Raw genomic sequence first — 56,739 nt, 5'->3', positions numbered from 1 at the left:
GGCTTTCGCTCATGGTGCTGACCGAATCCCGGGCGCCGACCTGCAGCTCCTCGATCATCTTTTGCACCTGTTGCGCCGATTCCTGCGTGCGGTGGGCCAGGTTGCGCACCTCGTCGGCCACCACCGCAAACCCGCGTCCGGCTTCCCCGGCTCGCGCAGCTTCAATGGCTGCGTTGAGTGCCAGGAGGTTGGTTTGCTGGGAAATACTGGTGATCACTTCGAGGATCTGGCCGATATTCACGGTCTTGCTGTTAAGTGCCTCGATATTGCTGCTGGAGGCACTGATCATCTCGGACAGTTGCGTCATGGCCTTGATATTGCGCTCCACCACTTGCTGGCCATCTTCGGCCAGATGGCGTGCGTCGCTGGCCTGGTTCGAGGCCTGGGCGGCGTTGCGGGCAATTTCCTGGGCAGCGGCACCCAACTGGTTGATCGCTGCCGCGACACTGTTGGTGCGGTTGGCCTGTTCGTCGGAGTTGACCATCGACGAGTTGGAGGCGCTTACCACGCGCAGGGCCACTTCATTGACCTGGCCGGTGGCGGAGGACACTTCGCGAATCGAAGTATGAATCCGCTCCACAAAGCGGTTGAAGGCTTTGCCCAGAATGCCGAATTCGTCGTGGTTCTGGATCGTCAGGCGGCGCGTCAGGTCACCTTCGCCATCGGCGATGTCTTCCATGGCCCGGGTCATGACATGCAGCGGTTGCATCAGCACGCGGATCAGCATGCCCAGCAGCGCGATGATGATTGCCACGGCAATCACCGTGGCAATAATGGCCGAGGTGCGGAATTCGCTGAGCATTGCGAAGGATTTGTCTTTATCTACCGACAGACCGATATACCAGTTCACTGACGGCAAACCCTTGATCGGGGCGAAAGTGACGATACGGGTTTTGCCCTCGACCTCGATTTCGCTGAAGTCGGCACTGATCTTGACGGTCTGGTTCGGGTACGCCTCGCCCAGGGTCTTCATCACCAGGTTTTTTTCCGGGTGCACCAGGATCTTGCCGTCGGCACTGACCAGGAACGCGTAGCCCATGCCGCCGAAGTCAAGCGCGCCGATATTGTCCACCAGGGTTTGCAGGCTCAGGTCACCGCCGACCACGCCGACGCTTTGCCCGGCCTTGCTGCTGGGGGTGGCGATGGAAATGATCAACTGGCCGGTGGCGGCGTCGATATAGGGCTCGGTCAGGGTCGAGCCATTGCTGCTCTGGGCACCCTTGTACCAGGGGCGCACGCGTGGATCGAAGCCGTCGGGCATCTTGGCATCGGGGCGAATGGTGAAGCCGCCTTTGCTATCGCCCAGATAGGTTGCCATGAACGAAGATGTCAGGGCTTTCTGCTCTAGCAGGCTGGCGATGACGCTCGGCTCGGGGTTGATGGCGATGTTCTGGGCGGCGTTTTCCACCAGCACAATACGTCCGGCCAACCAGCTCTGGATATTGCTGGCGGTGACATCCCCCATTTCGTGTAGGTAGCTGTCGAGGTCATTGCGAATCGCGTTGCGTTGCAGGTAGTCGTTGTACAGCGTAAACAACGCAAATGCGGCAATGACGATAAGGGCGGCTGCAAGCAGGATTTTGTGGCTGAAGCGCAGATTTTTATTCATGGCTCGTCGTGTCCGCTAGTGTCTTAATGTCCAAGGCGCGTCTTTTATGGCAACGCATAAATGACAGCGTTAAATAAAGTGTGATATTTCCATTTGCTCCTGCAGGAATTATCTGACCTAACTTTTTTAGGCTTTTTGGGTCTCTCGCTTTATCTGTATCGACCGTGCAGGGCTAAAGATTAATCATGGGTGACAAAATGCCAGACTCCTCGCAACTTCTTATTGGTGCAGACCTCGAAGGCCAAGTCATCGCCCAGGCCATGCGCCTGGGTAACCGCCATGGCCTGATAGCCGGCGCTACCGGCACCGGCAAGACCGTGACGTTGCAGCGGCTGGCAGAGGCGTTCAGTGATGCTGGCGTGGCGGTGTTCGCTGCAGATATCAAGGGTGACCTGTGTGGCCTTGGCGCTGCAGGCAATCCCCAGGGCAAGGTGGCCGAGCGGATCGCCGGCATGCCGTTCCTGAATTACGCGCCTAAGGCATATCCGGTAACGCTGTGGGATATCCACGGTCAGTCCGGTCATCCGCTCCGTACAACCTTGAGTGAAATGGGCCCACTGTTGCTGGGCAGTCTGCTGGAGCTGACCGACAGCCAGCAGTCGACCTTATATGCAGCGTTTAAAGTGGCCGATCGCGAGGGCTTGCTGCTCTTGGATCTCAAGGACCTCAAGGCCCTGCTCAATCACCTCAAGTTCCACCCCGAATTGCTCGGCGATGATGCGGCCCTGATGACCACGGGCTCCAGCCAGGCTTTGCTGCGGCGCCTGGCCGTGCTGGAACAGCAGGGCGCCGAAGCTCTGTTCGGCGAGCCGGCGCTGCAACTGGAAGATATTCTGCAACCGGCCAGCGATGGGCGAGGGCGTATTCATTTGCTGGATGCCAGCCGCCTGGTGCACGAGTCACCCAAGGTCTATGCGACCTTCCTGCTGTGGTTGCTGGCGGAGCTGTTCGAGCAGTTGCCGGAACGCGGAGATGCCGACAAGCCGCTGCTGGCACTGTTCTTCGACGAAGCGCATTTGCTGTTTGCCGATACGCCCAAGGCCTTGCAGGATCGCCTGGAGCAAGTGGTGCGGTTGATTCGCTCCAAAGGTGTGGGGGTGTATTTTGTCACCCAGTCGCCGGGCGACTTGCCGGATAGCGTACTGGCGCAACTGGGTTTGCGGATCCAGCATGGCCTGCGGGCGTTCACCACCAAGGAGCAAAAATCCCTGCGGGCGGTGGCCGATGGTTTCCGGCCAAATCCTGCATTTGATGCGCTGGCGGTATTGACCGAGCTGGGCACGGGTGAGGCGCTGGTGGGTACGCTGCAGGAAAAAGGCACCCCCGAGGTGGTCCAGCGGGTGCTGGTCTCGCCGCCGCAGTCGCGGATCGGGCCGTTGACTGCCGCCGAGCGGGCAGGGTTGATTGCCGGCTCGCCCCTACAGGGGCGCTATGACAAGCCGATTGATCGTGAATCCGCCTATGAAGTGCTGATGGCACGCAAGGAGCTGGGGCCCGAGGCGAGTGCTGCGCCTGCCGCTGAAGAACCGAGCTTCACCGACAAGGCCGGGGCGTTTCTTGGCACGACTGCGGGCAAGGCCCTGAAATCGGCGATGCAGCAGGCGGCCAACCAGATGGGCCGCCAGTTGGTGCGCGGGCTGTTGGGGTCTTTGCTTGGCGGTAGCAAGCGCAAGTAGCCATCCAGGTCTATGCAACCCAATGGGGGAGCGGGCTTGCCCGCGATTGCGCTGTATCAGTCGATACATGTGCCGACTGGCACACCGAACTCGCGGCTGCCCGCTCTCAGGTCTTGGGCTTGGCGTGACTGGCCAGGCGCTCCAGCGCTGCGCGCAACTTCGGATCTGTAATCCCGTCTGCCGTCGCCTGGATGGTTTCGGCGGCATTCACCGACAAATCCATGGTATGCCCCACCGCACCTTGCTGCACGGTCGGTGGCTGGACCTTGAACTGGATGCGCTGCAGGCTCTCAAATACCTCAAATGCCTGTAGCTGGCGCTGCAAGCGTTTTTGTTGGTAGCGCAGGCGGGTTGCCCAATGCCCATCGGTGACGATCAGCAGCAGCGTACCTTCACGCCACGACGCCACATGACAGTGCTCGCGGGCTGCAGGTTGCAGTTGGCTTTCCAGGAGGCGTTGCAGATGGCCCAGGCGTTGCGCATGGCCAAAGATGGCTTTTAAAGGCTTGGCTTCGCGCAGCAACACGGCGGGAGCACGGGCCGTAAGAGGGCGAAATGCCATGATCTAGACACCTTAGGTAACAGAGCCGCCATGGTAGCAGAAAGCGTGTGCGGCACCGTGGTCATTGCTTTGTCAGCAGTTTATCCATTAAATCAATAAGTAACTTCTCACTCGAATGGGTTGAAGTTCAGCAAAAAGCCCCTATTTTAAACAAGCCCTCTGGGAACGCTGTGCCTGCATCGTGGAACAACGCCACTTTCCTCACCCTCGTTTCCGGGTAGAATGCTCGTTCGCATGCGGCCGTGAGGGCTGCTCGGGCGACTCACGGGGCGCCCCTTCATCCCTAATGTGTGGAAGAACCTGCCGATATGTTTGCGCCTTTGTTAAAGAAACTTTTTGGAAGCAAGAATGAGCGCGAAGTCAAACGCATGCTCAAGACGGTGCAGCTGGTCAATGCCTTCGAAGAGCAGATGGTTGCTTTGTCGGACGAGCAATTGCGCGCCAAGACCGAAGAGTTCAAGGCCCGCATAGCCAAAGGTGAGACCCTCGACAAACTGCTGCCCGAAGCCTTTGCGGTCGCCCGCGAAGCCGGTAAGCGGGTGATGGGCATGCGCCACTTCGACGTCCAGTTGATCGGCGGCATGACCCTGCATGAAGGCATGATTGCCGAAATGCGCACCGGTGAAGGCAAGACCCTGGTGGCAACCCTGGGTGTTTACCTCAACGCACTGTCCGGCAAGGGCGTGCACGTTGTGACGGTGAACGACTACCTGGCCCGCCGGGACGCCAACTGGATGCGTCCGCTGTATGAATTCCTCGGCCTGACCGTCGGCGTCGTGACGCCGTTCCAGCCGCCGGAAGAGAAGCGTGCCGCCTACGCCGCCGACATCACCTACGGCACCAACAACGAATTCGGTTTCGACTACCTGCGCGACAACATGGCGTTCAGCATGGAAGAAAAATTCCAGCGCGAACTCAACTTTGCCGTGATCGACGAAGTCGACTCCATCCTCATCGACGAAGCCCGTACTCCGCTGATCATCTCCGGCCAGGCCGAAGACAGCTCGCGCCTGTACACCGAAATCAACAAACTGATCCCGCGCCTTGAGCAACATATCGAGGAAGTGGAAGGCGTGGTGACCAAAGAAGGTCATTACTCCATCGACGAGAAGACCCGTCAGGTCGAACTCAACGAAGCCGGTCACCAGTTCGTCGAAGAAATGCTGACCCAGATCGGCCTGCTGGCTGAAGGCGAAAGCCTGTACTCGGCGCACAACCTGGGCCTGTTGACCCACGTGTATGCCGGCCTGCGCGCCCACAAGCTGTTCCATCGCAACGTCGAATACATCGTCCAGGACGGCCAGGTGGTACTGGTCGACGAACACACCGGCCGTACCATGCCCGGTCGTCGTTTGTCCGAAGGCCTGCACCAGGCCATCGAAGCCAAGGAAGAGCTCAATATCCAGGCCGAGAGCCAGACATTGGCCTCGACCACCTTCCAGAACTACTTCCGCCTGTACAACAAGCTGTCCGGCATGACCGGTACTGCGGATACCGAAGCGTTCGAATTCCACCAGATCTACGGTCTGTCGGTGATGGTCATCCCACCGAACAAGCCGCTGGCGCGTAAAGACTACAACGACCTGGTGTTCCTGACCGCCGACGAGAAATACGCGGCCATCGTCGCCGACATCAAGGAATGCATGACCCACGGCCGTCCGGTCCTGGTGGGTACTGCCACCATCGAAACCTCCGAGCACATGTCGAACCTGCTCAACAAGGAAGGTATCGAGCACAAGGTCCTCAACGCCAAGTTCCACGAAAAAGAAGCCGAGATCATTGCCCAGGCCGGTCGCCCAGGCGCGCTGACCATCGCGACCAACATGGCCGGTCGTGGTACCGACATCCTGTTGGGCGGCAACTGGGAAGTGGAAGTGGCGTCCCTGGACAACCCGACCCCTGAGCAGATCGCCCAGATCAAGGCTGACTGGCAGAAACGCCACCAGGCAGTGCTGGAATCCGGTGGTTTGCAGGTGATCGCGTCCGAGCGTCACGAATCGCGTCGTATCGACAACCAACTGCGTGGCCGTGCCGGTCGCCAGGGTGACGCCGGTTCCAGCCGTTTCTACCTGTCCCTGGAAGACAGCCTGATGCGCATCTTCGCCTCGGATCGGGTGAAGAACTTCATGAAGGCCCTGGGCATGCAGTCCGGCGAAGCCATCGAGCACCGCATGGTGACCAACGCCATCGAAAAGGCCCAGCGCAAGGTCGAAGGTCGTAACTTCGACATTCGTAAGCAACTGCTGGAGTTCGATGACGTCAACAACGAACAGCGTAAAGTGATTTATCACATGCGTAACACGTTGCTGGCCGCCGACAACATTGGCGAAACCATCGCCGACTTCCGTCAGGACGTGCTCAACGCCACCGTCAGCGCCCATATCCCGCCACAGTCCCTGCCTGAGCAGTGGGATGTTGCCGGCCTGGAAGCGGCGTTGAAGAGCGACTTCGGTGTCGATCTGCCGGTCCAGCAATGGCTCGACGAAGACGACCACCTGTACGAAGAAACCCTGCGCGAAAAACTGATGGCCGAACTGCTGGCCGCGTACAACGAGAAAGAAGAGCAAGCCAGTGCCGAAGCACTGCGCACCTTCGAGAAGCAAATCGTTCTGCGCGTGCTGGACGACCTGTGGAAAGACCACCTGTCGACCATGGATCACCTGCGTCACGGTATCCACCTGCGCGGCTACGCCCAGAAGAACCCGAAGCAGGAGTACAAGCGCGAGTCGTTCACGCTGTTCTCCGAGTTGCTGGATTCGATCAAGCGCGATTCGATTCGTGTGCTGTCCCACGTTCAGGTGCGCCGCGAAGACCCGATCGAAGAAGAAGCCCGTCTGCGCCAGGAAGCCGAAGCCCTTGCCGCGCGCATGCAGTTCCAGCATGACGAAGCACCGGGTCTTGAAGCACCTGAAGTGCTGGGCGAAGAAGTCGACGTGGCCCTGGCCCAGGCGCCGGTGCGCAACGAGCATAAGCTGGGTCGCAACGAGCCGTGCTGGTGCGGTTCGGGCAAGAAGTTCAAACACTGCCACGGCGAAATCAACTAAGATTTTTGCCTGACGCTGCAATACCCTGCGCCGCGACCGGCATCAGCCGTCGCGGCGTTTTGCCATTTAATCACCGTCGACGACGACGGTGCAGACATCGTTAAGGAGCGCATTCATGGCTGTTGGTCTTGGTCCTTTGCCCACGTTGCACCCGGTTGCCGGTTTTGAACTCGGTATCGCTTCGGCCGGCATCAAACGCCCTGGGCGCAAAGACGTGGTGGTGATGCGCTGTGCCGAAGGCTCGACCATCGCCGGCGTGTTCACCCTGAACGCGTTTTGCGCCGCGCCGGTGATTCTCGCCAAGCAACGCGTCGAAGGCCCGGTACGTTACCTGCTGACCAACACCGGCAATGCAAACGCCGGCACCGGCGAACCAGGCCTGGCCGCTGCCGCGCGCACCTGCGCCAAGCTGGCGGAGTTGACCGGCGTGGACGCCAGCCAAGTGCTGCCGTACTCCACCGGGGTGATCGGTGAGCCACTGCCCGTGGAAAAAATCGAAGGCGCCCTGCAAGCCGCGCTGGACGACTTGTCGGTGGATAACTGGGCGGCCGCGGCCACCGGGATCATGACCACCGACACCTTGCCCAAGGGCGCCAGCCGCCAGTTTGTGCATGACGGCGTGGCCGTCACCGTGACAGGTATCAGCAAAGGCGCGGGCATGATCCGCCCGAACATGGCGACCATGCTCGGCTACATCGCCACCGACGCCAAAGTCTCCCGTGACGTGCTGCAAAACCTGATGCTTGATGGCGCCAACAAGTCGTTCAACCGCATCACCATCGACGGCGATACCTCGACCAACGACTGCTGCATGTTGATTGCCACCGGCAAGGCCGATCTGCCGGAAATCACCTCGTCCAACGGCCCGCTGTTCGCGGCGTTGAAGCAGGCGGTGTTTGAAGTGTGCATGGAAGTGGCCCAGGCCATCGTGCGTGACGGCGAAGGCGCGACCAAGTTCGTTACCGTTGAAGTCAACGGCGGCGGTAATCACCAGGAGTGCCTGGATGTGGGTTACACCGTGGCCCACTCGCCATTGATCAAGACCGCGCTGTTTGCGTCCGACCCGAACTGGGGCCGGATCCTCGCGGCGGTTGGCCGTGCCGGCGTACCGAACCTGGATGTGAGCAAGATCGACGTGTTCCTCGGCGATGTGTGCATCGCCAGCCGTGGTGCCCGTGCCGAGACCTACACCGAAGCCCAGGGCTCGGCGGTGATGCAGCAGGAAGAAATCACCATCCGTATCGAGTTGGGGCGCGGTGAGTGCAGCGAAACCATCTGGACCACCGACCTGTCCCACGAGTACGTGAAGATCAACGCCGAATACCGTACTTGATACCTGCCCGGGGCATTGGCAATGCCCCGGCAGGCGCCGGCTTAGAGGACGTAAAACCGTGAAACGAGTTCATGTAGCAGCCGCAGTCATTCGCGGTACCGATGGCCGGATTCTGTTGGCCCGTCGTGCAGATACCCAGCACCAGGGCGGCCTCTGGGAGTTTCCCGGTGGCAAGGTGGAGGCCGATGAGTCGGTGCTCACCGCACTGGGGCGAGAGCTGCAGGAAGAATTGGGTATCCAGGTCACCACGGCCCGGCCGTTGATCCAGGTACAGCATGATTACCCGGACAAGCAGGTGTTGCTGGATGTCTGGGAGGTCTCGGCGTTTACCGGCGAGCCCCACGGCGCGGAAGGGCAGCCCCTTGAATGGGTGGCGCCACGGGACTTGCAGAACTACGAGTTTCCCGCGGCCAATGCGCCCATCGTGGCTGCTGCCCGTTTGCCCGCCGACTACCTGATCACCCCAGGCGAACTGGAAACCCCGGTGCTGTTGCGCGGTATCCAGAAAGCCGTTGCCGGTGGCATCAAACTGATCCAGTTGCGTGCGCCCAATGGCTACGACCCCAAATACCGCGACCTGGCGGTGGACGCCGTAGGCCTGTGTGCCGGCAAGGCGCAATTGATGCTCAAGGGGCCGTTTGAATGGCTCGGTGATTTCCCGGCTGCTGGCTGGCACATGACCTCGGCGCAACTGCGCAAATACGCGAGCAAGGGCCGACCGTTGCCCAAGGACCGCTGGTTGGCGGCGTCTTGCCACAATGCCGAGGAACTGGCATTGGCCGAACTGATGGACGTGGATTTTGTCACTCTGTCGCCGGTGCAGCCGACCCAGACTCACCCTGATGCGCAGCCTCTGGGTTGGGAAGAGGCGGCGCAGTTGATCAAGGGCTTCAGCAAGCCGGTGTTTCTGTTGGGCGGGGTTGGGCCTGACGAGCGGGAGAAGGCCTGGGAGAGCGGGGCGCAGGGTGTGGCGGGGATTCGGGCGTTCTGGCCTGAGGTGTGAGTTGTCATTGCTGGCCCCATCGCAGGCAAGCCAGCTCCCACATTTGAATGTATTCACAAATCAAAATGTGGGAGCGGGCTTGCCCGCGATGAGGCCCCGCCAAACAATACAAAACCCGCAGAATCTCAGTGCGGCCTAGCCGCCTGCCACAAAATCCCCACATTTGAATGTATTCACAAATCAAAATGTGGGAGCGGGCTTGCCCGCGATGAGGCCCAGTCAAACAATACAAAACCCGCAGAATTTCAGTGCGGCTTAGCGGCCTGCCACAAAATCCCCACATTTGAATGTATTCACAAATCAAAATGTGGGAGCGGGCTTGCCCGCGATGAGGCCCTGCCAAACAATACAAAACCCCGCAGAGTCTCAGTGCGCCTTAGCCGCCGCCTGCCACAAAATCTCCGCAATCCCTTGCCTCCGGGCAATCACCCTTGCTGCCACAAACAGCAAATCCGATAGCCGATTGATATATGCCAACCCCGCCCCTTCCAACGGCTCCAGCGCATTCAGTTGCTGGCAGCGCCGCTCGGCGCTACGGGCCAGGCTGCGGCACACGTGGGCCTGGGCAATCAGCGCCGAACCGCCGGGCAGGATGAAGTTCTCCAAAGGCCCGACTTCTTCATTCCAGCGATCAATCGCGGCTTCCAGGCGGTCCACCTCGCCCGCATTGAGCGCCTTGTAGACCGGCATTGCCAACTCGCCACCCAGGTCAAACAATCGATGCTGGCAGGGTGTCAGTACCTCGATCACATCCTTCAGCGCGGGATGCTGGCCGCTTTGCTCCTCAAGGCCAGCCAACAGCAGGCCCAGTTGGCTGTTGAGGCTGTCCACTTCACCGATCGCCTCCACCCGGGGGTGATCCTTGGGCACGCGGCGGCCGTCACCCAGGCCGGTTTCGCCCTTGTCGCCGGTACGGGTGTAAATTTTCGACAGGCGAAAGCCCATGGTCAGTGCTCCAGTTGAGTCAGTTCGTGGTGGGCAAGCTGGCTACCGGCCAGTGGCAGGCGCAAGGTGAAACAGGTGCCCTGGCCCAGGGTGGAGTGAACCTCCATCTGGCCCTTGTGGTTGTTGGTGATGATGAAGTACGAGACCGACAGGCCCAGCCCCGTGCCCTGGCCGATTTCCTTGGTGGTGAAGAACGGTTCGAACGTGCGTTTGCGCACGTTCTCACTCATGCCGATGCCATTGTCTTCCACCTGGATCTCGGCCCAGGGTGGGTTGAGCCGGGTGCGCAGGATGATGCGCCCCGGCTCGCTGTCGTCTTCGCGCAGGTGGATGGCCTGGGCGGCGTTTTTCAGCAGGTTGAGCAGGACCTGCTCCAATTCGTTGGCGGTGCCCGGCACGGGGCCCAGCAAAGGGTCGAACTGGCGGATGATCGCCTGGCCCTTGAAGTCGAAGCCGATGGTCAGGTCGAAGTCGTTACCGGCAATTTCCACGGCCTGGTCAATCAGGGCCGGCAGGTCGCAAGGCGCCATCTGCCGGTTGCTGCGGCGGCTGAAACTGAGCATATGGGTGACGATTTTCGCTGCACGGGCCCCGGCTTGCTGGATGCCGTCGAGCAGCTGCGGCACTTCGCGGCTTTGCAGGTAGCGGTTGACCGTTTCCAGTTCCACGCCCACCTGCTCGGCATGCTCCTGGTTTTTCGGCAGGTCCGCCGACAGGCGTCGCCGAATGTTCTGCACGTTGTGCAGGATTGCCCCCAACGGGTTGTTGATTTCGTGGGCCATGCCTGCGGCGAGCCCTCCGACTGACAGCATTTTCTCCGATTGCACCATCATTTCTTCCAGGGACAGGCGCTGGGTGATGTCGTCGATACGGATCACCACCCCGCGCCCGGCGCCACCCATCAGCGGGTAAAAGGTCAGGGCATAGTGCTTGGGTTCGTCGTCCTTGATCCAGGTAACGCGCTCGATGCGCTCCACCGTGTGCTGCTCCACCGTGGCCTTGAGCTGGGGCAGATAGGGCTTGAGCGGTTCGAAGGCGAGGAAGATCGGCTGGTTCAGGGCTTCATCCAGGCGCGTGCCGGACAGGGCGCTGGCTTCCTGGTTCCATTGGGTGACGTAGAGCTGCTCGTCCAGGGCAATCAGGGCGGAGGGCATGGAGTCGATGATGCTGTTGAGATAGTTCTGAAAGCCGGTGAGTTTTTTCTCGATCTTGCTGCGAACCTGCACTTCCAGTTCCAGCTTGCGGTTGGTATGCCGGGTTTCCTCGGCCAGACCCTGGGCCTGGTCGTAGGCGGCCTGGGAGTCGTCCCGTGCGCGCTTGAGTTGCTGCTCCCGGGCTTCGATACGCGACAGCATGGTATTGAACGCTTCGGCCAGGCTGCCGATTTCGTCATGGTTGCCGCGACCGGCCCGCAGGGCGTAGTTCTCCTCGCGGGTGACCTGGCGCGACAACTCTTCCAACTCGTGGATGGGCCGGGTAATCAGGCGTTTGATCTGCCGGGCAATCACCATCCACAGCAGGATGCTGAAAATCAGGATGCCAAGGCTGGCGGTCAGGGTGCCGGTGTAGAAAGCGACTGGCAGTTCGCTGCTGGCCACCAGCAGCAGATGCCCTGAGGGCAGGCCGGGGCGGGGCAGGGTGATGACTTGATTGCTGCGAAACTCGGTAACCCGCCACGCCTCGATGTCGCGATAGTGCGCCGGCAGTTGCAGGCGATCACCGTGTTGCAGTTGCGCCAGGCGGCTGCCTTCGCCGTCATACAGGGCCGCCGCCCGCAGTGGCGAATAGCTGGTCAGCTCGTTGAGCAAGGCATCGGCGTTGGCGGGAGAGTCCAGGGCTTGCGCGGCGAGGGCGGGGTTGGAAACCAGCCGGCCAATTGCCTGCAAGGCTTGCGGGGCCATGCTTTCCTGGGAGATCCAATAGGCGGCGCTGATAAAGGTCAGGTTGGCCACCAGCAGCACGGTGGTCAGCAGTACCAGCAGGGCCGCCAGCAGTTTCTGCCCGACGGGGAGGTTTTCGAGACGCTGGCGCAGTGGCATCAGGTGGTTCGCAGGCAAGGATCCAGTTGGCAGGGTAGCGCGTGCCTCAGTCGCTGGGCAATCCGTGTGCGTCCAGGTAGGCGGCCAGGCGTACCTGCAGTTGTTGCAGATGCGGCAGGCTCAAACGATGGCGCAAGGCCGCCTGGCAGGCATGGCCGAGCAGATAGCTGATCTCGGTGCGCCGCCCGTTGGCCACATCCTGGTACATCGACGAGAAGTTGGCCGCTGTCGCCTGGATCACCCGCTCCACTTCGGCCTGCAGATTCTCGGCCGCCGCGGGCTGGCCGCAGCACGTCAGCAGCTCGCCGAGCTCGGCACACAAGGTCGCCACCTCGCAGTGATGCGCCTGCAATCCGCCATTGCGGCATTGATAGAGCACCGTCAGTGGATTGATCGCACAGTTGAGTGCCAGTTTTCGCCAGAGCCGCGTGAGGATGTCGGTGCTCCACTGGTGGGGAATGCCGGCAGCGTGCAGGTCGTCCAGCCACAGCGGCGCCGTGGGATGGCTGGCGTCACCGAGCCAGGTGAAGCCGTGGCCGGCAAATACCACGCTGCCATCACTTTGCCGAAACGCACCCTCGGTGCTGGAGGCGAAGATACAGCGTGCCTGGGGCAATAGGGCGGCAACCGCATCCTGGCTGCCCAAGCCGTTCTGCAGCAGGATTACCTCGGCATTGGGTGTCAGGCGTCGTGCCAGCTGTGCGACAGCGCCAGGAGCATCGTAGGCTTTACACGCGACCAGCAGGCGATCAATTGGCTCGGGGCTGTCGGATGTTTGTGCAACCACCGGATAAGTCTGGGCATGCCCTTGTTCGACCAGGGTCAGCCCGGGAGATGCCTGATAGCGGGTCAGGCGCGCCTGATCGCGCAGGATCAGCGTGACGGGCAGGCCCGCGCGGGCCAGGCGTGTGGCCCATAATGTGCCGAGACTGCCTGCGCCGAGGACATGCCAGGTGGTGGACATCAATTTTGCTCCGTAAGCCGCTGGGTGAGCCAAGCAGCTCAGGGTAAAGAGTCGTTATAATGCCCCGGCATTTTACCCGCAAGCCAGGCGCGCTCCATCTTTACTGAGCCGCGCCCCTTTTTTATTGGAGAAACTACATGCCGTCGTTCGACGTGGTATCTGAACTGGACAAGCACGAAGTCACCAACGCCGTCGAGAACGCCGTCAAGGAGCTGGACCGTCGTTATGACTTGAAAGGCAAAGGCAGCTTTGAGTTCAAGGAAAAAGAACTGACGGTCAACCTGACCGCTGAAGCCGATTTCCAGCTGGAAGCGATGATCGAGATCCTCAAGCTGGCCCTGGTCAAGCGCAAGATTGATGTGCAGTGCCTCGAAGTCAAGGATGCCTACGCTTCGGGCAAGTTGATGAAGCAGGAAGCCGTGCTCAAGGAAGGTATCGACAAGGAGCTGGCGAAGAAAATCGTCGCTCACGTCAAGGACGCCAAGCTCAAGGTCCAGGCCGCGATCCAGGGCGAGCAGGTGCGTATCACCGGCAAGAAGCGTGACGATTTGCAGGATGCGATTGCCGCCCTGCGCGCCAAGACCTTTGATATGCCGCTGCAGTTCAACAACTTCCGCGACTGACCCGGTTCTCGGGAACCCGTGAGGGATTTCGACGTCCCACGCCACAGAACCTGCAGAAACGATTGAGCCCTACGGGGCTCAATTGCTGTGGCGACCTTTATATGCAGTGCTAAACAGGAGAATCTAGATGGACTTGAATGCTGAAGTGGATCAATTGATCAAGGCTTCCCAAGCCTGGGTCCCGATGATCATGGAGTACGGCAGCCGGGTATTGCTGGCGGTGCTGACCCTGGCCATTGGCTGGTGGTTGATCAACAAGTTGACCCACAAGGTAGGGCGCCTGCTGGCCCTGCGCAATGCCGACCTGGCGCTGCAGGGCTTTGTGACCAGCCTGGCGAACATCGTGCTCAAAGTGATGCTGATCGTCAGCGTCGCCTCGATGATCGGTGTCGAAACCACCTCGTTCGTCGCCGCGATCGGTGCCGCGACCCTGGCTATTGGCCTGGCGTTGCAAGGCAGCCTGGCTAACTTTGCCGGTGGCGTGCTGATCCTGCTGTTCCGCCCGTTCCGCATCGGTGACTGGATCGAAGCCCAGGGCACAGCGGGTACCGTCGATAGCATCCAGATCTTCCACACGGTGATCCGCACCGGCGACAACAAGACGGTCATCGTGCCTAACGGCATCTTGTCCAACGGCATCATCACCAACACCAACCGCCAACCGACCCGCAAGGTGGTGTTTGACGTAGGTGTCGACTACGAAGCCGACCTGCAAAAGGCCCGTGAAGTGCTGCTGGAACTGGCCAAGGACCCACGGGTTCTGGCGGACCCGGAGCCGGTTGCCGTGATTTCGACCCTGGGCGACAGTTCGATCACTGTTTCCCTGCGCGTATGGACCAAGACTGCAGATTATTGGGATGTGATGTTCATGTTTAATGAACTGGCGCGGGATCGTTTGAAAGCTGTAGGGATAGATATCCCATTCCCGCAGCGCGTTATTCGCATGATGCAGGAAGCACCTGCCAAGTAATAACGGGAGCAGGGATCGAACTTGGCTGAATGGTCAGGTTTAATCGCAGTAACAAACTAGATAGCTAGCTTGCTAGTTATTTAAGCAGTAGAAATATTAGTGCAATAAAAAGCCGCTCACTGATTAACAGTGAGCGGCTTTTTAATGAGGGGCCGAAGCCCCTGGGCATCTTCGATTACAAGATGTTCAGCGGGTATTGCGCGATCAGACGCAGTTCGTCGATCGACGAAGAACCGTAGTAAACGCCATCAGACGAGCGATAAGTCGCTTGGCGAATACGCAGGCTCAGGTCTTTGGCCGGGCCGCTCTGGATCACGTATTTGGCTTCGAGGTCGCGTTCCCACTCTTTGCCGTTCGAGGTCAGGGCGGTGTTGGCGCCGCTACCGGTGACGTACGAAGCCAGGAAGCTCAGGCCAGGTACACCGAAGGTGGCCATGTCGAGGTCGTAACGGGCCTTGAAGGATTTCTCGCCTTCGGCGTTGAAGTCGGAACGGGCGACGGAGTTGGCCAGGAACACTGTGCCGCCACCGTCAATGCCGTAGCCGTAGTCGCCGTCACCGGTAACCTTCTGGGCAGCCAGGGTGAAGGTGTGTGCACCGATGGTGTAGGCACCCTGCAAGCTGAACGCACGGTTGTCGAGTTTGGTCACGTCGTCTTTGAAAGCGCGTTGCAGGCCGGCACCGTCGCTCTTGGTGTCGTAGATGTTGAAGTCTACAGCCACCGACTGGTCGTCGCTCAGGGCATGGGTCCAGTTGACGTTGGCGTAGTATTTGCGCCAGTAGTCTTCGACTTTCGAGTAGTAGAGGCTGGTGGTGAACTCAGGCGTCCAACCGTAGGTACCACCCACGAAATTGGCTTGCTTGATGCCCCGGGAGGTTTCAGGGAAGTCGATGATACTGTCCCTGTAGGTTTGCGCCTGGGCAACGCTGGAAGTGAAGTGACCGGCTTCAAGCTTGAGGTCTTTGATCTCGTTGCTGACGATCGAGATACCTTGCGGCAGCTCCGGCAGCAAGCGACTGTCGTCGGACGCGAAGACCGGCGCAGTGGTGTACTGGTCGCCGACTTTCAGCACGGTATTGGAGAGACGGAACTTGATAGCGCCGCCGCCCTTGGAGTACTCATCCTCTGAGCGGCCATCCGAGCCTTCCGGGAACAAACCAGTGCCATTCCGGCCTCTGCCGCTGTCCAGTTTCACGCCCAGCAGGCCGATTACGTCAACACCCACACCGATGGTGCCCTGGGTGAAACCCGACTGGTACAAACCGTTGAAGCCCAGGCCGCTTTCCCGGGTGTAGCTTTTACCCGACGTGTTGTTGCGGTTATCCCGGCTGAAGTACAGGGCACGGGTGTTGATGCTGAAGGTGCTGTCTTCGACAAAACCTTTGGCATCATCTTGGGCGGACGCCATTGCGAACTGTGAGGTGCCTGCTGAGACAGCGAGGGCGATCATGCTCCACTTCATCACGCGCATCGTGATTTGCTCCTTTGGTTTTAGGAAGAGTACTGCCGTCCCACCTGTATTTTTGTCTGGGCGGCTCTTTCTTTTTTGTGACAACGCAAACTTATAGCACGCTGGCAATAATTGGCGATACTTGCACATCTGTCCTTTCAGCTTCTTTACGAGGCTGTCGTAAATTGCTAGATCCATGTCGCAAATCTACAGTCTGTTTGTCACCAGACTGACAACTTCAATACTGTCTTTAATACCCTGAGCAGGGGTGCAAAGTACCCTGTTCAAAGTTTTAAAACTTCCTGTAGGTGTATTGACTCACTGTTGTTTTTATCGTGAAACACTGCCTTCCTGGCAAGTGCCGTTGTCGACGATATGGGAGTGAATGCAACAAGCGTGCTCAAACTGCCGGGCGGATGTCATTTTTTCGTGAAAAATGTGTTGGATCTGTGAAAAGCGCCTGGAAACGGGGCTTTTGCGTGGTTTTTTTTGGAATTCGTGGCGCCAGTTGTGCGGGATTTCGAACGCGCAATAATACGTTTCTGTCAGAAATGTTACCGGTCCACCCTGTGGGGTGGGTAAACGGCGGATAAGCCCTGCCCGATGTAGGGCATAAAAGACTCATTTTGGTGCATCTGCCGATTGCCGCAGGTGTCGCGCGGATTGCCCCGTGAAGCAGTCGCCATTCGCAGGTATGCTGGGCGCCTGAAACTGACTAGCCGAACGGAGTGACTGCGGTGTTCGCCTTGGATCCACGTCTGCAAAACGACACCTTGCCCATCGGGGAATTCCCCCTGTGCCGGCTGCTGCTGTCCAATGACTCTAACTACCTCTGGCTTATCCTGGTGCCGCGCATTGCCGGCATCAGCGAAGTGTTCCAGCTCGACGCTGGCGACCAGTCCCGGTTGTGGCGCGAAACCACCACGTTGGCACAGTTGCTCAATGACGGGTTCGGCGCCGATAAAATGAACATCGGTGCGCTGGGTAACGTGGTCAACCAGTTACATGTGCACGTGATTGTGCGCAAACGCTACGATGCGGCTTGGCCTGCACCGGTCTGGGGCAAGCATCCGGCAGTGCCTTATAGCGACGATCAGGTGGCGCTGATTCGTACCCGCCTGCGGGAGCTGCTGCCGCCCGAATTCATTTTTGCCCAGGACTGAACCATGGACCTGCAAGACCGCGTGATGGACCTTGAGAGCCGCCTGGCTTTCCAGGACGACACCATCGAGACATTGAATGACATCCTGGTCGCCCAGCAGCGGGCGGTAGAGCGTCTGCAATTGCAGATGGCGGCCTTGCTCAAGCGTCAGGAAGAAATGGGCGGGCAGTTCGAGTCTTCCGAGGAAGAAGCGCCACCGCCTCATTATTGAGGGCTCGGGAAAAGTCCCGGCGATAAAAAACCGCGATGCAGTGTCAGCTGCATCGCGGTTTTTTTTGGGGCGTGCTCTGGGTTCAGCGACGCGGCAGGGCGGCGATCACGTCTTCAGCTTGCAGGCCTTTGTCGCGGTTCATCACGGAGAACTCCACGCGCTGGCCTTCCACCAGGACGCGATGGCCTTCGCCGCGGATGGCCCGGAAGTGGACGAAGATATCGTCGCCCGAGTCCCGGGAAATAAAGCCGAAGCCTTTAGAGGTGTTGAACCACTTGACGGTCCCGGTATCCCGGTTGGTCATGTCGTAGTTTTGCGAGCTGGCCGGGGCAGACGAACGGTAGAAGCTGATGGCCAGGTGAAGAACGATCGCGACCACCGCAATGGCCAGGCTGAGCAGGATGGCTGGATGGCCGCCGACTTCAGGCATAGGGGCCAGGAGGGTGAGGGTTTGTACCACGACAGCCAGCACCAGCAGGGCGCTGACCAGGTTTTGCAGTTGATGGCGTGTGCCTTTGTTCCAGTAGGGAATCACTGGCGCCAGCGTCAGGTTGAGAAGGCCGAACAGAGCCAGGTACAGCGCGTCGTGTTGTTGCAGGTACGGCAGGCTTTCTGGTTGCAGGCTCGGGATAAAGGACAGCAGCAAAGCTGCAGCGCCCGTTAGCAGGTGGACGATTTTCAACATTTTGATTAACTCACGTTAAGACGGATCACGAAGGAAGAGCTGACTGGCACGGTTCGCTTCTGAACAATGGGAGGCGTTGGGCACGTGCGCGATTATTCAGCCTATGCCGCTTGCCGCAGGAAATAGCGGCGGCGACACGCAGCCTATTTAACAGCAAAGCCTGTGCCTTCTCAAATCAAGCGTTTCAGGGCGTTGCAAAGATCATCGCATTTGTGCGGCAAACCCTTGTCCTAGACAGGTGTGGGTGTTTTTAACCGTGCCAGGCCTTGCCGCCCGTGGTCGAGCGCGATGCAAAGGGGCGATTTGCCGCAGGCCACCTGCGGCAGTAGGGCTGCGCAAGGCGAGGACTCTTGCTAGAGTGGGTAAGCACCTGATCAATGAATTTTCATCAATTGAAGGGAATAGACATGGCAATCGATATCGGTATCAGCGAAGAAGATCGTAAATCCATTGTTGACGGACTTTCACGGCTGCTTTCAGATACCTATGTACTTTATCTGAAAACCCATAACTTTCATTGGAACGTCACGGGGCCACAGTTTCGTACATTGCACTTGATGTTTGAAGAGCAATATAACGAACTGGCGCTGGCGGTTGACTCCATTGCCGAACGTATTCGTGCCCTGGGCTTTCCTGCGCCGGGTGCCTACTCTATCTATGCCCGTCTGTCTTCGATCAAGGAAGAAGAAGGCGTGCCCAGTGCTGAAAACATGATCAAGCAACTTGTCGATGGGCAGGAAGCTGTTACCCGCACCGCACGTGGGATCTTCCCGTTACTTGATAAAGTCAGCGATGAGCCGACTGCGGACTTGCTGACCCAGCGTATGCAGATCCACGAAAAGACCGCCTGGATGCTGCGTTCGCTGCTCGAAGGCAAATAAGCACCGCAGGCCAGTGGTGCCTGGCAGGCGCCACTGGCTTCAGCTGATTGCTTCCTGATACCTGCGTTGGCTTGTCCTACGCACAACAACTCTCCGTCTTCTGGCTGCACTTGCCTGCTTGATGTTTTATAGGCTCAACGGCCAATAACAGCCGTTTGTTCAAGAGCCGTTTGGCAAGGGAGTGTCAGGTGTATGTCGCGTAGTACGGGTAAAGGTGTGCTGGAAACTTCCGGCGTCTACAAGATAAAGATCGACCCTTTCGTCAAAGGGTTCGATATGGCATTGGCACGGCCACTGTCGCGCTCTGTCCGGTTGAATGGTTTTTCAACATGCCTGCGGCTTGAAGAAGTGTATTGGAATATTCTTGGCGAAATCGCCAGGATCAATACCTGTTCGGTCAGTGCGTTGCTGTCCTACGTGGATCGCGAGGTGCACTTGCGTTATGGCGGGGTGAAGAATTTCAGCGGTCTGGTCCGGGTCGTGTGTGTGGTTCATGCGTTGAAAGGGCAGGCTTCAGCCGTCAATCAGGCGGGCCTTATATAGCCGGGTTAGCCGAGACCGGAGCCGCAGGGGTGTTTCTATATAGTGCGTTGCACGTTGCCACGGCTGCACAGCCTCGATTTAACGGATATAATCTCGCCCTTTGCTGCGCAACCGGCTCTACCCGGGCGCAGCGCAGCAATGACGTGATCGCCGAGACATCCCATGCCCATGTACGATTACCAATGCGCTTCCTGTGGTCACCAGTTGGAAGCCATTCAGAAGATCAGCGACGCGCCGTTGGTCGATTGCCCTGCTTGCCAGGCGCCAGAGCTGAAAAAGATGCTGTCCATGCCGGGTTTTCGCCTGAGCGGTAGCGGCTGGTACGAGACCGACTTCAAGACCGGCGCCAAGAAGAATCTGGCGGGCGGCGACAAAGCAGACTGAGTTGAACTCTACGCGCGAGCTCCTGCATTATCCGTGGCCTGACTTAAAAGGTGCGGTGTCCGAGCAGGAACTCCACCGAATTTCGAATTACGAGAAGTGAAACCACTACCATGATGCGCAGCCACTATTGCGGCCAACTGAACGAGACCCTGGAAGGTCAGGAAATCACCCTTTGCGGATGGGTTCACCGTCGCCGCGACCATGGCGGGGTGATTTTCCTCGATATCCGTGATCGTGATGGTCTGGCCCAGGTGGTATTCGACCCGGATCGCGCCGAGAGCTTCGCCGCCGCCGACCGCGTGCGCAGCGAGTACGTCGTGAAAATCACCGGCAAGGTCCGCCTGCGTCCGGCCGGTGCCACCAACGCCAACATGGCGTCGGGCATGATCGAAGTCCTGGGCTACGAGCTGGAAGTGCTGAACGAGTCGGAAACCCCGCCGTTCCCACTCAACGAGTTCTCTGACGTTGGCGAAGAAACCCGCCTGCGTTATCGCTTCCTCGACCTGCGTCGCCCGGAAATGGCCGAGAAGCTGCGCCTGCGTTCGCGCATGACCACCAGCATCCGTCGCTTCCTGGACGAGAACGGCTTCCTCGACGTCGAGACGCCGATCCTGACCCGCGCTACGCCAGAAGGCGCACGTGACTACCTGGTGCCAAGCCGTACCCACGCCGGTAGCTTCTTCGCCTTGCCGCAATCGCCACAGTTGTTCAAGCAACTGCTGATGGTCGCCGGCTTCGACCGTTACTACCAGATCGCCAAGTGCTTCCGCGACGAAGACCTGCGCGCCGACCGCCAGCCGGAATTCACCCAGATCGACATCGAGACCAGTTTCCTCGATGAAAAAGAGATCATGGGCCTGACCGAAGAAATGATCCGCAACCTGTTCAAGGAAGTGCTGGGTCTGGAATTCGGCGAGTTCCCGCACATGACCTTCGAAGAGGCCATGCGCCGCTACGGTTCCGACAAGCCAGACCTGCGTAACCCGCTGGAACTGGTTGACGTTGCCGACCAGCTCAAGGAAGTCGACTTCAAGGTGTTCAGCGGCCCGGCCAACGACCCGAAATGCCGCATCGCCGCACTGCGTGTGCCAGGCGGCGCGAGCATGCCGCGCAAGCAGATCGACGACTACACCAAGTTCGTGGGTATCTACGGTGCCAAGGGCCTGGCGTACATCAAGGTCAACGAGCGCGCCAAGGGTGTTGAAGGCCTGCAGTCGCCAATCGTCAAGAACATCCCGGAAGACAAGCTCAATGTGATCCTCGATCGCGTTGGCGCAGTCGATGGCGATATCGTGTTCTTCGGTGCCGACAAGGCCAAGATCGTCAGCGAAGCCCTGGGCGCGCTGCGGATCAAGCTGGGTCACGACCTCGACCTGCTGACCTGCAAGTGGGCCCCGATGTGGGTTGTCGACTTCCCGATGTTCGAAGAAAACGACGACGGCAGCTTCAGCGCCCTGCACCACCCGTTCACCGCACCCAAGTGCACGCCACAGGAGCTGGAAGCCAACCCGGCCGGCGCGTTGTCCCGTGCCTACGACATGGTGCTCAACGGTACTGAGTTGGGCGGCGGTTCGATCCGTATCCACCGCAAGGAGATGCAACAGTCGGTGTTCCGCCTGCTGGGCATCAACGAAGCGGAACAGGAGGAGAAGTTCGGCTTCCTGCTCGATGCCCTGAAATACGGTGCTCCACCCCACGGTGGCCTGGCCTTCGGCCTTGACCGCCTGGTGATGCTGATGACCGGTGCCCAGTCGATCCGTGAAGTGATTGCCTTCCCGAAAACCCAGAGTGCTGCGGACGTCATGACCCAGGCTCCAGGTGTGGTGGATGCCAAGGCACTGCGCGAGCTGCACATCCGTCTGCGCGAGGCGCCGAAGGCTGAGTAAGGCTGCGGCGTGAAAGCGCGATAACGTTGTACGCAGTCAAAAAGGCGCATCTTCGGATGCGCCTTTGCGTTTAAAAGAGGGAAATCTCGCCTGGGGCGGGATTGAAAGGTTTCTAGAGAATTTCGGAGTTGTGTTATGGCTGGCCATTCCAAGTGGGCGAACATCAAGCACCGCAAAGAGCGTCAGGATGCCAAAAAAGGCAAGATCTTCACCAAGTGGATTCGTGAACTGACGGTTGCTGCCCGCCAGGGTGGCGGTGATCCGGGCTCCAACCCGCGCCTGCGCCTGGCGCTGGACAAGGCCCTGGGCGCCAACATGAGTCGCGACATCATCGACCGTGCCGTGGCCCGTGGCGCCGGTGCGGCGGATACCGACGACATGGTCGAGCTGACCTACGAAGGCTACGGCCCGGGCGGCGTCGCGGTGATGGTCGAGTGCATGACCGACAACCGCAACCGTACTGCGGCAGCCGTGCGCCATGCGTTCAGCAAGTGTGGCGGTAACCTCGGCACGGATGGCTCGGTGGCCTATCTGTTCGAGCGCAAGGGGCAGATTACCTTTGCGCCGGGTACGGATGAAGATGCGCTGATGGAAGCCGCGATGGAGGCGGATGCCGACGACGTGGTGACCAACGAAGACGGCTCCATCGACGTGTTTACCTCGTTTGCCGGCTTCTACGCGGTGCGTAACGCCCTGGAAGCCGCTGGTTTCAAGGGCACCGACGCGGAAATCGTCATGCTGCCGACCACCAGTGCCGAACTGGACCTGGACGGCGCGCAGAAGGTGCTCAAGATGCTGGATATGCTTGAAGACCTGGATGATGTGCAGAACGTCTACTCCAACGCCGACATTCCAGAAGACGTGGCCGCACAGCTAGTCTGAAGGCTGGTGTAGACCAAAATGTGGGAGCGGGTTTGCTCGCGAAAGCGGTCTGTCAGTCAGTCCATGCGTTGACTGAAACACCGCTTCCGCGAGCAAGCCCGCTCCCACATTGGATCTTCGCTGTATCAAAAAATGTGTTTACCCAACCTGCAGGCGTTATGACTTTAATCCTAGGTATCGACCCCGGTTCACGCATCACCGGCTTTGGCGTGGTGCAGCAGACCCCGCGTGGCTGCGTCTACGTGGCGTCGGGTTGTATCCGCACCGGCGCCGGCGAGTTGGCCGAGCGTTTGCAGATCGTCTATCGCGGCGTGCGTGAAGTGATCCAGACCTACGGGCCGGTGACCATGGGCATTGAAAAGGTGTTCATGGCCAAAAATGCCGACTCGGCCTTGAAACTGGGCCAGGCCCGGGGCGCTGCGATTGTTGCCGGGGCGGAGGAGGGCATGGAAATCGCCGAATACACCGCGACCCAGGTCAAGCAGGCGGTGGTCGGTACCGGCGCGGCGAATAAAGAGCAGGTGCAGATGATGGTCATGCATATGCTCAAACTCACCTCCAAGCCACAGATCGACGCCTCTGACGCCCTGGCCATTGCCATTTGCCATGCCCATACCCGTTCCAGCCTGCTGCCCCATGGCCTTGGCACGGCACGCAGTCGTGGCGGGCGCCTGCGTCTCTGATAGCATCAGCGCAATCGTTATGGTCGGGCCTCGATCTGACCTCAAGCTTTAAGGATCTGAACCGTGATTGGACGCTTGCGCGGCACCCTGGCTGAGAAACAGCCGCCGCACCTGATTCTGGATGTAAACGGGCTGGGGTATGAGCTGGAAGTGCCCATGACCACCCTGTACCGCCTACCGTCGGTCGGTGAGCCGATAACCTTGCACACCCATCTGGTGGTGCGCGAAGACGCGCAACTACTCTATGGTTTCATCGGCAAGCGTGACCGTGACTTCTTCCGTGAGCTGATCCGCCTCAATGGTGTGGGCCCGAAACTGGCCCTGGCCTTGATGTCGAGCCTGGAAGTGGACGAACTGGTACGTGCCGTTTCGGCCCAGGACACCTCGGCGCTGACCAAGGTGCCGGGGGTCGGTAAGAAAACCGCTGAGCGCCTGTTGGTGGAGCTCAAGGACCGCTTCAAAGCCTGGGAAGTGGTGCCAAGCATGTTTGCCCTGGTGCCGAACCAGCCGGATATGCCGGCGGCCCAGGTCGCCAGTGCCGAAAGCGATGCCGTCAATGCGCTGATCTCCCTGGGCTACAAGCCGCAGGAAGCCAGCAAGGCAGTGTCGGCCATCAAGGACAAGAACCTGAGCGCTGAAGACATGATCCGCCGAGCCCTGAAGGGAATGATTTAAGTGATTGAAGCTGATCGTCTGATTGCGGCCACCGGCCCTCGCGACCGTGAAGAGGTCCAGGACCGGGCCATCCGCCCCCTGAGCCTTGCCGACTACATCGGCCAGCCCACTGTGCGTGAGCAGATGGAGCTGTTCATCCAGGCGGCGCGCGGGCGTGCCGAGTCCCTGGACCATACGTTGATCTTCGGTCCGCCGGGGCTGGGCAAGACCACCCTGGCCAATATCATCGCCCAGGAAATGGGGGTGTCGATCAAGAGCACCTCCGGTCCGGTGCTGGAGCGCCCCGGTGACCTGGCTGCGTTGCTGACCAACCTTGAACCCCATGATGTGCTGTTCATCGACGAAATCCACCGGCTGTCGCCCATCGTCGAAGAAGTGCTGTACCCGGCCATGGAAGATTTCCAGCTGGATATCATGATTGGCGAAGGGCCGGCGGCGCGCTCGATCAAGCTCGACCTGCCACCCTTCACTCTGGTCGGCGCCACCACCCGTGCCGGCATGCTGACCAACCCGTTGCGAGACCGTTTCGGCATTGTTCAACGTCTAGAGTTTTATAGCACTGCCGATCTGGCGACGATTGTCAGTCGTTCGGCTGGGATTCTCGGCTTGCCGCTGGACCCTGAGGGTGCCTTCGAGATTGCCCGTCGGGCGCGTGGCACGCCGCGGATCGCCAACCGCTTACTGCGGCGGGTGCGCGATTTTGCCGAAGTGCGGGCCAAGGGGCATATCACCAAGGCCGTGGCCGACCTGGCGCTGAACCTGCTGGATGTCGATGAACATGGCTTTGACCACCAGGACCGGCGCCTGCTGTTGACCATGATCGAGAAGTTCGATGGCGGGCCAGTGGGCGTGGACAGCCTGGCGGCGGCGATCAGTGAGGAGCGCCATACCATCGAAGATGTGCTGGAGCCGTACCTGATTCAACAGGGTTACATCATGCGCACGCCGAGGGGCCGCGTGGTCACGCGCCATGCGTATTTGCACTTTGGGTTAAACATTCCGTCACGATTGGGGGAGATGCCTGTGGTAGACGAATTCCTCGATGCAGTGGACGATTAAAAAGGTATGGCGGGTCGATTTATTCGACGTTTGTGCTGTCCTAGTGGCTGGCGTCGTCATTCTTTCGTTAGAAATGCTGCAGAGAATGAAAAACAGTTGCCTGGCCGGATTGGCAACCTGAGGAGTAAGCACTAGAGTATGCGCGCGCAAAACGGGGATCAGTCGTTCGCACATCGCTGTCGCGTTTATTACGAGGACACCGATGCGGGCGGCATCGTGTATTACGTCAATTATCTAAAGTTCATGGAGCGGGCTCGAACCGAGCGGCTACGGGAGCTGGGCTTTGCCCAATCCCAGCTGGCAGGGGAGGACCTGTTATTTGTCGTGCATTCCAGCGAGGCCCGTTACTACGCGCCGGCGCGACTGGACGATGAATTGCTGGTCAGCGCGGAAGTAATCGAATTGAACCGTGTCAGCCTGCGCTTTAAACAGCAGGTCAGGCGGGCAACGGATGCAACGCTGCTCTGTGAGGGGCAGTTCCTGGTGGCGTGTGTGCGCACCAACAGTTTGAAACCCAGGGCCATTCCCGAAACTCTACGTGCGGCCTTTGCCAACGTGAGCGGCGCGGGTCAACAATCAAAGCAGGAGATTTAGCGTGGAACCTACCGTCGTCGACCATTCCTCCATGTGGAGCCTGGTCAGCAATGCCAGTGTCGTGGTTCAACTGGTCATGCTGACCCTGGTAGCCGCATCGGTTACCTCATGGGTCATGATTTTTCAGCGCAGCAACCTGCTGCGTGCCGGTCGACGTGCCCTGGAGAGCTTCGAAGAGCGCTTCTGGTCGGGTATCGACCTGTCCAAGCTGTATCGCCAGGCGGGCAGCAACCCGGACCCGGATTCGGGCGTCGAGCAGATCTTCCGCGCTGGCTTCAAGGAATTCTCCCGCCTGCGCCAGCAGTCCGGCGTTGACCCGGAAGCCGTCATGGAAGGCGTGGCCCGTGCGATGCGCGTAGCGATCTCCCGTGAGGAAGAAAAACTCGAGCAGAGCCTGCCATTTCTGGCCACCGTCGGTTCGGTCAGCCCGTATATCGGCCTGTTCGGTACCGTATGGGGCATCATGAACTCCTTCCGTGGCCTGGCAACGGCCCAGCAAGCGACCCTGGCCACCGTGGCCCCGGGTATCGCCGAAGCGCTGATCGCCACTGCCATCGGCCTGTTCGCTGCAATCCCCGCAGTAATCGCCTACAACCGTTTCGCCGCCACCAGCGAAACCCTGATTGGCCGTTACTACACCTTCGCCGATGAATTCCAGGCGATCCTGCACCGTAAAGTGCACACCAGCGAAGAATAAGCAGGTAATTCCCAATGGCTTTAATCGCTCGAGCTCGCAAAAAGCGCAAGCCGGTCGCCGAGATGAACGTAGTGCCTTACATCGACGTGATGCTGGTGCTGCTGGTGATCTTCATGGTGACCGCGCCGATGCTCAATCAGGGGGTGAAAGTTGATCTGCCCAAGGTTTCCAGCGAAGCCTTGCCGCAGGACAACAACACCCAGGTCCTGACCATTTCGATCAAGGCTGACAAGACCTATTACTGGAACCTTGGCAGCGAAGTCGATACCCAGAAGCAGCAGGACAAGGCCATGACCTTGCCGCAAATGACCGACGCCGTGACCAAAATCATCCGCGCCGGCAACGAAGGCGGCAAGCACACCCAGGTGTTCATCCGCGGTGACAAGTCGGTCGACTATGGCTCCGTCATGGGCGCCATGGGTGGGCTGCAGAAAGCCGGGGTCGGTAATGTTGGCTTGATTACCGAGGCGCCCTGATGCAGCAACAGCGAGAGCCGTCCGCCTCGGAAAGCTTCTTCTGGCCTAGCGTCTGGGCAATAGCCCTGCACGTTCTGGTGTTTGGCATGCTGTTTGTCAGCTTTGCCATGACCCCGGAGCTGCCGCCAGCCAAGCCGATCGTGCAGGCGACCCTGTATCAGCTGAAATCGAAAAGTCAGGCCACCACCCAGACCAATCAGAAGATTGCGGGTGAGGCCCAGAAGTCGGCTGCGCGCCAGACTGAAGTCGAACAGATGGAACAGAAGAAGGTCGAGCAGGAAGCGGTGAAGGCTGCTGCGGAACAAAAGAAAGACGAGGCGGCTCAAAAGGCCGAGGAATCGAAAAAGGCTGACGAAGCGAAGAAGGCCGACGAGGCGAAAAAGGCTGATGAAGCCAAGAAAGCCGAGAAAGCTGCCGAAGCCAAAAAAGCCGAAGAGAAACAATTGGCTGATATAGCCAAGAAGAAATCTGAAGAAGAAGCCAAGAAAGCGGCTGAAGAAGAGGCCAAGAAAAAGGCCGCTGAAGAAGCCAAGAAGAAGATAGTCGAAGACGCGAAGAAGAAAGCCGCCGAAGACGCCAAGAAAAAAGCTGCAGCAGACGAGGCGAAGAAGAAAATCGCCGACGACGCGAAGAAGAAAGCTGCCGCCGACGCCTCCAAGAAAAAGGCCCAGGAAGCAGCGCGCAAATCCGCCGAAGATAAAAAGGCCCAGGCCCTGGCAGATTTGCTTTCCGACACGCCGCAACGTCAACAGGCCTTGGCCGATGAACGTGGTGATGAAGTCGCAGGCAGTTTCGACGATCTGATTCGCGCGCGCGCAGCGGAAGGCTGGACACGTCCACCTTCGGCACGCAAAGGCATGACAGTCGTGCTGCAGATCGGCATGTTGCCGGACGGTACGGTGACTTCGGTCAGCGTGGCCAAGTCCAGTGGCGATGGTTCGTTCGACAGTTCGGCGGTTGCAGCGGTCAAGAATATTGGCCGGCTGACCGAGATGCAGGGAATGAAACCAAGCGACTTCGCTCCCTATCGTTCATTCAAGATGACATTCACACCTGAGGATCTAGCCTTGTGAGAAACCTTCTTCGAGGAATGCTTGTCGTTATTTGCTGCATGGCAGGGATAGCGGCGGCGGATGAAAAGAACATCCTGGTAACCAGCGGTAGCGATCGGGCCACTCCGATTGCGGTTGTACCGTTTGGCTGGCAGGGCGGCAGCGTGCTGCCGGACGATATGGCGGAAATCATTGGTAATGACCTGCGCAACTCGGGTTACTACGCGCCAATTCCGAAACAGAACATGATCAGCCAGCCGACCCAAGGTAGCGAAGTGATCTACCGTGACTGGAAAGCCCTGGGCGCCCAGTACCTGATGGTCGGTAGCATTGTTCCAGCAGGCGGTCGCTTGCAGGTGCAATACGCCCTGTTCAACGTGGCCACCGAGCAGCAAGTGCTGACCGGTAGCGTATCGGGCAGCGTCGACCAACTGCGGGACATGGCGCACTACATCGCCGACCAATCGTTCGAGAAACTGGTCGGTATCAAAGGTGCGTTCTCCACCCGCATCCTGTACGTGACGGCTGAGCGTTTCTCGGTGAACAACACCCGCTACACCCTGCAACGTTCGGACTACGACGGTGCCCGTGCAGTGACTCTGTTGCAATCGCGCGAGCCAATCCTGTCGCCGCGTTTTGCCCCGGATGGCAAGCGTATCGCCTACGTGTCGTTTGAACAGAAGCGTCCGCGCATCTTCGTTCAGCACATTGATACCGGTCGCCGTGAGCAGATCACCAACTTCGAGGGCCTGAACGGCGCGCCAGCCTGGTCGCCGGATGGCAATCGCCTGGCATTCGTGCTGTCCAAGGACGGTAACCCGGATATCTACGTGATGAACCTCGGTTCGCGCCAGATCACCCGCGTCACTTCCGGTCCTGGCATCAACACCGAACCGTTCTGGGGCAAGGATGGTTCGACCATCTACTTCACTTCAGACCGTGGCGGCAAACCGCAGATCTATAAGAGCAGTGTTGGCGGTGGTGGTGCGGAGCGTGTGACCTTTATCGGTAACTACAACGCCAATCCGAAGCTTTCGGCTGATGAAAAGACCCTGGTAATGATCCATCGCCAGGATGGTTTCACTAATTTCAAGGTGGCGGCCCAGGATTTGCAGCGCGGAAGCGTAAAAATCCTCACAGATAGCACTCTTGATGAGTCGCCTACTGTTGCGCCCAACGGCACCATGGTAATCTACGCCACCCGCCAGCAGGGCCGGGGAGTCTTGATGCTCGTGTCCATTAATGGACGCGTAAGGCTCCCGCTTCCTACCGCACAAGGCGAAGTCAGAGAACCATCCTGGTCCCCTTACCTGAACTGACGCGGCGCTACAAAAAGAAGTACTTAACACACTGGGGTTCATTAGGAGTTTCACGATGGAAATGCTGAAGTTTGGTAAGTTTGCTGCTCTGGCTCTGGCTCTGTCCGTAGCCGTTGGTTGCTCGTCTAAAGGCGGCGACAATGCCGGTGAAGGCGCAGCTGTTGATCCAAACGCTGGTTACGGCGCTAACACTGGTGCAGTTGACGGCTCCCTGAGCGAAGAAGCTGCTCTGCGCGCAATCACCACTTTCTACTTCGAATACGACAGTTCGGACCTGAAGCCAGAAGCCATGCGCGCTCTGGACGTTCACGCGAAAGACCTGAAAGGTAACGGCGCTCGCGTTGTTCTGGAAGGCAACACCGACGAACGTGGTACTCGTGAGTACAACATGGCACTGGGCGAGCGTCGTGCGAAAGCCGTTCAGCGCTACCTGGTACTGCAAGGTGTTTCCCCAGCTCAGCTGGAACTGGTTTCCTACGGTGAAGAGCGTCCAGTTGCTACCGGCAACGACGAGCAATCCTGGGCTCAAAACCGTCGCGTCGAACTGCGTAAGTAATTCGTCATGCGAACGTGCCGTCGTGTAGTAACCGTATTGGCTCTCAGCCTCGCACCGCTTGCGGTGTGGGCTGCGGTTCCCGTGGAAGATAGCAACTCTGGCTATAACAATAGTGGGAGTAGTTATCCACCAGCAGGTTATGGCACGAACGGCGCCTATGCAGGGGGAGCGGTTACTGCCGCTCCCTCGGCACAGGGCGAGCTGTTCAACCAGCTGCAACGCATGCAGGATCAATTGGCACAGCAACAAGGTGCGATTGAGGTTCTGCAAAATGAAGTGAACCGCCTGAAGCAAGAAGGCCTGGAGCGATACCAGGATCTTGATCGGCGTATAGGAACCGGCGTTACACCTGCCGCGACTCCTGAGAATTCTTCTGCCGGTGGCGCTGCAAGCGCCGCCGGTGGTGCAGCCGCCCAGGCCCCAGCGGCCAGCAGTGAACCGGCTGATCCGGCCAAGGAAAAGCTGTATTACGATGCAGCCTTCGACCTGATCAAAGCCAAGGATTTCGACAGGGCCAGCAAAGCGTTCACCGCTTTCCTGGGACGTTATCCAAACAGCCAGTACGCGGGCAACGCCCAGTACTGGTTGGGTGAGGTCAACCTGGCCAAGGGTGATTTGCAAGGTGCAGGCCAGGCGTTTGCCAAGGTCAGCCAGCTTTACCCCAAGCATGCCAAGGTGCCTGATTCGTTGTACAAACTGGCTGACGTAGAGCGCCGCCTGGGTCATACCGACAAGGTCAAAGGCATTCTGCAGCAAGTAGTGGCCCAATATCCTGGGACCTCTGCTGCCCAGTTGGCTCAGCGCGATTTGCAGCGTTTGTAAGCAGTGCTGTCCCGCTTGGAAGAAACCCGCGCCTGTCGCGGGTTTTTTCGTTAGAATCCACGCCCTTTTATGAAATACGCTTTTTGGGGTTCACGCTTTGCCGGGATCCCATGAAGTGCCTGACGGAGGCGGACAGCCTGTTTAGCTGTTACGCCCGTGGCGACTATGCAAGACACATTACGCATCACCGAAGTTTTTTACTCGTTACAGGGTGAAACGCGCACTGCCGGCCTGCCCACAGTATTTGTGCGCCTCACTGGCTGCCCGCTGCGCTGCCAGTACTGTGACAGCGCCTACGCCTTCAGCGGCGGCACCATTCGTACCCTCGACGACATCCTGGAGCAGGTTGCAGGCTTCCGGCCGCGCTACGTCTGCGTGACAGGCGGCGAGCCCCTGGCCCAGCCCAATGCCATTCCTTTGCTCAAGCAACTGTGTGACGCCGGTTACGAAGTGTCGCTGGAAACCAGTGGTGCCCTGGACATTTCCGCGGTCGATCCTCGCGTCAGCCGAGTGGTTGACTTGAAAACCCCGGACTCCAAGGAGGCGCATCGCAACCGTTATGAGAACATCGAGCTGCTGACGGCCAACGACCAGGTCAAGTTCGTCATTTGTTCGCGGGACGACTATGACTGGGCCAACTCCAAGCTGATCCAGTACGGCCTGGACCGACGCGCCGGCGAGGTGTTGTTCTCTCCAAGCCACCATGACTTGAACGCTCGCGACCTCGCTGATTGGGTGGTTGCGGACAACCTGCCGGTGCGCCTGCAATTGCAGCTGCATAAATACCTTTGGAATGACGAGCCGGGACGCTGAAATGACTGAACAAACGACTGATCAAAAACGTGCGGTAATCCTGCTGTCCGGCGGCCTTGACTCCGCCACCGTGGTGGCGATGGCCCGTGCCGAGGGTTACAGCTGCTACACCATGAGCTTCGACTACGGCCAGCGTTCCCATGCCGAGTTGCACGCCGCCGCCCGGGTTGCCCGCGACCTCGGTGTGGTGGAGCACAAGGTAATCGGCCTGAACCTCAATGGCATTGGCGGCTCGGCCTTGACCGACAACACCATCGACGTGCCTGAGGCGCCCACAGAGGGCATTCCGGTCACCTATGTGCCGGCCCGTAACACCGTGTTCCTCTCGCTGGCCCTGGGCTGGGCAGAAGTGCTCAACGCCCGTGACATCTTTATCGGCGTCAACGCCGTGGACTACTCCGGCTACCCGGACTGCCGCCCAGAGTTCGTCGAATCGTTCGAGCGTATGGCCAACCTGGCGACCAAGGCCGGCGTAGAAGGCCACGGCTTCCGTATCCAGGCGCCGCTGCAAAACCTGAGCAAGGCGGATATCGTGAAGGCGGGTGTAAGGCTGGGTGTCGACTACTCGCTGACTGTTTCCTGCTACCAGGCGGACAATGATGGTCGTGCCTGTAGGAAATGTGACAGCTGCCGCCTGCGCGCTGAAGGCTTCCAAGCGGCCGGAATTACTGACCCAACGCGTTATTTCTGATTTATTTAAAATAAGGTGTTGAATAATCCTTAGAAATCAGTATTATACGCGCCACCACACAGCGGGTCGTTAGCTCAGTTGGTAGAGCAGTTGGCTTTTAACCAATTGGTCGTAGGTTCGAATCCCACACGACCCACCATTTTTGGCGGTTTAGAAAATCCGGAAGGCCCACGCAAGTGAGGATTTCCGGGTTTTTTTTTTGCCTGGTGCAAAAGCACGCGCAGGGCTCTCTGGCAGCGTGACGTGCTGCTTGCCGGTTAGACAGGCAGCCGTCTGCGGCGACCATTCATTTCGTGGGTGGGTTGATGTCGATCGGCTGAAGATGGGCTTCGGCTGCCCCTGAACCGCGCCGCAACCCTAGGCTCAAAGCTGCTTGGCTCCATTCATCCAAGGGCTGTAGTCCACCTCCACGTAACCCTGGGGCAGGCCTTGAGGGTAGTTGGCAAACCCCTGCATCTGTCGCAAGTCCAGTCGTTTGCACTGCGTGACAAGGCGCTGCTGCAACGCGCTATCTACCTTGAAGCCTTGTGAGCGGTACGGGCTTTGATTCAGGTTGACCATGCACTCACTCACTTTGCCCTGGGCATCGGCGATGAAGTGGAAGCTCGCGACGCCAATACTCTGGGGGTCATGCCCGACAAACAATTGCTCACGGAAGAAGCGGATCTGCCGGTAGAGGTCGATGCGCTTTTTCTGCAGTTGTTGCTGTTCTTCCGAAAGCCCAATCAGAGGGGTGAACACCATGGGGGCGATAATCTCTTGGGTGTCCTTGGCATCGGCGAAGACCTTGGGCGAGACTTCGGGAAACAAGGTGGTCCAGCACAGTTCGGTGACCAGTTTGGCCAGCTTGGCCTGGCGCAGGTTGTTGTGGCCCTCGTTGGGCAGCAGGGTTCCGCGTTTGGCTGAGCAGTCCACTACGTGGTTCTGTGCATCGACGGTCAGGATCATATTCATCACCCCCGTCAGTTCCTGTTCATTGGCGGCCAGGGCATAGCTGCGCAATATCGTTTGGAACGTAGTGACGAATTTTTCGTCTTTTTGTTGCAGCTGTGCTGCCGCTGAGGCTGCCGCCTGTTCGGGGGTGTGGCTCTGGCAGCCGGACAGTGACAGCAGGCTTGCACCGAACAAGGCCAGGAGCCAGCGGGACGAAGAAGGCGCGTTGAATTCCATTTCTTGGGGGCTCGTGCACAAAGAGATTGGGAAGAGGTAGACGGGAACCATTCTCACCCATCAGGCGGTAAAGTGCGATTCGAAATACAAAAACCACACTGCTGATGGTTTTGGTTGTAATCGCTGACGTTTATCCAGCGCTGGTTTGCTCTGCAGACTCATGTTGTCTATATTTGAATCTATAGATTAATTCCGAGGTGGCAACCATGAGCCTAGCCCTTCAAGCACAGCCCTTCACCCGGGAGCAATGTGTCGCCGGACTCCGGGCGGCCGTGGGCATCCTGGAAAAATGGCAGGCCAGCAGCGACCAGGCCTGTCGCATCCTGCGTATCTCGCGCAGCACTTATACCCGTGCGCGGCAGCGCGATGCCGCGTGGTCGGTGAGCCTGGATGCCGACCAGATGCAGCGCATCAGCTTTGTGCTGAACATCCACGCCACGCTGCGCATGGTGTTCGATAACCCCGAGAACGTGTACGGCTTTGCGGCGATGGCCAACGACAACGCGTTTTTCAACGGGCGCTCGCCCCTCGAGGTTATGGCCCAGGGCGATATGATTTCCCTGTACGAGACCTTCCGCCGTATTGACGTGTTGCGTGGTGCGCAATGGTGAAGGTGAGCCAGTTGGGCGATTTGCCCAGCGGGCTGTTGCACGCCCATCGCCTGGTCAATTCCAAATTCCCGCCGATTGCGTTGTTTGACGATGTGGCGGATGCCGACGAGTTTGAGGCGCTCTATCAGATCCAGGCCCTGACCAACCCACGACTGGGTAATGAGGTCGGTCGGATCGAGCTGATACCCCGTAGGGAAATCCCCTTCGGGATCGTGGGATGTTCCTACGCCATTGCCCCGTTCACCCACGTCAATCCGGGCGGATCGCGTTTCAGCGCGGGTGATTTTGGCGTGCTGTACCTGGCGGCCACGGTCGAGACGGCACTGGCAGAAGTGCGTTATCACCAGAACCAGTATTGGTCCGGAGTTCATGGCCTTAACTATGAGCGCTTTGTTTTTCGTGGGCTGTCTTGCACCTTTGTCGGCGACGCCATGAAGGATGCGACGTCGGTGCCGATGAGCGATCCGATCTACGACCCTGACGACTACAGCCACGCCCAGCGCTTGGGGGGCGCGCTAAAGAAGGCCGGTTGTCCCGGCCTTCGTTACCTGTCGGTGCGCTCAGAAGGCGATCACTGCTGGGCGTTGCTGACACCCAGGCCGGTGTCGTCGATTGTCCAGGCCGCCCATTACGAGATGGTCTGGAATGGACAGATCACCAGTGTCAGCAAAATCAGCGAAGCCTGAGGCTGGCGGGTCAGATCTGCCCGCGCACCAGGATTGACTCATCAATCTGCGCAATCGACGTAACCCCGGTCAGGGTCATGGCCACGCGCATTTCCTTGGCAAAGATATCCAGCAGATTCTCTACACCGCGCTGGCCATCGGCAGCCAGCGCATAGGCAGGCGCTCGTCCCAGCAATACGCCACGGGCGCCGAGGGCGAGCATGCGCACCACGTCCAGCCCCGAACGCACCCCGGAGTCCACCAGCACCGTGAGGTCGCTGCCAACCGCCTGGGCAATCTCAGGCAGAGCCTTGGCGGTGGACAACACGCCATCGAGCTGGCGGCCGCCGTGGTTGGACACGACGATGCCGTCGGCGCCGAAACTCACCGCGTCCTTGGCGTCCTGTGGGTCGAGGATGCCCTTGATGATCATCGGGCCCTTCCAGAACTCGCGGATCCACTCCAGGTCTTTCCAGCTGATGGAAGGGTCGAAGTTGGTAGCGAGCCAGCCGATGTAGTCTTCAAGGTGGGTCGGTTTGCCCAGGTATTTGGAGATATTGCCCAGGTCGTGGGGGCGGCCCATCAGCCCTACATCAAGAGCCCAGGCCGGTTTGGTCACGGCCTGCAACATGCGCCGCTGGGCGGCGTACGGGCCGGACATGCCGGAATGGGCATCACGGTAGCGGGCGCCGGGGGTGGGCATGTCGACGGTAAACACCAGGGTTTTCACCCCGGCGGCTTGCGCACGCTCCAGGGCGTTTTTCATGAAGCCGCGGTCTTTCAGCACATACAGTTGAAACCAGATCGATTGCGCCGTCTGCGACGCTACTTCCTCGATCGGGCACACCGACACGGTCGACAGGCAAAACGGCACCCCTTTATTGGCCGCCGCGTTGGCCACCTGGACTTCCCCGCGTCGGGCAAACATGCCGGTCAGGCCTACCGGGCTCATGACCACCGGCATCGCCAGCGGTTGGTCGAACAGCGTGGTCTCCAGGCTCAGGCTCTCGACGTTGCGCAGGACACGCTGGCGCAGGCTGATGTCTGCCAGGTCCGAACTGTTGGCCTTGAGGGTGTGCTCGGCGTACGCGCCACCGTCAATATAGTCGAACAGGAAACGCGGCAGTTTGCGGCGTGCGGCTTCGCGGTAATCCGATGCGGACGAAATGATCATGAACAGTGAGGCCCCGGAATAAAGAAAACGGTGGGTGGAGGATAGTCAAAGGCATTTCATGGTAAAAACAACTTTTACAACTTCATTCAAGTCGCAAATGGAATAGTCATGAACCTGCGAACGCTGCGAGCCTTTGTCGAAGTGGTGCGCCAAGGCAGTTTCTCACAGGCGGCCGAGATGGTTTCGCTTACCCAATCGAGCGTCAGCAAAGCGGTCAAGACCCTTGAAGAAGAGTTGGGCACGCCGTTGTTCAGTCGTATCGGCCATAAGAGCGAACTGACAGCAGCCGGTGAAATTGCCTACCGCCGCGCCCTGGTGTTGCTCGCCGAGCGCAGTGACTTGGTCGCCGAGATCAACGACCTGCTGGGGCTCAAGCGTGGCGTATTGCGTATTGGCTTGCCGCCGGTGGGCAGTGGTGAATTGTTTGCGGCGATGTTTGCAGTGTACCGCCAGCGTTACCCACAGATAGAGATTGAGCTGATCGAGCACGGCAGCAAGAAGCTGGGCGAGTGCCTGCAAGCGGGGGAGGTGGATGTGGCTGCGCTACTGGTGCCGGTGGAGGGCGAGTTTGAGTATCAGGACGTGCGCGTCGAGCCGCTGATGGTCGTCCTGCCCAGCAGCCATCCATTGGCCGGGCGTGAGAGTGTGGATTTTTCCGACCTGTCCGACTCGCCATTCATACTGTTCGAAGCCGGTTTTGCCTTGAACCGCATCATTCTTTCCGCCTGCGAGCGTCGCGGTGTATCGCCGAAGGTTTCGGTGCGCAGCGCCCAGATCGACTTTATCGTCGACCTGGTGGGCGCGGGCCTGGGAGTCGCCTTCCTGCCGCGCATGCTGGCCTACAAACACTTGCATGCCGGCATTGCCCTGATTGCCCTGGATGAGCCTCAGACCGACTGGCATATTGCTTTGACCTGGCGGCGCAATGCTCATCTGCCGCCGGCTGCACGAGCCTGGTTGGACCTGGCCAGGGAAATGGGCAATGTCCCTGCGCCCTAAACGATGCCAATGTCGCGGGATATCACCCGTATGCTCCCGCCGGGTAGGCGTTTTGCGGCATATTAGGCTTTTGAATCCATTCGATATTCTGTAGCCTTGCGCAGCTTCACCTTAACCCGTGCTTGATGAACACAATCACTTCGTCCGGCGGCGCCCGAAGGGCTCCGGAGCCGGTGGTACACTCGACTTTCGCGCAACTGCGCCTGCAGGTCTTGCGAACATGACGCAAATTTCCGAACGCCTTCTGGTCCAAGCCCACCTCGATGCCAAGCAGCCCAAGGTGCTCAGTGCCGAGCAAGAGGCAAGCTTACGTTCTGCCATTGCTGCCGAGCTCAAGGCTCAAGACGCGGTGCTGGTGGCGCACTTCTATTGTGACCCGGTGATTCAGGCCCTGGCCGAAGAAACCGGTGGCTGTGTTTCCGACTCCCTGGAAATGGCCCGCTTCGGCGCCGCCCACCCGGCCAAGACCGTACTGGTCGCCGGCGTGCGCTTTATGGGCGAGACAGCGAAAATCCTCACCCCCGAAAAGCGCATCCTGATGCCGACCCTGGAAGCCACATGCTCTCTGGACCTGGGTTGCCCGGTGGAAGAGTTCTCGGCGTTCTGTGATCAGCATCCGGAACGCACCGTGGTGGTGTATGCCAACACCTCGGCGGCGGTCAAGGCCCGTGCCGATTGGGTGGTGACCTCCAGTTGCGCCCTGGAAATCGTCGAAAGCCTGATGGATAACGGCGAGACCATTATCTGGGGCCCGGACAAGCACCTGGGCACCTATATCCAGCGCCAGACCGGTGCCGACATGCTGCTGTGGGACGGTGCCTGCATCGTCCACGAGGAGTTCAAGTCCAAGCAGTTGGAAGACATGAAGGCGCTGTACCCGGACGCAGCGATCCTGGTACACCCGGAGTCACCGACCTCGGTCATCGAGTTGGCCGATGCCGTGGGTTCCACCAGCCAGTTGATTGCGGCGGCGCAGCGCTTGCCGAACAAGACGTTTATCGTCGCCACTGACCGCGGCATTTTCTACAAGATGCAGCAGCTGTGCCCGGACAAGGTGTTTGTCGAAGCGCCAACCGCCGGCAACGGCGCGGCGTGCCGCAGTTGTGCGCACTGCCCGTGGATGGCGATGAATACCCTGGAGCGCACGTTGCAATGCCTGCGGGAAGGCAGCAACGAGATCTTTGTCGAGCCGTCCTTGATCCCCCATGCCGTGCGCCCACTCAAGCGCATGCTGGACTTTACCCAGGCGGCCCGCCTGAAGCTGGCGGGCAACGCCTGATCCACGGCTGATGCAGCAAAAAATGTGGGAGCGGGCTTGCCCGCGATAGCGGTGGATCAGTCTGCACATGTAGTGACTGACACACCGCCATCGCGGGCAAGCCCGCTCCCACATTTAGATTTCATTGGCCTGGGGCTATTTCTTTTTCTTCGGGATCCGCACCAATTGCGTGTCCGAATAGATGTCATGCCAGGCCCGCTGTTTCTTGTCCACCAGCGACCAGATAAACCCCAGCCCCGCGCACAACCACGACGCAATCGACACCACAAAACGCAACAGCGCCTGCCACAGGCTGATGCGCGAGCCGTCCGCATTCTGCACACGTACGCCCCACACCTGCATGCCCAGGGTCTGTCCGGAATGGGTCCAGAACTTGGCGAAGAAGCCAAACAGCACAAAAAACAGAATCGTCGACAGCAACGGATCACCGTCCAGGGCGCCGGACTCCGAGAGCGTGCGCATCTTCGCTTCACCGACAAAGGCGATCCACACCAGCTTATAGAGGAAGGCGGTGACGATCAGCAGGGCGGTACACAACAGGAAGTCATAGAACATCGCTGCCAGACGACGGCCCAGGCCAACGGCGGGGAATTCGCCTTGGGGGCTTAGCAGGTGTTTCGACATGGCTCGGCTCTCTGGAGGAAAAAAGCCATTTTACGGACAAACGCACATAAAAAAGCCTCTGATGTCACCATCAGAGGCTTTTTGTCGCAGTAAGGATCAGGCTTCTGCTTGTACTTCGTCAGCCTGCATGCCTTTCTGGCCCTGCACGGCGATGAAGGTCACTTTCTGGCCTTCTTTCAGGCTCTTGAAACCGTTGCCCTGGATAGCGCGGAAATGCACGAACAGATCCGCACCGCTTTCTGGAGTGATAAAACCAAAACCTTTCTCGTCGTTAAACCACTTGACGGTACCGCTCTGACGTTCAGCCATTTTCTTATTTCCTTGACGCTAAAAATTAATGACAGCCCCTTTCACCTGAAAGAGTACTGGGCTGGGTTGCAGGAAAGTAAGAGACGTCGAACGGGTTGTAGCAAACTTTGGCTACTGCCCAGGTCCAGGTTAAAAGCGACCCATGCAAACACAGTGGGCAAACTCTACGACAACTAACACAGAAAAAACAAGCCCTCTGCAAGCCACGTATTTACTCGCCTTCATGACACTTCGGTCAACATTGCGGCACTGTGTTATTCGATAGCGTGGGTCACTTGTTATAGGTTAATCGATATAACATTGACTATCGTCAGTGCACTGTTTTATGGCGGTTGCGTTACAGATTAGTGCAAATGAACACAACCGCGTTACTTATAGGAACAGTCGATCAGCCACGGTAGTAACGTTGTGGCACGAATGGCATTTTACTTACACGAAGTGGCACCTTTTTCCCACGCACTAATGCAGAGACTTCGCTCTCCAGCGCGGTAAAGGCCGTGTCGAGGTAGCCCATGGCGAGCGGGCCGCCGAGGCTCGGGCCAAAGCCGCCGCTGCACACACGGCCGATCACGGTGCCGTGTTCATCGACAATCTCGGCGCCTTCACGGACCGGGGTGCGTTCCTGGGGCAGCAGGCCAACGCGTTTGCGGCTGACGCCGGTTTGCTGCTGGGTGAAAATCCGATCTGCCCCCGGGAAGCCCCCGGCACGCGCGCCATCGGCGCGACGGGCCTTGGAAATCGCCCACAGCAGGCTGGCTTCAATCGGCGTGGTCTCGGTGTTCATATCGTGGCCATAGAGGCACAGCCCGGCTTCCAGGCGCAGGGAGTCGCGGGCGCCGAGGCCGATAGCTTCGACTTCAGTTTCGGCCAGCAGGCTACGGGCCAGGCTTTCGGCACTGGCCGCAGGCACCGAGATCTCAAAACCGTCTTCGCCGGTATAGCCGGAACGGCTGACGTAGCACTCGACCCCCAGCAGGCGCAGGGGCGCGAACTGCATAAAGGTCATCTTGGTCACTTCCGGCGCCAGGCGCGCCAGTACTTTCACCGCTGCCGGGCCTTGCAGGGCCAGCAGGGCGCGCTCTTCAAACAGTGGCTCGATCTGGCATTGCTCGCCCAGATGCTGGCGCAGGTGCGCCAGGTCCTGATCCTTGCAGGCGGCGTTGACCACCAGAAACAGCTCGTCGTTACCCAGGTTGGCGACCATCAGGTCATCGAGGATGCCGCCCTGGTCGTTAGTGAACATGGCGTAGCGCTGCATGCCCACGGGCAGGTCGATGATATCCACCGGCACCAGGGTTTCCAGGGCCTTGGCGGCGTTGGACCCGGTCAGGCGGATCTGGCCCATGTGCGACACATCAAACAACCCGGCCTGTTCACGGGTGTGCTGGTGTTCTTTCATCACGCCCAGGGGGTATTGCACCGGCATGTCATAACCGGCGAACGGCACCATGCGTGCGCCCAGTTCAAGGTGCAGGGCGTGCAGCGGGGTTTTCAACAGGGTTTCGGTGGACATATTCAGCTCCTGAAAAACGTGCTGGCGCGTTTATAAGCATCAGCACTCGATAATGTTGACGGCCAAACCGCCACGGGCGGTTTCCTTGTATTTGCTTTTCATATCGGCGCCGGTCTGGCGCATGGTGCGGATCACCTTGTCGAGGGACACGAAGTGCTGCCCATCACCGCGCAAGGCCATGCGCACCGCATTGATCGCCTTCACCGAACCCATGGCATTGCGCTCGATGCAGGGCACCTGCACCAGGCCGCCAATCGGGTCGCAGGTCAGGCCGAGGTTATGCTCCATGCCGATTTCGGCGGCGTTCTCCACCTGGGAGACGGTGCCGCCCAGCACTTCACACAAGGCTCCGGCGGCCATGGAACAGGCCACGCCCACTTCGCCCTGGCAGCCGACCTCAGCCCCGGAGATCGAGGCGTTTTCTTTGTAGAGGATGCCGATGGCCGCGGCGGTCAGCAGGAAGCGCACCACCCCGTCCTCATTGGCGCCGGGGATAAAGCGCATGTAGTAATGCAACACCGCCGGCACAATCCCGGCGGCACCGTTGGTGGGCGCCGTGACCACGCGCCCGCCGTTGGCGTTTTCTTCGTTGACCGCCAGGGCATACAGGTTGACCCAATCCAGCACCGACAGCGGGTCGCGCAGCGCCGATTCCGGGTTCTTGCACAACTGGCGATGCAGCGCGGCCGCACGGCGCTTGACCTTCAAGCCACCGGGTAGGATGCCTTCATTGCGACAGCCGGCCGCCACGCAGTCCTGCATGACCTGCCAGATCTTCAGCAGGCCGCTGCGGGTCTCGGCTTCCGGGCGCCAGGCGCTTTCGTTGGTCAGCATCACCTGGCTGATGGACAGCCCGTAGGTGGTGCAATGGCCAAGCAAATCCTTGGCGTGCTTGAAAGGGAAGGTCAGGGGCGTGGCGTCTTCGACGATCCGGTCGGCGCCGGCCGCGTCTTCATCCACCACAAAACCACCGCCCACCGAGTAGTACTCACGGCTGCGGATCTGGATGCCGGCTGCGTCAAACGCACGAAAGATCATGCCGTTGGGGTGGTAGGCGAGGGGTTTGCGAATCATCGCCAGGTGTTCTTTCTCGTTGAACGCAATGCTGTGTTCACCGAGCAGGTTCAAGCGAGCGTCGCCGCGCATCTGCACCAGGCGCGCGGCCACGGTTTCGGTGTCGACGGTGTCCGGGTGTTCACCTTCCAGGCCCAGCAGCACGGCCTTGTCACTGCCGTGGCCTTTGCCGGTGGCGCCGAGTGAACCGTAGAGTTCCACCTTGACGCAGGTGGTGGCGTGCAACAGGTCGTCCCGCTTGAGGCCCTCGGCGAAGCGGGCGGCGGCACGCATCGGGCCAACGGTGTGGGAACTGGAGGGGCCGATGCCAATCTTGAACAGGTCGAACACGCTTAAAGACATGAGTTGTTCTCCGGTTTCTTATTATTGGAAGCAAGCTGTTCTGCGCAATGCGATCACTGTGGGAGCCGGGCTTGTGTAGGCGCTGGCTTGCCTGCGATGCAGACACCTCGGTCTATCAGTAGCTCCGAGGTGAGGCTATCGCAGGCAAGCCAGCTCCTACACTGACTGCGTCTCTTCAGTCAGATCACGCGTAGCTCTCGATCGACGGGCACGCACACACCAGATTGCGATCGCCAAACACGTTGTCGACCCGGCCGACCGGCGGCCAGTACTTGCCTTCGATCAACGACGCTACCGGATACACCGCCTGTTCACGGCTGTACGGGTGGCTCCATTCACCGACGATTTCAGCTGCCGTGTGCGGCGCGTTTTTCAGCGGGTTGTCGTCCTTGTCCAGCGTGCCGTTTTCCACCGCGCGGATTTCCTCGCGGATAGCGATCATGGCGTCGCAGAAGCGGTCCAGTTCTTCCTTGGATTCGCTTTCGGTCGGCTCGATCATCAAGGTGCCGGCCACCGGGAACGACATGGTCGGGGCATGGAAACCAAAGTCGATCAGGCGCTTGGCCACGTCATCCACGCTGATGCCGCTGCTGTCCTTGAGCGGGCGCAGGTCTAGGATGCACTCGTGCGCCACCAGGCCGTTGCTGCCGGTGTACAGCACCGGGTAGTGCTCTTCCAGGCGACGGGAAATGTAGTTGGCATTGAGGATCGCCAGCTGCGAAGCGCGCTTGAGGCCTGCACCGCCCATCATGCTGATGTACATCCAGGTGATCGGCAGGATGCTCGCACTGCCAAATGGCGCCGCGCAGACTGCGCCTTCCTTGCGCTGCATGGCCGCGTGGCCGGGCAGGAATGGCGTGAGGTGCGACTTGACGCCAATCGGGCCAACGCCCGGGCCGCCACCGCCGTGGGGGATGCAGAAGGTCTTGTGCAGGTTCAGGTGCGACACGTCGCCGCCGAACTTGCCCGGGGCGCACAGGCCGACCATGGCGTTCATGTTGGCGCCATCGATATACACCTGGCCGCCGTTGTCATGGATGATCCCGCAGATTTCGCGGATGCCTTCCTCGAACACGCCATGGGTCGACGGGTAGGTGATCATCAGCGCGGCGAGGTGCTCGCGGTGCTCGATGGCCTTGGCGCGCAGGTCTTCGATGTCCACGTTGCCACGGGCATCGCACGCGGTGACGACTACGCGCATGCCGGCCATGTTGGCGGTGGCCGGGTTGGTGCCGTGGGCCGACGAAGGAATCAGGCAGATATCGCGGCGTTCTTCACCACGGCTCTGGTGATAGGCACGGATCGCCAAGAGGCCCGCGTACTCGCCCTGGGAACCGGCGTTCGGCTGCAGGGAGATGGCGTCGTAGCCGGTGGCCGCGCAGAGCATGGCTTCCAGTTCAGTGGTCAGTTGCAGGTAGCCGGCGCTTTGCTCGGCCGGGGCGAACGGGTGCAGGGCCCCGAACTCGGCCCAGGTCACCGGGATCATTTCACTGGCGGCGTTGAGCTTCATGGTGCACGAGCCCAGCGGGATCATGGTGCGGTCCAGCGCCAGGTCCTTGTCGGCCAGCTTGCGCAGGTAGCGCATCAGCTCGGTTTCCGAGTGATAGCGGTTGAACACCGGGTGGCTGAGGATCGGCGATTGGCGCAGCAGCGCGGCCGGCAGAGTGCTGTCGACGCTGGCGGCGAGGGCGGCGAAGTCCGGCAGGGCTTTACCGCCTGCGAACACGCTCCACAGGGTTTCGATATCGGCCTGGGTGGTGGTTTCATCCACCGACAGGCCCAGGCGTGCCGCGTCCACGACGCGCAGGTTGATGCGCTGGGCACGGGCCTGGTCGTGCAGGGCCGCAGTGTTGGCGCCGGTGGCCAGGGTCAGGGTGTCGAAGAACGTCTCTTGTTCAACCTTGAAGCCCAGGGCACCCAGGCCTTTGGCGAGGATTGCGGCCAGGTGATGAATGCGCGTGGCGATCTGCACCAGGCCTTTGGGGCCGTGGTACACCGCGTACATGCTGGCAATGTTGGCCAGCAGTACCTGGGCGGTGCAGATGTTGCTGGTGGCCTTTTCGCGGCGGATATGTTGCTCGCGGGTCTGCATGGCCAGGCGCAGGGCCGGCTTGCCGAAACGGTCTACGGACACACCGACCAGACGCCCCGGCATGTCACGCTTGAACGCGTCCTTGGTGGAGAAGTAAGCGGCGTGCGGGCCACCAAAGCCCAGCGGCACGCCGAAGCGCTGCGCACTGCCGATGGCCACGTCGGCACCGAACTCACCCGGTGGGGTCAGCAGGGTCAGGGCCAGCAGGTCGGCGGCCACGGCCACCAGTGCGTTGGCGGCGTGGAAGCGCTCGGTCAATTCACGGTAGTCGAACACATCACCGTTGCTGGCCGGGTATTGCAGCAGGGCGCCGAAGAACGGGCTGACATCCGTCAGTTCACGCTCGTCGCCCACTACCACCTCGATGCCCAGCGGCTCGGCACGGGTGCGCAGCACGTCGAGGGTCTGCGGGTGGCTGTGCACGGAGGCAAAGAACTGGTTGCTGCCCTTGTTCTTGCTCAGACGCTTGCAGAAGGTCATGGCCTCGGCGGCGGCAGTGGCTTCGTCGAGCAGGGATGCGTTGGCGATCGGCAGGCCGGTAAGGTCACTGATCAGGGTCTGGAAGTTCAGCAGCGCTTCCAGGCGGCCTTGGGAGATCTCGGGCTGGTAAGGCGTGTAGGCGGTGTACCAGGCCGGGTTTTCCAGGAGGTTGCGCAGGATCGGCGACGGCGTGTGGCAGTTGTAATAGCCCTGGCCGATGTAGGTCTTGAACAGTTGGTTCTTGGCGGCGATGGCCTTGATCGAGGCCAGTGCATCGGCCTCGCTCAGGCCGTCGCTCAGGCCCAGCACGGCGGTGCCCTTGATGCTTTCCGGGATCACGCTGGCGCTCAAGGCTTCCAGGGAGTCAAAACCCAGGGTCGCGAGCATCTGTTGCTCGTCGTCCTGGCGCGGGCCGATGTGGCGGGCGATAAATTCGTTGGCGGTGCTCAGGTTGATACTCATGGCGCGCTCCTCAAGCTTCAGCGTTGGCTTTGATCAGGCGGTCGTACGCATCCTGATCCAACAGCTTAGCTACTGCATCGGCGTCAGCCGGTTTAAAGCGGAAGAACCAGCCTTCGCCCGTCGGGTCTTCGTTGACCAGTTCCGGGCTTTCGCTGAGCTGGTCGTTGACTTCCAGCACTTCGCCGGTCAGGGGCATGTACACGCCGCTGGCGGCCTTGACCGATTCCACAGTGGAGGCTTCGGCGCCCTGCTCGTAGGCCTGCAGCTCCGGCAGTTGCACGTAAACCACATCACCCAGGGCGTTTTGCGCGAACGCGGTAATACCTACGGTGACGCTGCCGTCAGCTTCGGCACGCAGCCATTCGTGATCTTCAGTAAAACGCAATTCGCTCATGGAAACTCCTCAGGGCCAGAATCGTCTGGTGGACGGGATTGGAATGGGAGAGTCCTTAGCAAAAATGCGGCCAATATAAATTTATTGTTATTAATCAACTGTTTATAGATATGTGGTGGTGAGTGAGGGACGCGCGCTGTAGCGAAATCGCTACGGATCGACAGTGGAAAAAAAGCCTATTTGGATCAAAGCCTTGCATGGCGAAGGCGGGCCAGACGTGTATTGAAAACGTTCCGCTGTAGCGTTTTCGATACGGCTGCGCGAGATGTATGTAGCGCACGGGCCGGCAGGGGGCGGCTTATTTTGCCGTTATCCAATGATTAGGACGCGCGGCATGAGCCATTCAATAGCGGCATTTCAGGGCACTTCCCAGCTAAACGCATCCCGCGACTTTCTCCGGCGCCTGTTTGCCCAGCGCCCGACGTTGACGCAAGTGGCCGAGTCCATGGTCCAGGACTGGATCGCCGACGGGTTCGCGGCCTCCCGTTTACGGGCCAACATCACCTGGATCGGCGTGAGGCAGCCCGCTCAAGCCGGCGCTGACAGCTATACCCAGCTCACGACCCTGGGTGATGCCTTGATCAGGCGCTGCATGAGCAGCGAAGTGCTGAACTACGTGGCCGGTCATCACTACCTGTTGGTCAGTTCCATAAGCCATGGCCTCGTGCCGATAACCGATGTGGTGTCGGTCGATGATATTGAGTTCATGCTCAACGCCCTGGCCCCCCAGTTGCTCGCCGGTTTTAACGCAAGGCTGGTGGCCTACTGGAACGCGCCTGCCCCCGGCGATGCAGGGCTTAGTCGCTGGGGCGCAGTCGGCACGCAGTTGCGTGAGTGTTTGCTCAGCGCCCGGCAGACTCCGCCCCTGACACCGCAGCAAGCAAGCGCGCTGCTGGGGCTGGGGGACGGGCCGCAGGAACTGTGGGGCCATCAGGTGGACCGGCAAGCGCTGGGCGGGGCCGATGTGCTGCGGATCTATCAAGTCTATGCCGGCCAGGAGGGGCGGCCCGGCGAGTGGCTGCCGTTGTTGGTCTTGCAGCGTCAGGTCGCGCAGCAACAGGTCAACCTGGTTTATGTTCCCGCGATAAGCCTGCTCAAACTGACTGCGTTGGACGAGTTGGGCAGCCTGCTGCCACGCTACATGAGCCACTACACCCCTGGACTGCTCGTCAATTGGGTGCTCAAGGAGCCGCAAGGTGATGTGTTCGATGCACAGGCCCAGACCTTGCTGGAGCGCCAGTTAAGGGCGTTGCAGCAGCTCAATTGGTCGGCCCTGCCCGGCGTCGACAGCTACAAGCGCCTGTTCAGCCAACTCACCGCACCCGAGGTGTGGTTCGAGGGCGACTATCTCCAGCAGCCCCACGAAGAGCAGTTGCCGCTGTGGTTGCAGGTCGCCAGCGGGGCCGACCGGAACACCTACGGCCAATGGCTGGAGCGTCTGGCAGACCTGCAAAAACGCACGGGCGGTGCATCGTTTCTCGACGGGCTGGAGCCGATTGACGTGTATGCCCGCCATGCGCTGCAACGCCAGATGCACCTGGATTTCCCGCAAGAAGCCGCGATCAATCCGGATGATTACCTGCTGACGTTTGAACGCACCCAAGGCGCCACGGTGGGCTGGACGCAGCGCACCACCAAGTCCTTGACCTCATGGTCGTTGGAAAACCCCTTTGCTACCCCCTATGCCAGTGTGCAGATCGCCCATCGGGCGGCGCCGGGGCAGGAGGTTGCCGCGTGGATCAGGCCGGCGTACCTGGAAAAACTGATTGAGACGGTCGATGTGGGGCGGCATTACCCCGCGCTACTCAAGCGGGCGCTGGTGTCGGACCCGGCAGAGTCTGCACGGCGCCGACGCTTGTTTGTCGAGCAGATGGCCTTGCAGCTTCCATTGCGCGCCCTTGAGAACAGCCTACGCCAACGCAACGGGTTTACCCCGCCAGGCGCAGAGGTGGTGCAAGCCTTGCTGCAGAGCGATCCGCTCAAGCGGGCGGTCGGGAACCAAGTGATCATCGCCCGGCCCTTGGCTTTTCTGACGCATGCCGGGGGAACGGTGCATAAAGCCAGCAACCTGTTTGTCATCGGTCCGCGGGATAACAGCCCGTTGCCCCATATTCTGTACCGGCCTGATCAGGCCGAGGCGCTGCTCCAGCAGTTCGCCAGCCGCCAGGCGCTGCTCGACGAGATCACTCGAACGGGCAGTGACCTGCAGGCGGTGGTGCTTGAGCAACTGTCTGAAAGCAGCCGCGCATTGTTTGCCAACGGCGGGTTTTCAAGCCCCCATGTCCAGCGCTTTCTACAGGGGGACGAATACAGCGAGCACGCTGCGGCGAGCCCGGCATTGCTCAGCGACGAGCCAGTACCTGGGGTGTTTCTTGAGACGGTATTTGATGAAAACGCCAGGAGCCTTTGGCAGTCCGCCGAAAAACGCGCCACCTCTATCGAGGCGCTGCGTTGGACGCTGTTCAAGAATAATCTCTGGCAGATCTTCAATGCCCTGCTGCCCCTGCTCAGGGGATCGGTGGCAGTGGCGGGGTGGTTGTCCCAGGTGTATGTCAGCTTTCGCACGGTGCTGGCTTTGCCGGCCGCAGCCAGTCAGGAAGACACCGCCGGTGCCCTGGTCGATTTGCTCGGTAGCCTGGCCGGCCTGCTGTTGAGCCCGGTGGTCAGCCTTGATCAGCGTTTGCGGTTGAGTGAGACCCGGCCACTGTCTACTGGCGCGATCGAAACCACGGCGGTCAGGCATGTCCAGCAGACGCCGTCGACCTTTGCCTGGCAGCGTTCACTGGCCGATGTCACGGGCATGGACTTTTCCTGGGCCAACGCGCGGTTGCGCCTTGATCCCGCGCAACAGGCACAGCTTGAGACCTTCCGCTGGTCCCCGGGGCCGGGCGAGCAGTGGCCGGGAACGCCCACGGTCAGCTCGCCAGACAGCCCTATACGCGGCCGGGTCGCGGTGCGGCGCCCCGGCGGCACGGTCAGCCATGAAGATTACCTGTTGATTGACAGCCAGCTGTATGGGGGCAAGCAGGTGGATGGGCGTTGGCGCATCGTGGACCTGAGAACCCCCCTGCGCGCCGGTCCCTGGCTCAGGAAAGATTCACGCGGGGTGTGGAAAGTCGACCTGGGCCTGCAATTGCTCGGTGGCCATCCCAAGCTGTCGGCTGCCAGCCGCCGCGCCAATATCCAGCGTCAGAACCAGATGTTTGAACGTCATTATCAAGAGATGACGGAACGCCTGATGGAGGCTGAAAAAGCCGCAGCGGCCGCTGAAGAGCGCTTTGAACACGCCCGCGGCGGCGATCAGCAAAAACTCTTTGATCCATCCCTGCAAGCGCTGCGGGCCAGCTATCTGGCCGCCCTGGAGAAACAAAGCCGGGCGCAGTTCAACCGGCTGGACGCGTTGATCGCAAAAAATGCCAACAAACCCGTGGAGCGGTTCGAGCCGGAAAAGATTCTGCAGTTGGAGGACCTTGTCCAGACCCTGCGTGTGCAGATGGTGATGCTGATCGCAAACCGCTCGAACGAGGTGTTTCCCGGTGAGCGTCGCAGCCAGTTGGGTGAGCAGTTGGAGCATGAAGACGTAGCCGTTGTTCAGGCTGCGCACCACACGCTCGTCGAGTCGATGCAGACAATTATTGGCTACAACGAGCAACTGATCGACTTGAGCATCCTGGAGCGAAACAACTATGCCAGGCTGGCCCAAGTACCCGGGTATGACTCGCGGCCTGAAGCCTTGCTTCCCTCCACACTTGGCACGCCGCTGGACTGGAAGTCGCTGCAGTTGAAGGCATTGGGCGGGGTGATAGTGCGCAGGCCGCCGAAGCCCGAGGAATATGAGGATTTCATCCGGATCGGCTCGTTGGTCGATGAGGCGACCCAATCGGTGCAGTCACAAAAAAACCTGCAGGAGGCAGGCCCCCTGAGTGTGCAACAGCGCATCGACGGCTATGACGCGATTTTGCTCGACTATGACAACACCCAAGCGTCCCTGCGTGAGTACGGCGACATGGATTCCGACCTGCTCTATGAGGGCAGCATCGAGCGCTTGAATCGCATGCTCAACGCCTTGGAGCATGAAGCGCGCGGTTCCCTGGCGGCGCTGCTGCGTGAGCGCGAGCAGACTCCTGCACGCGCGCCCGGGCCCGCGCTTGGCTCTGGCAAGCGCCTGATCCGTGACCGCAAGAGCCGCTATCTGGTGGGCCAGGTTCGGGCGCGTACGCCGCAGATGAACGAGCACATTGTCGATGTCATCAACCCGGTCGATCAGAGTGTGGTGGCGAGCTTTCGGCAGGCACCTGGCAGTGATGAGTTTGAGGCAATCACCCAGGCCAGTACGCCGCCAGTGCGCCCGGTGCGTTCCCTGGAAAGGCTCAGGGACGATGGGCGCAAGCTGCTGGCGCGCCAGTCGACTGTGCTTGAGCAGACGCGTAACGAAGCGCGCCTCTCCAGCCAGCCCGCCAGCGTCGAGGCCCGGTTGTTACGGCATGCCGGGAAAATCAATGGGGTGGCCGATAAGATCCGCAAGGCCCTGGGGCAGGAGCAAAGCCAAACGCAGGAGCCCCTGCTCAAGGAGCTGGGGCAGGCCTCCAGCCGCCTGGCGGAGCACGGCAGGCTGATCCGTATCGAGATGGTCAAGCGCCTGGCACCTGATGAAGAGGGGATTGCCTACCTCAAGAGCCAGAATGAGGTGCAAATCCTACCGATAGAGGGGCGCATAGCGCTTAAACGGGAGAATGATTTCCTGCAGGAATACCTGGTCAAGGACACTGGCGGCAAGGTATTGGCCTACGCCCATTTTCATTACCGCACACGCGAGGCGGCCAACGCGCCATACAGCGCCGGCCATTTGAAACGGCCGGAACAACGCTTTATGAGCTTTCGCAGTCTGGCCGACAAGACCGACAGCGATGTGATTGCGATCTACTATTCGCGGATCAGTCCAGCCATGGCCCAGCAGCTGTTTTTCAGCGCGACGGGGGCGGTGATCCAGCGTGGACGCAGGGTCCTGTGGTGATCAGGGTTTGCCGGGGATGCCGTATTTGCGCAACCGATGGGCGATAGCGGTGTGAGACGTCTGTAGACGGTTGGCCAACTGACGTGTCGAGGGGTAGGTGCTGTAGAGCTTTTCGAGCAGGCTGCGCTCAAAGTCCTCGACGGCCTGCTCCAGGCTGTTCACTTCGCCGTCGCTCTGGCGGGCGACCGAGGTGCCGGCAATATCCAGGTCGCCAATGTCCACCAGGTTGCTTTCGCAAATGGCGGCGGCGCGGAAGATCACGTTCTGCAACTGGCGCACATTACCCGGCCAGCGGTTGCCCAGCAGCGCCGGGTAGGTGCCCGGTGCCAGGCGGCAGACCGGGCGCTGGATCTGCGCGCAGGCCTGCTGCATGAAGTAGCGGGCCAGCAGCAGGATGTCCTGGCCACGTTCGCGCAGGGGCGGCACTTCCACATTCAGCACATTGAGGCGGTAGAACAGGTCTTCGCGGAAGGTGCCTTCGCTGACCATCTTTTCCAGGTCGCGGTGGGTGGCGCTGAGGATGCGCACATTGACCTTGACCTCGCGGTCGCCGCCGACCCGGCGAAAGCTGCCGTCATTGAGAAAACGCAGCAGCTTGGCCTGCAAGTACGGCGACATCTCGCCGATCTCATCGAGAAACACCGTGCCCTGGTTGGCCAGTTCCATCAGCCCTGGCTTGCCGCCGCGCTGGGCGCCGGTAAAGGCGCCGGGGGCGTAGCCGAACAGCTCGCTTTCGGCGAGGTTTTCCGGCAGCGCCGCGCAGTTCAGCGCCAGGAACGGTGAGCTGTGGCGTGCGCTGATGGCATGGCAGGCGCGGGCCACCAGCTCTTTGCCGGTGCCGGTCTCGCCCTGGATCAACAGCGGGGCGTCGAGGGCCGCCACCCGTTGCGCACGGGTCTTGAGGGTGCGGATGGCCACGGACTCGCCCAGCAACGCATCGAAGCCTTCGGCATGGTCATGGTGCAGCGCCGAGAGCCGCTCGCCGATGCGATTGGGTTGGTACAACGTCAGCAGCGCGCCGGCATCGGTAATCGGCGTGGCATCCAGCAGCAAGGTCTGGCCGTTGACGCTGATCTCGCGCAGGGGCAGGCGAAAGCCATGTTCGAGCAAGGCCTCCAGCAGCGCCGGATCGTCAAACAGCTCGGCGATACTTTCGCCAGCCGGCTCGCGGCCATAGAGGGCGATCAGCGCCGGGTTGGCCAGCAGCACCTTGCCGGCGCTGTCCAGGGCCAGGACCGGGTCGGTCATGGCCGCCAGCAGGGCGTCGAGTTGCAGGTGGCGGCGCTGGCCGGGAAGGATATCCACCACCGTCACCGCCTGTACGCCATGGACGCTGAACAGCGCGTCGCGCAACTCTTCCAGCACCTCCACGCTCAGGGTCGGTGCGTCGATGTAGACGTTGGGCGGGATCATCTCCACCGCATCCAGGTTGAGATTGCGCCCACCGAGCAGGGCCAGGACTTCCTGGGTAATGCCGACGCGGTCGATGAAGCTGACGTGGATACGCATGGGGCGGACTTTGATTCTGCAATGCGGAGGGTGGCCAGTATGCCTGAGCGACGGTGGAGATCAAAAATGTGGGAGTTGGCTTGCCTGCGATAGCCTCATCGAGGTGTGACTGATACATCGAGGTGCCTTCATCGCAGGCAAGCCAGCTCCCACACAAGCTGGCTCCCACATTTGATCTGTTTTGGCCGTGGAGCAGGGGTTATTCCAGGTGTTCAGGCTTGATCGGATCGCCCGGCTTTACATCCAGCTGGTGGCGCACATCCTCGAACATCAAGTCGTACTGTTTATGCATGCCTCCGTTGAGGACCGCGGTTTTCGGCATGCCGTATTTCTGCGCAATGTTCATGGCATGGCGGGCAAAGTCGAAGGCCTGGTCCTTGGGCAGGAAGAATTCTTCCTTGAGCTCTTTGCCCTGCACCGAACCATGCATCTTGAAGAGCATTCCCTTGCCTTCCTTTGGATCCTGGCTGACTTCATAGTCGATGCACAGGTCGTAGCTGTGGTCCTGGGCATTCAAGGCGTGGCGTTCAACATGCAAGTGACCGGGTTCAAAAATGGCCATAGGCGTCTCTCCCTAACAAGGCATTGGAGAAGGGCGGCTGCAACAGCCGCCCGGGGTGTATTTATAAGTAGGTGATGCCAGGTTTTGCCGTGCTGATACGGGTACCGGCGGTGCCCTGGACGATCGCTTCGATGTCCGAGAGTGAACCGATCACTGCGGTTTTGCCAGTGTTGCGGGCGAACTCGCAGGCGGCCTGGACCTTGGGCCCCATGGAGCCGGCGGCGAAGCCGAGTGTTTCCATGTCGTCGGGGTGGGCCTGGCCGATAGCCTTTTGCGTTGGCTTGCCGAAGTCGATAAAGGCGGCGTTGACGTCGGTGGCGATCACCAGCAGGTCGGCTTCCAGTTGCTGGGCCAGCAGCGAGGAACACAGGTCTTTGTCGATCACCGCCTCGATGCCCTTGAGCTTGCCGTTCTCGTCATACATGGTCGGGATGCCGCCGCCGCCGGCACAGATCACGATGCTGCTCTTTTCCAGCAGCCACTTGATCGGGCGGATCTCAAAGATGCGTTTGGGCCGTGGGCTGGCCACTACCCGGCGGTATTTATCGCCATCGGGGGCAATCGCCCAGCCTTTTTCTGCGGCCAGTTTTTCCGCTTCGGCTTTGGAGTAGACCGGGCCGATCGGCTTGGTCGGGTTCTGAAAGGCCGGGTCGTTGGCGTCCACTTCAACCTGGGTCAGCAGGGTGGCGAATGGCACCTCAAAGTCCAGCAGGTTGCCCAGTTCCTGTTCGATGATGTAGCCGATCATGCCTTCGGTTTCGGCACCCAGCACGTCCAGCGGGTAGGGCGAGACCTGGGTGTAGGCGGCGGCTTGCAGGGACAGCAGGCCGACTTGCGGCCCATTGCCGTGGGCGATCACCAGCTCATTGCCGGGATGGATCTTGGCAATCTGTTCGGTGGCGATCCGGATATTGGCGCGTTGGTTGTCCGCAGTCATGGGTTCACCACGGCGGAGCAGGGCGTTACCGCCCAGAGCAACGACGATACGCATAGCGGTTGTCCTTTTAGAGTGCGGCTTTGTGAACACCGGACAAAATGTCGGAGTTGGCTTTATGTGGGAGCTGGCTTGCCTGCGATGGCATCACCTCAATATGCCTGGCAGACCGAGGTGACTGCATCGCGGGCAAGGCCGCATAAAGCCCGCTCCCACATTGACCGTGTTACATCAGTGGGAGCGGTGTTGGGTTACAAGTCAGCCAGCGTCGAAACCAGGATCGCCTTGATGGTGTGCATGCGGTTTTCCGCTTGCTCGAAGGCGATGCAGGCTGGGGACTCGAACACGTCGTCGGTCACTTCGATGCCGTTGGCCAGGTGCGGATACTGCTCGGCAATCTGTTTGCCGATCTTGGTATCGCTGTTATGGAACGCCGGCAGGCAGTGCATGAACTTGGTGCGTGGGTTGCCGGTGGCTTTCATCAGTTGGGCATTGACCTGGTACGGCAGCAGTTGCTCGATACGCTCGGCCCAGGCTTCCACTGGCTCGCCCATGGAGACCCAGACGTCAGTGTGGATAAAGTCCACGCCCTTGACCGCCGCTTTCGGGTCTTCGGTGAGGGTGATGCGTGCACCGCTTTCTTCCGCGTATTTTTTGCAGCGACCGACCAGGTCATCGTGGGGCCACAGGGCTTTGGGTGCGCAGATGCGTACGTCCATGCCCAGTTTGGCGCCGACCAGCAGCAGCGAGTTGCCCATGTTGTTACGGGCGTCGCCCAGGTAGGCGTAGCTGATGTCGTGGATCGGCTTGTCAGCGTGTTCACGCATGGTCAGCACGTCGGCGATCATCTGGGTTGGGTGGTACTCGTCGGTCAGGCCGTTGAACACCGGTACCCCGGCAAATTTCGCCAGTTCTTCGACGATTTCCTGCTTGAAGCCACGGTATTCGATGGCGTCGTACATGCGCCCGAGTACGCGGGCGGTGTCTTTCATGCTTTCTTTGTGGCCGATCTGCGACGAGTTCGGGTCGATATAGGTGACGTTGGCGCCCTGGTCATAGGCTGCGACTTCGAAGGCACATCGGGTGCGGGTCGAGGTTTTCTCGAAGATCAGCGCGATGTTGTTGCCTTTGAGGTGCTGCTGCTCGGTGCCGGTGTACTTGGCGCGCTTGAGGTCGCGGGACAGGTCCAGCAGGTAGCGCAGCTCGCGCGGGGTGTGGTGTTCCAGGCTCAGCAGGTTACGGTTGTGGATGTTGAACGCCATGATGATTCTCCTTGGATTCGGTAATCGGCCCGGTCGGCATCGGGTAGGTGCCGACCGGGGAGACGGTCGTTTAGTAGTCGATAGGATCGCGGATGATTGGGCAGGTCATGCAGTGGCCACCGCCACGGCCGCGACCCAGTTCACCGGCACTGATAGTGATGACTTCCACACCGGCCTTGCGCAGCAGGGTGTTGGTGTAGGTGTTGCGGTCGTAACCGATCACCACGCCAGGCTCTACCGCTACCACGTTGTTGCCGTCATCCCACTGTTCGCGTTCGGCGGCGAAGCTGTTGCCGCCGGTTTCCACTACGCGCAGGGTCTTGAGGCCAAGGGCTGCGGCCACGGTGTCGAGGAAGTTGGTTTTCTCCCGTTGGATATCAATGCCGTGGGGCTTGCTTTCGTCAGGGCGCAGGGTGAAAGGAACGATCTGGCTTACCACTTCGGGGAAGACGGTGACCAGGTCGCGGTCGCAGAAGCTGAACACGGTGTCCAGGTGCATCGCGGCGCGGGATTTCGGCAGGCCGGCCACGATGACTTTTTCCACGGCCTTGTTCTTGAACAGGTTGCGCGCCAGTTGGCCGATGGCCTGGTGGGACGAGCGCTCGCCCATACCGATCAAGACCACGCCGTTGCCAATCGGCATCACGTCGCCGCCTTCCAGGGTGGCTGCACCGTGTTGCAGGTCAGGGTCGCCGTACCAGATCTGGAAGTCGGCGTTGGTGAACTCGGGGTGGAACTTGTAGATGGCGGTGGTCAGCAGGGTTTCCTGACGTCGCGCCGGCCAGTACATCGGGTTGAGCGTTACGCCACCGTAGATCCAGCAGGTGGTGTCGCGGGTGAACTGGGTGTTGGGCAGCGGCGGCAGGATAAAGCTTGAGTGGCCGAGGAAGTCGCGGAACATCTCGATGGTCTTACCACCAAAGCTGCTCGGCAGGTCATCGGCCGACACGCCACCGATCAGGAACTCGGCGATCTTGCGCGGCTCCAGGCTGCGCAGCCAGGAACCGACTTCATCGGCCAGGCCCAAGCCAACTGTATCGGCAGTGATCTTGCGCTCGAGGATCCAGTCCAGGGCTTCGGGGATGGCAACAATGTCGGTCAGCAGGTTGTGCATTTCCAGCACATCAATATCGCGTTCGCGCATCTTGGTGACGAAGTCGAAATGGTCCCGCTTGGCCTGGGCAACCCAGAGCACGTCATCGAACAACAGTTCGTCGCAATTGTTGGGGGTCAGCCGCTGATGGGCCAGACCTGGGGAACACACCATGACTTTGCGCAGTTTGCCGGCTTCGGAATGTACGCCGTACTTAACTTTTTCCGTGGTCATTACAGATCCTCCAGTGAACATAAAGATTCAGGTGTTACAGGGTCAGGAAGCCGTCGTAGAGCCCATAGGCCGCCACCAGGGCGCCAATGACCACTGCGGCGAAAATCAGCTTCTCGACGTTGGTGAAAATCGGTTTGCCCAGTTCACGCTTGGCCTTGGCGAACAGGATCGCGCCAGGGGCGTAGAGCAGGGCGGACAGCAGCAGGTACTTGGTGCCACCGGCATACAGCAGCCAGACCGCGTAGATCAGAGCGACGGCGCCGATAAACAGGTCTTTCTTGCGCTCGGCCAGGGCCGCCTCGTAGGTCTCGCCGCGCACTGCCAGCAGCAGCGCGTAGGCCGCCGACCACAGGTAGGGCACGAGGATCATCGAGGTGGCGAGGTAGATCAGCGACAGGTAGGTACTGGCGGAAAACAGGGTGATCACCAGGAAGACCTGGACCATGGCGTTGGTCAGCCACAGGGCGTTGACCGGCACATGGTTGGCGTTTTCCTTACGCAGGAACTCCGGCATGGTGTGGTCTTTGGCAGCGGCGAACATGATCTCTGCACACAGCAGCACCCACGACAGCAGCGCACCCAGCAGCGAGATGATCAAGCCGACGCTGATCAGCACCGCGCCCCAGTGGCCGACCACATGCTCCAGCACGGCGG

At 60.0% G+C, this 56,739-nt stretch carries 51 protein-coding genes, 1 tRNA gene and 1 pseudogene (2 of these 53 running past the window's edge); 31 read left to right on the top strand and 22 right to left on the bottom strand.

Annotated elements, in window-relative coordinates:
* Window positions 1–484, bottom strand: the 5' portion of a protein-coding gene (locus HU773_RS27885) for a methyl-accepting chemotaxis protein (protein ID WP_370694606.1). It extends 281 nt beyond the left edge of the window; 484 of the gene's 765 nt are visible here — the first part of the coding sequence; its start codon is at window positions 482–484; its stop codon lies off the left edge, out of view.
* 93 nt (window positions 485–577) lie between these two features.
* Window positions 578–1,609: pseudogene (locus tag HU773_RS27880) on the bottom strand (HAMP domain-containing protein); the annotation flags it as partial.
* Window positions 1,610–1,806: 197 nt separating this feature from the next.
* Between HU773_RS27880 and HU773_RS21660 the strand changes: the two are divergent.
* Window positions 1,807–3,285, top strand: a complete 1,479-nt coding sequence (locus HU773_RS21660; protein ID WP_057960538.1) for a helicase HerA-like domain-containing protein — start codon at window positions 1,807–1,809, stop codon at window positions 3,283–3,285.
* A gap of 106 nt (window positions 3,286–3,391) precedes the next feature.
* Here the strand turns inward: HU773_RS21660 and HU773_RS21655 are convergent, their stop codons facing one another.
* Window positions 3,392–3,847 (bottom strand): DUF721 domain-containing protein, encoded by a 456-nt coding sequence (locus HU773_RS21655; RefSeq protein WP_057440138.1) that lies wholly within the window; start codon window positions 3,845–3,847, stop codon window positions 3,392–3,394.
* Window positions 3,848–4,155: 308 nt separating this feature from the next.
* On the opposite strand from HU773_RS21655, the gene secA reads away from it, so the two are divergent.
* The 3 genes from secA (at window position 4,156) to HU773_RS21640 (ending at window position 9,227) form a co-directional block, all read left to right on the top strand.
* Window positions 4,156–6,891 carry a preprotein translocase subunit SecA gene (secA, locus tag HU773_RS21650; protein ID WP_057960535.1) on the top strand — a complete coding sequence of 912 codons (2,736 nt, stop codon included), beginning with the start codon at window positions 4,156–4,158 and terminating at the stop codon, window positions 6,889–6,891.
* A 115-nt stretch (window positions 6,892–7,006) separates the two neighbouring features.
* A complete protein-coding gene (argJ, locus tag HU773_RS21645) occupies window positions 7,007–8,224 on the top strand; it encodes a bifunctional glutamate N-acetyltransferase/amino-acid acetyltransferase ArgJ (protein WP_186625476.1) in 1,218 nt (405 codons plus the stop codon).
* A gap of 58 nt (window positions 8,225–8,282) precedes the next feature.
* Window positions 8,283–9,227, top strand: a complete 945-nt coding sequence (locus HU773_RS21640; protein ID WP_120734018.1) for a Nudix family hydrolase — start codon at window positions 8,283–8,285, stop codon at window positions 9,225–9,227.
* 366 nt (window positions 9,228–9,593) lie between these two features.
* Here the strand turns inward: HU773_RS21640 and HU773_RS21635 are convergent, their stop codons facing one another.
* The 3 genes from HU773_RS21635 to HU773_RS21625 are packed head-to-tail and all read right to left on the bottom strand — an operon-like array spanning window position 9,594 to window position 13,175.
* Window positions 9,594–10,172: a cob(I)yrinic acid a,c-diamide adenosyltransferase gene (locus tag HU773_RS21635; RefSeq protein ID WP_186625474.1), complete on the bottom strand. Its 579-nt coding sequence runs from the start codon at window positions 10,170–10,172 to the stop codon at window positions 9,594–9,596.
* Window positions 10,173–10,174: 2 nt separating this feature from the next.
* A complete protein-coding gene (locus HU773_RS21630) occupies window positions 10,175–12,211 on the bottom strand; it encodes a sensor histidine kinase (protein ID WP_120734014.1) in 2,037 nt (678 codons plus the stop codon).
* A 46-nt stretch (window positions 12,212–12,257) separates the two neighbouring features.
* The gene (locus HU773_RS21625) at window positions 12,258–13,175 is read right to left on the bottom strand and encodes a putative 2-dehydropantoate 2-reductase (RefSeq protein WP_057960530.1); all 918 of its coding nucleotides are present in this window, start codon (window positions 13,173–13,175) and stop codon (window positions 12,258–12,260) included.
* A gap of 137 nt (window positions 13,176–13,312) precedes the next feature.
* On the opposite strand from HU773_RS21625, the gene HU773_RS21620 reads away from it, so the two are divergent.
* Entirely contained in the window at window positions 13,313–13,798 is a 486-nt protein-coding gene (locus HU773_RS21620) for a YajQ family cyclic di-GMP-binding protein (protein ID WP_057440144.1), read from the top strand.
* A 127-nt stretch (window positions 13,799–13,925) separates the two neighbouring features.
* Window positions 13,926–14,768, top strand: coding sequence for a mechanosensitive ion channel family protein (locus HU773_RS21615; RefSeq protein ID WP_057960529.1), 843 nt, complete (start codon window positions 13,926–13,928; stop codon window positions 14,766–14,768).
* Window positions 14,769–14,943: 175 nt separating this feature from the next.
* Here HU773_RS21615 and HU773_RS21610 read toward each other — a convergent pair whose 3' ends face one another.
* A complete protein-coding gene (locus HU773_RS21610; protein ID WP_057960526.1) occupies window positions 14,944–16,239 on the bottom strand; it encodes an OprD family porin in 1,296 nt (431 codons plus the stop codon).
* A 716-nt stretch (window positions 16,240–16,955) separates the two neighbouring features.
* Here HU773_RS21610 and HU773_RS21605 point away from each other — a divergent pair.
* Together HU773_RS21605 and HU773_RS21600 are read left to right on the top strand one after the other, a co-directional pair.
* Window positions 16,956–17,381 carry an HIT domain-containing protein gene (locus HU773_RS21605; protein ID WP_186625472.1) on the top strand — a complete coding sequence of 142 codons (426 nt, stop codon included), beginning with the start codon at window positions 16,956–16,958 and terminating at the stop codon, window positions 17,379–17,381.
* 3 nt (window positions 17,382–17,384) lie between these two features.
* Window positions 17,385–17,591, top strand: a complete 207-nt coding sequence (locus HU773_RS21600) for a SlyX family protein (RefSeq protein ID WP_029300323.1) — start codon at window positions 17,385–17,387, stop codon at window positions 17,589–17,591.
* Window positions 17,592–17,673: 82 nt separating this feature from the next.
* Here HU773_RS21600 and HU773_RS27595 read toward each other — a convergent pair whose 3' ends face one another.
* On the bottom strand, window positions 17,674–18,276 hold the full coding sequence (locus tag HU773_RS27595; protein WP_057441381.1) for a cold-shock protein: 603 nt from the start codon (window positions 18,274–18,276) through the stop codon (window positions 17,674–17,676).
* 407 nt (window positions 18,277–18,683) lie between these two features.
* Between HU773_RS27595 and HU773_RS21590 the strand changes: the two genes are divergently transcribed.
* The 18 genes from HU773_RS21590 to HU773_RS21505 all read left to right on the top strand — a co-directional run bounded on the left by HU773_RS21590 (window position 18,684) and on the right by HU773_RS21505 (window position 32,428).
* Window positions 18,684–19,157: a Dps family protein gene (locus HU773_RS21590; RefSeq protein WP_029300319.1), complete on the top strand. Its 474-nt coding sequence runs from the start codon at window positions 18,684–18,686 to the stop codon at window positions 19,155–19,157.
* 192 nt (window positions 19,158–19,349) lie between these two features.
* A complete protein-coding gene (locus HU773_RS21585) occupies window positions 19,350–19,700 on the top strand; it encodes a ribbon-helix-helix domain-containing protein (protein WP_057441379.1) in 351 nt (116 codons plus the stop codon).
* A gap of 162 nt (window positions 19,701–19,862) precedes the next feature.
* Window positions 19,863–20,084, top strand: coding sequence for an FmdB family zinc ribbon protein (locus HU773_RS21580; protein WP_057441377.1), 222 nt, complete (start codon window positions 19,863–19,865; stop codon window positions 20,082–20,084).
* 110 nt (window positions 20,085–20,194) lie between these two features.
* Window positions 20,195–21,970 carry an aspartate--tRNA ligase gene (gene aspS / locus HU773_RS21575; RefSeq protein ID WP_057960524.1) on the top strand — a complete coding sequence of 592 codons (1,776 nt, stop codon included), beginning with the start codon at window positions 20,195–20,197 and terminating at the stop codon, window positions 21,968–21,970.
* 135 nt (window positions 21,971–22,105) lie between these two features.
* The gene (locus HU773_RS21570; protein ID WP_038442836.1) at window positions 22,106–22,852 is read left to right on the top strand and encodes a YebC/PmpR family DNA-binding transcriptional regulator; all 747 of its coding nucleotides are present in this window, start codon (window positions 22,106–22,108) and stop codon (window positions 22,850–22,852) included.
* A 158-nt stretch (window positions 22,853–23,010) separates the two neighbouring features.
* Window positions 23,011–23,535, top strand: coding sequence for a crossover junction endodeoxyribonuclease RuvC (gene ruvC, locus HU773_RS21565; RefSeq protein WP_016975450.1), 525 nt, complete (start codon window positions 23,011–23,013; stop codon window positions 23,533–23,535).
* Between the two features lie 63 nt (window positions 23,536–23,598).
* The gene (ruvA, locus tag HU773_RS21560; RefSeq protein WP_003193868.1) at window positions 23,599–24,210 is read left to right on the top strand and encodes a Holliday junction branch migration protein RuvA; all 612 of its coding nucleotides are present in this window, start codon (window positions 23,599–23,601) and stop codon (window positions 24,208–24,210) included.
* Complete coding sequence (ruvB, locus tag HU773_RS21555; RefSeq protein ID WP_029300308.1) at window positions 24,211–25,269, top strand: Holliday junction branch migration DNA helicase RuvB; 1,059 nt, start codon at window positions 24,211–24,213, stop codon at window positions 25,267–25,269. It begins immediately after the preceding gene.
* A 138-nt stretch (window positions 25,270–25,407) separates the two neighbouring features.
* Entirely contained in the window at window positions 25,408–25,863 is a 456-nt protein-coding gene (gene ybgC, locus HU773_RS21550; protein WP_057441374.1) for a tol-pal system-associated acyl-CoA thioesterase, read from the top strand.
* Between the two features lies 1 nt (window position 25,864).
* On the top strand, window positions 25,865–26,560 hold the full coding sequence (tolQ, locus tag HU773_RS21545; protein WP_029300305.1) for a protein TolQ: 696 nt from the start codon (window positions 25,865–25,867) through the stop codon (window positions 26,558–26,560).
* A gap of 23 nt (window positions 26,561–26,583) precedes the next feature.
* The gene (tolR, locus tag HU773_RS21540; protein ID WP_162473200.1) at window positions 26,584–27,036 is read left to right on the top strand and encodes a protein TolR; all 453 of its coding nucleotides are present in this window, start codon (window positions 26,584–26,586) and stop codon (window positions 27,034–27,036) included.
* Window positions 27,036–28,109, top strand: coding sequence for a cell envelope integrity protein TolA (gene tolA / locus HU773_RS21535; RefSeq protein ID WP_057960523.1), 1,074 nt, complete (start codon window positions 27,036–27,038; stop codon window positions 28,107–28,109). Before tolR ends, tolA begins: the two co-directional genes overlap by 1 nt.
* A 17-nt stretch (window positions 28,110–28,126) precedes the next feature.
* A complete protein-coding gene (tolB, locus tag HU773_RS21530) occupies window positions 28,127–29,407 on the top strand; it encodes a Tol-Pal system beta propeller repeat protein TolB (RefSeq protein WP_154220440.1) in 1,281 nt (426 codons plus the stop codon).
* Window positions 29,408–29,462: 55 nt separating this feature from the next.
* A complete protein-coding gene (pal, locus tag HU773_RS21525) occupies window positions 29,463–29,963 on the top strand; it encodes a peptidoglycan-associated lipoprotein Pal (protein WP_029300299.1) in 501 nt (166 codons plus the stop codon).
* A gap of 6 nt (window positions 29,964–29,969) precedes the next feature.
* A complete protein-coding gene (gene ybgF, locus HU773_RS21520; protein ID WP_057960522.1) occupies window positions 29,970–30,785 on the top strand; it encodes a tol-pal system protein YbgF in 816 nt (271 codons plus the stop codon).
* A 165-nt stretch (window positions 30,786–30,950) separates the two neighbouring features.
* Entirely contained in the window at window positions 30,951–31,598 is a 648-nt protein-coding gene (queE, locus tag HU773_RS21515; protein WP_057441364.1) for a 7-carboxy-7-deazaguanine synthase QueE, read from the top strand.
* A 1-nt stretch (window position 31,599) separates the two neighbouring features.
* On the top strand, window positions 31,600–32,289 hold the full coding sequence (queC, locus tag HU773_RS21510) for a 7-cyano-7-deazaguanine synthase QueC (RefSeq protein ID WP_057960521.1): 690 nt from the start codon (window positions 31,600–31,602) through the stop codon (window positions 32,287–32,289).
* A gap of 63 nt (window positions 32,290–32,352) precedes the next feature.
* Window positions 32,353–32,428, top strand: a tRNA-Lys gene (locus tag HU773_RS21505).
* 224 nt (window positions 32,429–32,652) lie between these two features.
* Here HU773_RS21505 and HU773_RS21500 read toward each other — a convergent pair.
* Window positions 32,653–33,459: a hypothetical protein gene (locus HU773_RS21500; protein ID WP_186625470.1), complete on the bottom strand. Its 807-nt coding sequence runs from the start codon at window positions 33,457–33,459 to the stop codon at window positions 32,653–32,655.
* 206 nt (window positions 33,460–33,665) lie between these two features.
* Here HU773_RS21500 and HU773_RS21495 point away from each other — a divergent pair, with 206 nt between their 5' ends.
* The gene (locus tag HU773_RS21495; protein ID WP_057440007.1) at window positions 33,666–34,070 is read left to right on the top strand and encodes an antitoxin Xre-like helix-turn-helix domain-containing protein; all 405 of its coding nucleotides are present in this window, start codon (window positions 33,666–33,668) and stop codon (window positions 34,068–34,070) included.
* Complete coding sequence (locus tag HU773_RS21490) at window positions 34,064–34,756, top strand: RES family NAD+ phosphorylase (protein WP_186625468.1); 693 nt, start codon at window positions 34,064–34,066, stop codon at window positions 34,754–34,756. Before HU773_RS21495 ends, HU773_RS21490 begins: the two co-directional genes overlap by 7 nt.
* A 10-nt stretch (window positions 34,757–34,766) precedes the next feature.
* On the opposite strand, the gene lldD is transcribed toward HU773_RS21490, so the two are convergent.
* Window positions 34,767–35,909: an FMN-dependent L-lactate dehydrogenase LldD gene (gene lldD, locus HU773_RS21485; protein ID WP_120734006.1), complete on the bottom strand. Its 1,143-nt coding sequence runs from the start codon at window positions 35,907–35,909 to the stop codon at window positions 34,767–34,769.
* Between the two features lie 108 nt (window positions 35,910–36,017).
* Between lldD and HU773_RS21480 the strand changes: the two genes are divergently transcribed.
* Window positions 36,018–36,908: a LysR family transcriptional regulator gene (locus HU773_RS21480; RefSeq protein ID WP_057440005.1), complete on the top strand. Its 891-nt coding sequence runs from the start codon at window positions 36,018–36,020 to the stop codon at window positions 36,906–36,908.
* Window positions 36,909–37,128: 220 nt separating this feature from the next.
* Complete coding sequence (gene nadA, locus HU773_RS21475) at window positions 37,129–38,187, top strand: quinolinate synthase NadA (RefSeq protein WP_029300280.1); 1,059 nt, start codon at window positions 37,129–37,131, stop codon at window positions 38,185–38,187.
* Between the two features lie 135 nt (window positions 38,188–38,322).
* Here the strand turns inward: nadA and HU773_RS21470 are convergent, their stop codons facing one another.
* From HU773_RS21470 to gcvH, 6 genes are all read right to left on the bottom strand, one after another.
* A complete protein-coding gene (locus HU773_RS21470; protein WP_029300279.1) occupies window positions 38,323–38,811 on the bottom strand; it encodes an RDD family protein in 489 nt (162 codons plus the stop codon).
* 96 nt (window positions 38,812–38,907) lie between these two features.
* Window positions 38,908–39,120, bottom strand: coding sequence for a cold-shock protein (locus tag HU773_RS21465; protein WP_029241865.1), 213 nt, complete (start codon window positions 39,118–39,120; stop codon window positions 38,908–38,910).
* 388 nt (window positions 39,121–39,508) lie between these two features.
* Window positions 39,509–40,633, bottom strand: coding sequence for a glycine cleavage system aminomethyltransferase GcvT (gene gcvT / locus HU773_RS21460; RefSeq protein WP_057960517.1), 1,125 nt, complete (start codon window positions 40,631–40,633; stop codon window positions 39,509–39,511).
* A gap of 39 nt (window positions 40,634–40,672) precedes the next feature.
* The gene (locus HU773_RS21455) at window positions 40,673–42,049 is read right to left on the bottom strand and encodes an L-serine ammonia-lyase (RefSeq protein ID WP_057960516.1); all 1,377 of its coding nucleotides are present in this window, start codon (window positions 42,047–42,049) and stop codon (window positions 40,673–40,675) included.
* Between the two features lie 184 nt (window positions 42,050–42,233).
* On the bottom strand, window positions 42,234–45,083 hold the full coding sequence (gene gcvP, locus HU773_RS21450; RefSeq protein WP_115128821.1) for an aminomethyl-transferring glycine dehydrogenase: 2,850 nt from the start codon (window positions 45,081–45,083) through the stop codon (window positions 42,234–42,236).
* A gap of 10 nt (window positions 45,084–45,093) precedes the next feature.
* A complete protein-coding gene (gene gcvH, locus HU773_RS21445; RefSeq protein WP_057440003.1) occupies window positions 45,094–45,477 on the bottom strand; it encodes a glycine cleavage system protein GcvH in 384 nt (127 codons plus the stop codon).
* 334 nt (window positions 45,478–45,811) lie between these two features.
* On the opposite strand from gcvH, the gene HU773_RS21440 reads away from it, so the two are divergent.
* On the top strand, window positions 45,812–50,491 hold the full coding sequence (locus HU773_RS21440) for a hypothetical protein (RefSeq protein ID WP_186625466.1): 4,680 nt from the start codon (window positions 45,812–45,814) through the stop codon (window positions 50,489–50,491).
* Here HU773_RS21440 and gcsR read toward each other — a convergent pair whose 3' ends face one another.
* From gcsR to arcD, 6 genes are all read right to left on the bottom strand, one after another.
* Window positions 50,492–52,000 (bottom strand): transcriptional regulator GcsR, encoded by a 1,509-nt coding sequence (gene gcsR, locus HU773_RS21435; protein WP_057440001.1) that lies wholly within the window; start codon window positions 51,998–52,000, stop codon window positions 50,492–50,494.
* Between the two features lie 199 nt (window positions 52,001–52,199).
* Window positions 52,200–52,562 carry a DUF5064 family protein gene (locus HU773_RS21430; RefSeq protein WP_057440000.1) on the bottom strand — a complete coding sequence of 121 codons (363 nt, stop codon included), beginning with the start codon at window positions 52,560–52,562 and terminating at the stop codon, window positions 52,200–52,202.
* 61 nt (window positions 52,563–52,623) lie between these two features.
* Entirely contained in the window at window positions 52,624–53,553 is a 930-nt protein-coding gene (arcC, locus tag HU773_RS21425; RefSeq protein ID WP_057960512.1) for a carbamate kinase, read from the bottom strand.
* 194 nt (window positions 53,554–53,747) lie between these two features.
* The gene (locus HU773_RS21420; protein WP_029296316.1) at window positions 53,748–54,758 is read right to left on the bottom strand and encodes an ornithine carbamoyltransferase; all 1,011 of its coding nucleotides are present in this window, start codon (window positions 54,756–54,758) and stop codon (window positions 53,748–53,750) included.
* A gap of 70 nt (window positions 54,759–54,828) precedes the next feature.
* Window positions 54,829–56,085, bottom strand: a complete 1,257-nt coding sequence (arcA, locus tag HU773_RS21415) for an arginine deiminase (protein WP_057960511.1) — start codon at window positions 56,083–56,085, stop codon at window positions 54,829–54,831.
* A 34-nt stretch (window positions 56,086–56,119) separates the two neighbouring features.
* Window positions 56,120–56,739, bottom strand: the final stretch of a protein-coding gene (arcD, locus tag HU773_RS21410; RefSeq protein WP_057439997.1) for an arginine-ornithine antiporter. It continues 808 nt past the right edge of the window; the window shows 620 of its 1,428 coding nt (coding positions 809–1,428); the start codon falls outside the window, past its right edge; it ends in the stop codon at window positions 56,120–56,122.

The sequence above is a fragment of the Pseudomonas shahriarae genome (assembly GCF_014268455.2).
Taxonomy (GTDB): Bacteria; Pseudomonadota; Gammaproteobacteria; order Pseudomonadales; family Pseudomonadaceae; genus Aquipseudomonas; species Aquipseudomonas shahriarae.
This window is presented reverse-complemented; position numbering and strand designations above follow the sequence as displayed.

Coding starts and splice junctions, on each gene's coding strand:
- HU773_RS21660 (WP_057960538.1), top strand. CDS start 1,807: ATGCCAGACTCCTCGCAACTTCTTATTGGTGCAGACCTCGAAGGCCAA.
- HU773_RS21655 (WP_057440138.1), bottom strand. CDS start 3,847: ATGGCATTTCGCCCTCTTACGGCCCGTGCTCCCGCCGTGTTGCTGCGC.
- secA (WP_057960535.1), top strand. CDS start 4,156: ATGTTTGCGCCTTTGTTAAAGAAACTTTTTGGAAGCAAGAATGAGCGC.
- argJ (WP_186625476.1), top strand. CDS start 7,007: ATGGCTGTTGGTCTTGGTCCTTTGCCCACGTTGCACCCGGTTGCCGGT.
- HU773_RS21635 (WP_186625474.1), bottom strand. CDS start 10,172: ATGGGCTTTCGCCTGTCGAAAATTTACACCCGTACCGGCGACAAGGGC.
- HU773_RS21630 (WP_120734014.1), bottom strand. CDS start 12,211: ATGCCACTGCGCCAGCGTCTCGAAAACCTCCCCGTCGGGCAGAAACTG.
- HU773_RS21625 (WP_057960530.1), bottom strand. CDS start 13,175: ATGTCCACCACCTGGCATGTCCTCGGCGCAGGCAGTCTCGGCACATTA.
- HU773_RS21620 (WP_057440144.1), top strand. CDS start 13,313: ATGCCGTCGTTCGACGTGGTATCTGAACTGGACAAGCACGAAGTCACC.
- HU773_RS21615 (WP_057960529.1), top strand. CDS start 13,926: ATGGACTTGAATGCTGAAGTGGATCAATTGATCAAGGCTTCCCAAGCC.
- HU773_RS21610 (WP_057960526.1), bottom strand. CDS start 16,239: ATGCGCGTGATGAAGTGGAGCATGATCGCCCTCGCTGTCTCAGCAGGC.
- HU773_RS21600 (WP_029300323.1), top strand. CDS start 17,385: ATGGACCTGCAAGACCGCGTGATGGACCTTGAGAGCCGCCTGGCTTTC.
- HU773_RS27595 (WP_057441381.1), bottom strand. CDS start 18,276: ATGTTGAAAATCGTCCACCTGCTAACGGGCGCTGCAGCTTTGCTGCTG.
- HU773_RS21590 (WP_029300319.1), top strand. CDS start 18,684: ATGGCAATCGATATCGGTATCAGCGAAGAAGATCGTAAATCCATTGTT.
- HU773_RS21585 (WP_057441379.1), top strand. CDS start 19,350: ATGTCGCGTAGTACGGGTAAAGGTGTGCTGGAAACTTCCGGCGTCTAC.
- HU773_RS21580 (WP_057441377.1), top strand. CDS start 19,863: ATGCCCATGTACGATTACCAATGCGCTTCCTGTGGTCACCAGTTGGAA.
- aspS (WP_057960524.1), top strand. CDS start 20,195: ATGATGCGCAGCCACTATTGCGGCCAACTGAACGAGACCCTGGAAGGT.
- HU773_RS21570 (WP_038442836.1), top strand. CDS start 22,106: ATGGCTGGCCATTCCAAGTGGGCGAACATCAAGCACCGCAAAGAGCGT.
- ruvC (WP_016975450.1), top strand. CDS start 23,011: ATGACTTTAATCCTAGGTATCGACCCCGGTTCACGCATCACCGGCTTT.
- ybgC (WP_057441374.1), top strand. CDS start 25,408: ATGCGCGCGCAAAACGGGGATCAGTCGTTCGCACATCGCTGTCGCGTT.
- tolA (WP_057960523.1), top strand. CDS start 27,036: ATGCAGCAACAGCGAGAGCCGTCCGCCTCGGAAAGCTTCTTCTGGCCT.
- tolB (WP_154220440.1), top strand. CDS start 28,127: ATGCTTGTCGTTATTTGCTGCATGGCAGGGATAGCGGCGGCGGATGAA.
- pal (WP_029300299.1), top strand. CDS start 29,463: ATGGAAATGCTGAAGTTTGGTAAGTTTGCTGCTCTGGCTCTGGCTCTG.
- ybgF (WP_057960522.1), top strand. CDS start 29,970: ATGCGAACGTGCCGTCGTGTAGTAACCGTATTGGCTCTCAGCCTCGCA.
- queE (WP_057441364.1), top strand. CDS start 30,951: ATGCAAGACACATTACGCATCACCGAAGTTTTTTACTCGTTACAGGGT.
- queC (WP_057960521.1), top strand. CDS start 31,600: ATGACTGAACAAACGACTGATCAAAAACGTGCGGTAATCCTGCTGTCC.
- HU773_RS21500 (WP_186625470.1), bottom strand. CDS start 33,459: ATGGAATTCAACGCGCCTTCTTCGTCCCGCTGGCTCCTGGCCTTGTTC.
- HU773_RS21495 (WP_057440007.1), top strand. CDS start 33,666: ATGAGCCTAGCCCTTCAAGCACAGCCCTTCACCCGGGAGCAATGTGTC.
- HU773_RS21490 (WP_186625468.1), top strand. CDS start 34,064: ATGGTGAAGGTGAGCCAGTTGGGCGATTTGCCCAGCGGGCTGTTGCAC.
- lldD (WP_120734006.1), bottom strand. CDS start 35,909: ATGATCATTTCGTCCGCATCGGATTACCGCGAAGCCGCACGCCGCAAA.
- HU773_RS21480 (WP_057440005.1), top strand. CDS start 36,018: ATGAACCTGCGAACGCTGCGAGCCTTTGTCGAAGTGGTGCGCCAAGGC.
- nadA (WP_029300280.1), top strand. CDS start 37,129: ATGACGCAAATTTCCGAACGCCTTCTGGTCCAAGCCCACCTCGATGCC.
- HU773_RS21470 (WP_029300279.1), bottom strand. CDS start 38,811: ATGTCGAAACACCTGCTAAGCCCCCAAGGCGAATTCCCCGCCGTTGGC.
- HU773_RS21465 (WP_029241865.1), bottom strand. CDS start 39,120: ATGGCTGAACGTCAGAGCGGTACCGTCAAGTGGTTTAACGACGAGAAA.
- gcvT (WP_057960517.1), bottom strand. CDS start 40,633: ATGTCCACCGAAACCCTGTTGAAAACCCCGCTGCACGCCCTGCACCTT.
- HU773_RS21455 (WP_057960516.1), bottom strand. CDS start 42,049: ATGTCTTTAAGCGTGTTCGACCTGTTCAAGATTGGCATCGGCCCCTCC.
- gcvP (WP_115128821.1), bottom strand. CDS start 45,083: ATGAGTATCAACCTGAGCACCGCCAACGAATTTATCGCCCGCCACATC.
- gcvH (WP_057440003.1), bottom strand. CDS start 45,477: ATGAGCGAATTGCGTTTTACTGAAGATCACGAATGGCTGCGTGCCGAA.
- HU773_RS21440 (WP_186625466.1), top strand. CDS start 45,812: ATGAGCCATTCAATAGCGGCATTTCAGGGCACTTCCCAGCTAAACGCA.
- gcsR (WP_057440001.1), bottom strand. CDS start 52,000: ATGCGTATCCACGTCAGCTTCATCGACCGCGTCGGCATTACCCAGGAA.
- HU773_RS21430 (WP_057440000.1), bottom strand. CDS start 52,562: ATGGCCATTTTTGAACCCGGTCACTTGCATGTTGAACGCCACGCCTTG.
- arcC (WP_057960512.1), bottom strand. CDS start 53,553: ATGCGTATCGTCGTTGCTCTGGGCGGTAACGCCCTGCTCCGCCGTGGT.
- HU773_RS21420 (WP_029296316.1), bottom strand. CDS start 54,758: ATGGCGTTCAACATCCACAACCGTAACCTGCTGAGCCTGGAACACCAC.
- arcA (WP_057960511.1), bottom strand. CDS start 56,085: ATGACCACGGAAAAAGTTAAGTACGGCGTACATTCCGAAGCCGGCAAA.